Origin of the sequence: Chitinophaga rupis, assembly GCF_900109685.1 — a bacterium.
Classification (GTDB): domain Bacteria; phylum Bacteroidota; class Bacteroidia; order Chitinophagales; family Chitinophagaceae; genus Chitinophaga; species Chitinophaga rupis.
This window is the reverse complement of record NZ_FOBB01000002.1, coordinates 942799-1000469: the sequence shown is the minus strand read 5'-3', so window position 1 is coordinate 1000469 and position 57671 is coordinate 942799. Positions and strand designations below refer to the sequence as shown.

General features: G+C 42.8%; 32 protein-coding genes and 1 pseudogene (1 of these 33 running past the window's edge). 14 read left to right on the top strand and 19 right to left on the bottom strand.

Annotation, left to right across the window (positions count from 1 at the left end):
- On the top strand, positions 1–1383 hold the final stretch of the coding sequence (locus BMZ54_RS11035) for a SusC/RagA family TonB-linked outer membrane protein (protein WP_202909207.1). 1815 nt of this gene lie to the left of the window's left edge; 1383 of the gene's 3198 nt are visible here — the last part of the coding sequence; its start codon lies off the left edge, out of view; the stop codon is at positions 1381–1383.
- A 542-nt stretch (positions 1384–1925) separates the two neighbouring features.
- Here the strand turns inward: BMZ54_RS11035 and BMZ54_RS11030 are convergent.
- The 6 genes from BMZ54_RS11030 to BMZ54_RS11005 form a co-directional block, all read right to left on the bottom strand.
- Positions 1926–2930: a FecR family protein gene (locus BMZ54_RS11030; RefSeq protein ID WP_089910607.1), complete on the bottom strand. Its 1005-nt coding sequence runs from the start codon at positions 2928–2930 to the stop codon at positions 1926–1928.
- A 462-nt stretch (positions 2931–3392) separates the two neighbouring features.
- The gene (locus tag BMZ54_RS11025) at positions 3393–4508 is read right to left on the bottom strand and encodes a trypsin-like peptidase domain-containing protein (RefSeq protein ID WP_089910605.1); all 1116 of its coding nucleotides are present in this window, start codon (positions 4506–4508) and stop codon (positions 3393–3395) included.
- Positions 4508–7186, bottom strand: a complete 2679-nt coding sequence (locus BMZ54_RS11020) for an ATP-binding protein (RefSeq protein WP_089910603.1) — start codon at positions 7184–7186, stop codon at positions 4508–4510. Before BMZ54_RS11020 ends, BMZ54_RS11025 begins: the two co-directional genes overlap by 1 nt.
- 4 nt (positions 7187–7190) lie before the next feature.
- A complete protein-coding gene (locus tag BMZ54_RS11015; protein WP_089910600.1) occupies positions 7191–8384 on the bottom strand; it encodes a hypothetical protein in 1194 nt (397 codons plus the stop codon).
- Between the two features lie 10 nt (positions 8385–8394).
- Positions 8395–9951: a phospholipase D-like domain-containing protein gene (locus BMZ54_RS11010; RefSeq protein ID WP_089910599.1), complete on the bottom strand. Its 1557-nt coding sequence runs from the start codon at positions 9949–9951 to the stop codon at positions 8395–8397.
- 27 nt (positions 9952–9978) lie between these two features.
- Complete coding sequence (locus BMZ54_RS11005) at positions 9979–10920, bottom strand: trypsin-like serine peptidase (protein ID WP_089910596.1); 942 nt, start codon at positions 10918–10920, stop codon at positions 9979–9981.
- A 490-nt stretch (positions 10921–11410) separates the two neighbouring features.
- Here BMZ54_RS11005 and BMZ54_RS11000 point away from each other — a divergent pair, with 490 nt between their 5' ends.
- Both BMZ54_RS11000 and BMZ54_RS10995 read left to right on the top strand, forming a co-directional pair.
- Positions 11411–14194: a hypothetical protein gene (locus BMZ54_RS11000; protein ID WP_143080970.1), complete on the top strand. Its 2784-nt coding sequence runs from the start codon at positions 11411–11413 to the stop codon at positions 14192–14194.
- 248 nt (positions 14195–14442) lie between these two features.
- A complete protein-coding gene (locus BMZ54_RS10995) occupies positions 14443–17700 on the top strand; it encodes a SusC/RagA family TonB-linked outer membrane protein (RefSeq protein WP_089910591.1) in 3258 nt (1085 codons plus the stop codon).
- A 30-nt stretch (positions 17701–17730) separates the two neighbouring features.
- Here the strand turns inward: BMZ54_RS10995 and BMZ54_RS10990 are convergent, their stop codons facing one another.
- From BMZ54_RS10990 to BMZ54_RS10980, 3 genes are all read right to left on the bottom strand, one after another.
- Positions 17731–19023, bottom strand: coding sequence for a FecR family protein (locus tag BMZ54_RS10990; protein WP_089910588.1), 1293 nt, complete (start codon positions 19021–19023; stop codon positions 17731–17733).
- A complete protein-coding gene (locus BMZ54_RS10985; protein WP_089910585.1) occupies positions 19020–19559 on the bottom strand; it encodes a hypothetical protein in 540 nt (179 codons plus the stop codon). Before BMZ54_RS10985 ends, BMZ54_RS10990 begins: the two co-directional genes overlap by 4 nt.
- Before the next feature lie 431 nt (positions 19560–19990).
- Positions 19991–22051, bottom strand: a complete 2061-nt coding sequence (locus BMZ54_RS10980) for a glycoside hydrolase family 172 protein (RefSeq protein ID WP_089910577.1) — start codon at positions 22049–22051, stop codon at positions 19991–19993.
- Positions 22052–23403: 1352 nt separating this feature from the next.
- Between BMZ54_RS10980 and BMZ54_RS10970 the strand changes: the two genes are divergently transcribed.
- The gene (locus BMZ54_RS10970; protein ID WP_143080969.1) at positions 23404–27762 is read left to right on the top strand and encodes a hypothetical protein; all 4359 of its coding nucleotides are present in this window, start codon (positions 23404–23406) and stop codon (positions 27760–27762) included.
- A 295-nt stretch (positions 27763–28057) separates the two neighbouring features.
- On the opposite strand, the gene BMZ54_RS33160 is transcribed toward BMZ54_RS10970, so the two are convergent.
- From BMZ54_RS33160 to BMZ54_RS10955, 3 genes are all read right to left on the bottom strand, one after another.
- Positions 28058–28786 (bottom strand): hypothetical protein, encoded by a 729-nt coding sequence (locus BMZ54_RS33160; protein WP_202909206.1) that lies wholly within the window; start codon positions 28784–28786, stop codon positions 28058–28060.
- Positions 28761–29828, bottom strand: a complete 1068-nt coding sequence (locus tag BMZ54_RS33155; protein ID WP_202909205.1) for an ATP-dependent nuclease — start codon at positions 29826–29828, stop codon at positions 28761–28763. Before BMZ54_RS33155 ends, BMZ54_RS33160 begins: the two co-directional genes overlap by 26 nt.
- 104 nt (positions 29829–29932) lie before the next feature.
- Complete coding sequence (locus BMZ54_RS10955) at positions 29933–30691, bottom strand: hypothetical protein (RefSeq protein WP_089910565.1); 759 nt, start codon at positions 30689–30691, stop codon at positions 29933–29935.
- A 798-nt stretch (positions 30692–31489) separates the two neighbouring features.
- Between BMZ54_RS10955 and BMZ54_RS10945 the strand changes: the two genes are divergently transcribed.
- The 5 genes from BMZ54_RS10945 to BMZ54_RS10925 all read left to right on the top strand — a co-directional run bounded on the left by BMZ54_RS10945 (position 31490) and on the right by BMZ54_RS10925 (position 38544).
- On the top strand, positions 31490–32038 hold the full coding sequence (locus BMZ54_RS10945; RefSeq protein ID WP_089910558.1) for an RNA polymerase sigma factor: 549 nt from the start codon (positions 31490–31492) through the stop codon (positions 32036–32038).
- A gap of 31 nt (positions 32039–32069) precedes the next feature.
- Positions 32070–33461: a DUF4238 domain-containing protein gene (locus BMZ54_RS10940; RefSeq protein WP_089910554.1), complete on the top strand. Its 1392-nt coding sequence runs from the start codon at positions 32070–32072 to the stop codon at positions 33459–33461.
- A gap of 270 nt (positions 33462–33731) precedes the next feature.
- Positions 33732–34256, top strand: coding sequence for an RNA polymerase sigma factor (locus BMZ54_RS10935; protein WP_089910551.1), 525 nt, complete (start codon positions 33732–33734; stop codon positions 34254–34256).
- Positions 34257–34296: 40 nt separating this feature from the next.
- Positions 34297–35682: a hypothetical protein gene (locus BMZ54_RS10930; protein ID WP_089910549.1), complete on the top strand. Its 1386-nt coding sequence runs from the start codon at positions 34297–34299 to the stop codon at positions 35680–35682.
- A 210-nt stretch (positions 35683–35892) separates the two neighbouring features.
- A complete protein-coding gene (locus tag BMZ54_RS10925; protein ID WP_089910546.1) occupies positions 35893–38544 on the top strand; it encodes an outer membrane beta-barrel protein in 2652 nt (883 codons plus the stop codon).
- On the opposite strand, the gene BMZ54_RS10920 is transcribed toward BMZ54_RS10925, so the two are convergent.
- From BMZ54_RS10920 to BMZ54_RS10900, 5 genes are all read right to left on the bottom strand, one after another.
- Positions 38537–41746 carry an HD domain-containing protein gene (locus BMZ54_RS10920; protein WP_089910543.1) on the bottom strand — a complete coding sequence of 1070 codons (3210 nt, stop codon included), beginning with the start codon at positions 41744–41746 and terminating at the stop codon, positions 38537–38539. The genes BMZ54_RS10925 and BMZ54_RS10920 overlap by 8 nt on opposite strands.
- Before the next feature lie 346 nt (positions 41747–42092).
- The gene (locus BMZ54_RS10915; RefSeq protein ID WP_089910540.1) at positions 42093–42371 is read right to left on the bottom strand and encodes a SinR family protein; all 279 of its coding nucleotides are present in this window, start codon (positions 42369–42371) and stop codon (positions 42093–42095) included.
- 413 nt (positions 42372–42784) lie between these two features.
- Positions 42785–43966, bottom strand: coding sequence for a FecR family protein (locus BMZ54_RS10910; RefSeq protein ID WP_089910537.1), 1182 nt, complete (start codon positions 43964–43966; stop codon positions 42785–42787).
- A gap of 269 nt (positions 43967–44235) precedes the next feature.
- Positions 44236–45336 carry a FecR family protein gene (locus BMZ54_RS10905; protein WP_162277513.1) on the bottom strand — a complete coding sequence of 367 codons (1101 nt, stop codon included), beginning with the start codon at positions 45334–45336 and terminating at the stop codon, positions 44236–44238.
- Positions 45337–45413: 77 nt separating this feature from the next.
- A complete protein-coding gene (locus tag BMZ54_RS10900; protein WP_089910532.1) occupies positions 45414–46001 on the bottom strand; it encodes an RNA polymerase sigma factor in 588 nt (195 codons plus the stop codon).
- 294 nt (positions 46002–46295) lie between these two features.
- Here BMZ54_RS10900 and BMZ54_RS10895 point away from each other — a divergent pair, with 294 nt between their 5' ends.
- The 4 genes from BMZ54_RS10895 (at position 46296) to BMZ54_RS10880 (ending at position 55369) form a co-directional block, all read left to right on the top strand.
- Positions 46296–49673 (top strand): SusC/RagA family TonB-linked outer membrane protein, encoded by a 3378-nt coding sequence (locus BMZ54_RS10895; RefSeq protein WP_089910529.1) that lies wholly within the window; start codon positions 46296–46298, stop codon positions 49671–49673.
- 29 nt (positions 49674–49702) lie between these two features.
- Positions 49703–51148 carry a RagB/SusD family nutrient uptake outer membrane protein gene (locus tag BMZ54_RS10890; RefSeq protein WP_089910526.1) on the top strand — a complete coding sequence of 482 codons (1446 nt, stop codon included), beginning with the start codon at positions 49703–49705 and terminating at the stop codon, positions 51146–51148.
- 22 nt (positions 51149–51170) lie between these two features.
- Positions 51171–52478, top strand: coding sequence for a thioredoxin family protein (locus BMZ54_RS10885; protein WP_089910523.1), 1308 nt, complete (start codon positions 51171–51173; stop codon positions 52476–52478).
- A 140-nt stretch (positions 52479–52618) separates the two neighbouring features.
- A complete protein-coding gene (locus BMZ54_RS10880) occupies positions 52619–55369 on the top strand; it encodes an alpha/beta hydrolase family protein (RefSeq protein ID WP_089910520.1) in 2751 nt (916 codons plus the stop codon).
- Positions 55370–55894: 525 nt separating this feature from the next.
- Here BMZ54_RS10880 and BMZ54_RS10875 read toward each other — a convergent pair.
- On the bottom strand, positions 55895–56197 hold the full coding sequence (locus BMZ54_RS10875) for an ATP-binding protein (protein ID WP_089910518.1): 303 nt from the start codon (positions 56195–56197) through the stop codon (positions 55895–55897).
- On the opposite strand from BMZ54_RS10875, the pseudogene BMZ54_RS33360 reads away from it, so the two are divergent.
- Positions 56193–56741, top strand: a pseudogene (locus BMZ54_RS33360) (IS3 family transposase); the annotation flags it as partial. The gene BMZ54_RS10875 and the pseudogene BMZ54_RS33360 overlap by 5 nt on opposite strands.
- Before the next feature lie 338 nt (positions 56742–57079).
- On the opposite strand, the gene BMZ54_RS32740 reads toward BMZ54_RS33360, so the two are convergent.
- Positions 57080–57334, bottom strand: coding sequence for a hypothetical protein (locus BMZ54_RS32740; RefSeq protein WP_143080968.1), 255 nt, complete (start codon positions 57332–57334; stop codon positions 57080–57082).
- Positions 57335–57671 lie beyond the last annotated feature (337 nt).

Here is a 57671-nt window from a genome sequence, read left to right as displayed (position 1 = left end):
CAGAAGGATGGGAAAACTGCCAGTAACTATGCAGCCTATGGCTATACGAACGATACGCAGTTGGAAGATAAAAAAGCGGCATCTTTAGTGGATACCGTTAACCAGCCCCCGCAAAACTATCGTTATACATCCTGGTATGCACAAATTGGCTATAAGCATAACGACAAATATTTACTGAATATAACTATTAACCGGGACGGCTCTACCAGGCTATCCAATATGGGAAGATACGGCAATTTTGGAACCGTTGCGGCCGGATGGATCTTCAGCAGGGAAAACTGGCTGATACAAAACCGGATCCTGAGCTTTGGCAAACTGCGTGGAAGCCTGGGAATAACAGGCAATGACAGATGGATGCCCAATGAAAGTAAAAACGCCTACCTGCCTTTTGCTGCAGCAGAAGAAAATATTTCCGTCGCCATACCGTATAAGAATTATACCTGGGAGAAAGTACGAAAAGCTGAAGTGGGACTGGACCTTGGTTTTCTTAACGATCAGCTGTTAGTGAACTTTAGCCTGTATAATAACCGTAGCACAGACCTGCTTCTCACATCAAAACTTCCTTATAACGGTGGTAAAAAAGATCCGGTGAATTATCAGGCCATAGTAGAAAACAAAGGCATAGAGGTAGAAATTATCTCCAATAATATAAGATCCGATAAGCTTACCTGGACAACAAATTTCAATATCAGTTTTCCCAGAACAGTGCTGAAAGCATTCCCGTTCCTGGAAATGACCACTTACTATAACTTCTACTCCATAGGGCTGCCGCTTGATATGTTTAAGGGGCCGCATGTACTCGGCGTAGACCCGAAAAAAGGTATCTTCCTGTTTGCGGACAAGAAAGAAGACGGAGTTACTCCTGATGACAAGGTGTACGGCAAGGGTATTGGAGCCACTATATATGGAGGGATACAAAATAATATCCGGTGGAAAGGTTGGGAAATTGAATTTCTTCTGCGCTTTGTGCGGCAAAATAACTACGGATTCGAATATGCAGATTCTTACATTCCTGCAGGCGCTATAAGTAATCAGCCCATAACAGTATTGGATCGCTGGCAGCGTCTGGGAGATGTGACCCACATACAGCGATTTACCAGTTCGTCATCTACACCGGAAGGAAGGGCTTTCGCTTATGCTATTGACGGCGATCAGCGGGTAACAGACGCTTCTTATATAAGAATGCAGTCATTATCTGTTGCCTACCATCTTCCCGAAACATGGATGCAAAGGATCAGGATAAAAAGCAGTAAATTATTTGTACAGGGGCAAAATTTATTCACAATCACCCGGTATCCTGGTTTAGATCCTGAAACTGTGGCATCCTCTGAAAGATATCCAACGACCAGAATGGTTACTGCAGGATTACAAATAGCATTCTAACCATAGGGGGCAAAGACACCGACGATAGGTTTATTTATGCTACTTCTTTAAGTCGGGAATTTAATTACTGTTATTACCTTTCTTACAGTGATTCGTATGATTATTAAAATTATTGCGCAATCGATAGCAATAGTGGGAGATGCTGAAAACCCATGTAACAGAGTAAGCATAAAACCAAAATTAATCATTATGAAAAAGTTCCTATGTAAACACCGGCGTCTAGCAATTACAATTGCCGTGTTACTACTTTCCACCTTATTCTCGCAGGGAAGCGCTAAGCGCACAATAGCCAGGTACACTCAGAGCAATCTTCCTGGTTTTTGCCTGCAAGCAACACCTCCATCAGACTGCACGAGCATTGTAACCGGTGTTATTTGCACCAGTACTTCGGCAGGTGTAACAACAACCTGGTACCTGGATGCTTGTGTAACGGTACTCTATCGCCAGCCATAGCCACACCTGAAAAACGGGAACCATAATGCATAATAACATAAAACGGCAGGGTAAAACATACCCTGCCGCTTCATTCATAGCCCTTCCGCTTACTTAGAAGTAATATGCAGGGTATCTCCCGAAAAATGACAATCAAGTTTAGTGATCGCTGGTATATTATTTATGTTAGCCATCAGGCCAGTTGACTTATCGATCAAACCTGTATATCTTTTATCCAACAGCCGCACATCATCCACAACCACACAGGTATCAAACAGCCGTTCCAGCCTGGGAGCTATAGCGTTTAGATCTTCATTGAAGAAATGGCATACTCCATGTTGCCAGGCCAAAGCAACATTACAGGTGCAGGCCCGTAGCTGAAACGTGCTGCCATGCGTATACACCAGCTCCTCGCCTGCACGTACAATAACGTCTTTGCCCATTGCTCTCACGCGGATCTTGCCCTTAACCAGCGAGATCTTTGTTACTCCGGAATCATAGGTATTAACATTGAACTCTGTGCCCAGTACCTCAATGGCGGCATAAGGCGTGTTAATGACAAAAGGCCTGCGGCCGGGCGCTACCCTGAAATACGCCTCCCCTTTAAAGCTCACTTTCCGGTCTGTTTTGGAAAACCGTACCTGCAGGCTTGAAGCTGCATTGATGCGCACCGTAGATCCATCAGGCAGGCTAACGCTATCTTCCTTTCCCCTGAATGTTATCACGGTGTGCACCGCAGTATCCTCCCTGTTCGCAAAAGAAAAAGCCAGTGAGCTATTCTTCCCTCCGAATGTGGGTGGCCCGTAATGGAAATAGCAAATGCTGGAGATGATCATTAACAGTATAGCTGCGGCTATTCTCATGATCCCGATCCTGTGCGCACGCCTTGCCTGTTCAGCAGTAATGACTTCGAGCGCATACTGATACAGCTTCATAGCCGCATTAGATACTTTGTATCCCCTGGAGCGGTGCTGGTCTACTTCTTTGACATACTCCTTTGCAGCCCAGGAATCGTCCGAAATGATTCCGCGCAGCAGTTGCTCATCATCAGGGCTGATCATACGCGCCAGTTGCTCGGCTACGAGATTAAAGAAAGTGTCGGGGTTATATTTCATATTTGTAAGTTCTGTTTTGGTGCATAAGTTTTTTCTACAGTCGCTTTAACGCGATTGAGCAGCTTTGCCAGATGATGCTAATACTAACTCATAGAGGTTTTGGCAAGTGTTGCGCAAACTCATTTGTCAGCGTTTAATAATGTACAGTTGGGGCGCCTAACAGCGCATGATCAATTAATGCAATGTCAGGGCATAAGAGAATCATACATTCTCCTGCTGTATAAGTTTTAGCGGTGTAATTAAATTACATTCACATAATTGATTAATTAATTATTGTCCCTTTGGATCATTGATATATGGGATGAAAAAATCCTGCTCAATTTACAGCAGGATGGGGCATATCTGGTTAATTATATGTTAAAGCATATGTTATTACCGGGATTTTTTTTGCAGGGAAAATCAATAATATACTATCCTTTACAATTTTAATACGGTACTGTCATGCATACACTGTTATTTTTATTAGAGTGTATCTCCTATCCCTATCTCTGCAGCAAGCGCCGGGTATCTTGCTTTCAGATCTTCCAGGATTAATGATAAATGGGTTCCGATATTCACATAGGCAGTGGTCTTCCCCTGGAATTGCACACCGGATACCGACATGGATGCCCGGTGTAAGGCCACTACCTCCCACTGGTCGTTCAATACCGGCGAACCGGAAGTACCGGCTTCCGTATCTGTAAAGTAACGCAGCTCATTAGCAGTAGAGGAGCTTACAAGATTATTTCGGATGGCATAACGCTTACCACGCCCGCCGGGGTGCTGAATAATATTCACGGGAATAGGTTCATTATTATAGGTAAGCTTTTGCGCGGTGTACCGCAGCGGGCTTCTGCCGGTATCCGGCACCCGTATAATGGCATAATCCAGGCCGGGCTCCCAGGCTTCCAGCGCCGTTACCTGGATGGTGCTGCCTGCTTCCATTTCATCTGCATCAAAATCCAGCAATGCCTGCGTGCCTTTTGCCTGCAGCTGCAGGTCAGCTTCCGAAGCATTGCCCTCACTATCTTTCCGCGCATTAATAACGTGATGGTTTGTCATAATAAGCGATGACGTGAGCAGCCAGCCGGTACCTAAGAAATTCACGGGCTGCCCATTCGCCAGCTTGCGGGGCTGACCGTTCTGAAAACCCGGCACCTTTAGCTTTAATACAGCAGGCGCCGCTTTTACACCCGCTTCCATAAAGGCAAAGGTGACCATATCATCTGCATGAATGATTTGTTCCTTTATTTCCTTGATGTTTTCCACATCAGGCCTGGGAGCGCCGGTGGCCCGTTGGGTCACCAGGTCCAGTATAGCCCTTACCGTTACTTCATTTTGTCCGGCCCCGTACAGCAGGAAGGCTGCATTCTGCAGGTATTGCTGCAACGGCACCACGCCGGAGGTAAGCCGTTCCACGTCATTCATGTACCCAATATCCACCATCATTTGGGCAGCCGGTGCACCTGCCTGCGGAAAAACGGCTACAAATCTTCTGTCAATGGATTGCAGCAATGCAATGCGGCTCCCAGCCGGGTCCAGGCTGCCTATAAGCGCATCAGCCAGTTTCAGGATCTCCTGTTGTGTAAGTAATGCCATTAAACTAAGCTTTCGTATAAATAATTATCTTCCTCCTGTTCCCAGCTTTCCCGGTATTCATCCAGGCCACGGAGGTTTTCAGTGGTCAGTATGTCAAGCGTAGGGTTGAAACCGTGTATGTTAAAGCTTTCCAGCTGCCTCCTGGTTTTAGGATATTCATCACCTAAGAGTGGAATAGCCAGCTCAATTACAAAGGGCACCGTATAGGCATTGCTTTCGTTTATGCGTTCACAGGCAGCGTTTAGCCTGAAACGTAAAGCCGGGATAATATTACTGTTACTTAAATGGTAGGCATCCTGGATCATCAGCCGGTGGCAGAGGATCTGGATAAGGGGAATGGGATTGGCTGAACCGGCAACGGATTGCGCAGCCTGTTCCAGCCTTGCATCGGCAGCCTGCGGATCTTTCCGGAGTAATGCCACCTGCGACTGCAGCCAGAACAATTCCGCCAGGCGGCCTCGGTTCGTGGAGCGGGATACCTTCTCTATCCCCTGTTCCAGCACATCCCACGCCCGCTTGTTATTTTCTGTGAGCATGTATACTTTCGCTTCCAGCGCAAAAAGCGGACTTTGTTCCGAGCGGTCTTTCCGTTCGCCTAATAATTCCAGCGCCCATTTAAACTGCAGCTCCTTTAATGCGCGTTTAACCTTACGCGTTATATTTCGTTCCCAATCCATGATATCTGCATTGGCATAAATATCACGGGGCACTTCAAGGGCCATCCTGGAAGCCAGCCAAACTTTAACATGGTCCGGGTATTCTTCCAGGTTAGAGGCTATGGATTGCTCAATACCCTTTGTCCAGCGCTGGTCAAGCTGGTAATAGCTGTCTTCACCCAGGGCCAGGCGGTGATACATTTCTTCCGCGCGCGCCTCAATAGTTTCCTGCCCTGCGTAAAAAGCAATGGCGGCATTATGCAGCGTACGTACTTCAGCGTATTTATCCTGCTTCAGCAGCCGGATCATGGATTGCCGGATCTCCGGGCGGTATACCAGGGTACCGGCGTCGCCCAATGTTACCAGCGCATGCTCCCGTTTTAATGCTTCAAAAAGCGCTTCTGCTTCCGTTATACTTCCAATGGCTATTTTGCAAACAGGAGCCAGCACATATAATATTATTGCAGGACTGGTAATGCGTAGCACCATGCCGGGATGCGCCAGCTTACGCACCTCCTCATTATGGATATGATCCAGGATCCTTTTGTATAGCTGCCCCTGTATGATCTGCTCATCCAGCCGGAAGAACATCCAGTTGGATGTGCTCAGGTTCTTAATGCCTGAAGTGCCTGCAGCGCTGGTGTCGGATGTAATTAAGTTGGCTGCAAGCCGCAGCGATAAAGGATTGCCGCCCACCTGGCCGGCAACGGCTTTTGCAATGGTTCCATCTGTAATGCCAAGGGCCTGCAGCAACGCAATGCTGTCCGCCTGGTCCAGCCGTTCCAGCGCCAGCTCCTGCAAAGCATCTTTATCAACTCCCAGATCTGCAACGGGTGTTCGGCCTGCAATAATTACAGAGAGCAGGGAAAACTCCATTTGAATAATACGAAGCATGTGCCAGAAGGCGCTCAGGCTTTCACGATCGCGGTACTGTACCTCCTCAAAAGTATCCAGTACAATTAATACCGGGAGCGGGCTTTTGGGGTTGTTATGTTTTGAAATAATATCCAGTAGCGATGCAAATTCACCATAGAGCGTTTCATCTGCTGTACGGTATGCGTTCAGGCGAATAGTACGGGTAGCCGATATATCTCCGCGGTTATTTATTGCACCCTGGCCATCCCGGTAGTCGCGCACCACATCATTGAACTGTATGAACGCGGCGGCAAGCTCCGGCAGCTGCAATGCCAGCTGCGCAGCCACTTCCACCAGTATTGTAAAGGGCGTTTCAATGCGCAGGTTAGGCTGGTCAAAGGCCAGGTAAGCAAAGGGGATCTTTTTCTTACTGTCACCCCCCTGGAAATTCTCCCACAGCAAACGGCCTACCAGCGCCGATTTCCCAATACCGCCCGGACCATGTATGGCCAGTATGGGTTTCTTTTTAGAGGTGAACCAGTCCAGTATGGAAGTGGAGGCATTGCCTATATGCTGGTTCAGGGTACGCAGCTCCTTTTTACGCCCGGTAAAGTTGGAAATAACCAGGTGCTCAAAACTTGCCAGCACGCTTTTCCGGTGTAACAACAGCAGTACATCGGCCTGGGAAGGCAGGCTGTCGTCTGTTCCTCCCAGCCAGCTAAGTACCTGGCACAAACAGTTCAGCTGTTTATAGCCCAATTTTTCCGGCGGCGGTATGGTACCGGTGGAGAGGTAGCCTTCCCATAGCTTTTGCACTTCGGTCATCAAACGACCCGGGTTGGCCTGTAAGGCGGCCTGCATGGCTGTTCTGGATGGGAACTTGCGCAATGCCTCCTGCCTTGTAGCAGGCTTTAGGGTAAAAAGGCCTTCTGATAATCCGCCGGCAGCCGGTACAACATAGTCATACAATAATACCCGGGGATGCGGGTGCGTTACGGTACTATCAAGCGGCTGCAGGGAATCACAAACAAAACAATGCAGCACGGCTGCTGCCTGCAGGTAAGCCCATAACAGCTGATCATCACCCGTTGTTCCCTTTTGCTGGCGTTCATCCAGCTTGCTGGTATATTTTGCAATGATCCTGGCAGTAATATCTGATGATGACATAACATTAAATTTCGTTGAGAGAATCTTTCAGAGCGTCCAGTCTTTGCTCCAGCTCATTCATACGTTCCGCGCGGTCTTTTGGCAAACCGGTAAGAACCTGCAGCAGCACGGCCTCGAAATCAATGCCGGGTACGCCTGCAAAGATCACGCTCAGCTCATTTACCGCACGCAAAAGCACTCTTAAGCGCTGGTTCAGCTCATACATTTTCTCCGGTGCTTTAGGAAGATCCGTGCAGACATAGGCGGCCAGGTGCTGTACATTAAAAGTGTAGCCGGATGCTCTTTTCATTATTTCATCTACTGCAAATTCCACATCGTTGGCTGTGCAGGGTTGTATCCGTTCTTCCTCTACCTTGCCGGGATCCACGGTGAGTACCGCCCGGTCAAATCCTATCAGTATCAGCCGGCATTTCTGCGCAAATACGCCTGTAGTGATCCGGTCTGAAAGGGCTACCAGAAAGTTCCGGGTTGCCGGCAGCAGCATATCCCCGCGAAAGTTGTCTAAAACAAACCAGTGCTGTGAAGGGGTTTGCGATGCTTCATTCAGCACCCAGCCTGCCAGCTGCCGGGCATACAGGTTTAAATTGGTTTCAGGTGCGGGCATGCTGGTGAGCGACCGGCCCATCTGGTACACCAGGTCCATAGCCACTTCCCGGGGCCCCATTGACAGGCCCAACTCAGGGTCCAATGAAAGCCGGTAGGTAATGATGGACTTAATGTTTGAAAAGTGCTCTATATAATTTGTGGAGTACGATTTCCCGCATTGGGTGTCCCCGTTCACTACCAGTATGGGCTGCAGGTTAGCACCGGCAGTGGACAGCCGGTGCAGGTGCGAGCGTAGTGTTTTCCGGTTCACAAACGGGGTGCTGTTATTCAGCACGGTCTGGTCAAGCGGGTCTGCAGCCGGGGGCGGCTGGCGCCGTGAGCGTTCCCAGATCTCTGCTATCTTGGCATCTACAATCGTCAGTTGATAGATTTCCAGCAAGCGCTCCATCCAGGTAGGTGTGTGGTCCCAGCCGTCGTTTATGCATAAGCGTACGGCATCCATGGCTATTTCACGGGCTTTCCCCTGTACCAGGTCTTCAGCAAATGTAGTGTTCATAAAAAAGAGTACCAGCGCGGTCCTGGGTCTTTCTTCCAGTATCAGGCGGCTGGTGAGCACTTCTATTACATAGTCTTTATCGTTTTCAGATAACATAAGTATTAATTTATGCGTCATACCATTCCTGCCAGCTTACACGGCGCATGCCCGGGGGTGCAGGCTCATTTTCACCCGCTATCAGCGGGGTAATTTCCGGCGCATGGGCGATGGGCTTTGTTAGATTGTTCCAGTCAAACATAAATACTGCGGTATAGTACGCGGCTATTTCCGGGGAAAAGAATACCAGGCTGGTATCCCGGTTGTATTGCGTACCGTCAGAAGACCAGTTGTTGCTGCCTACCACCGCTATTTTACCATCAATGAGAATACCCTTGTTATGTACTTTGCTGCTTTGCCGGCGGAACATGTTTCTTTTCCATTTACGGGTACCGATCAGCAGATCGGAGTGCTCTGCTTTCTGGCTGGGGCCAGCAATTACTTTTACATCCAGGCCATCTTCCATCTTTTGGGCAATAGCGGCAATGATCCGGTCAAATATTTCTGTTGAAGGCTGGCGTATGTAAGAGAATTGCAGATACAGGGATTCCTCTGCTGCTTCAATCAGCTTCAATACTTCCGCTGCATAATTATCGGGGCTCATTAACGGTTTCACTCTCACAGTCTCACCATTTGTATAAAAGGTTGCTGCTGCAAAGGGCTGTGGCTGTATCACCGCTGCTTCCGCTTCGGCCAGGGCCTCCGGTACAAAAAGATCCGGCGGCTCAAAAAAAGCTTCCTCCGTTACTGCACCTATGGCCTGCCGCATATCATAGCGGATAAATTTTTCGTACATCTTTGCCAAAGACCCGTCTTCAATGATCACATGCCATTCCCGGTTACCTTCCTTATACAGGAACTGCTCATTTCCGGGTGCTATCAGGGGCTGGCTGTGAGGGCTCCAGTTGCCGCTGGAAAGCCAGAAAGCGCTGGAATCACGCACCGCAACCTTGGTATGGTACGAGTTATTAAAAATACGGTTAGCGCCGGATACGGATGCTTTTACAAATTCCAATCTTTCGCCCCAGCTTTGTGAAAGCGTATCTGCTATATCGCGGTCATTCTTATCTACCTGTAAGATCATGCTGAGCGTAGCGCCCCGCTCCTGCCCTAAGGTGGTAATGGTATCAATAATATGCGCTGCATAAAACTCGTACATGGCCACGGTAAGGCTGGTGGTGGTGCCTTCAAGGAAAGGCTGCAGGGTGGTCCAGCCGGAATCCGGCCCCACATGGCAAGTCACATGCTGCACGTCCATTTCCGTTAGCGCTACCTCGTTGGGATCCGGCGGCTGGTAATTAATATGGGGAACTGCTTCCGGGCTATACCCTTCCCATATGGAGAGTGGTATTACGCCGCCTTCTGCCAGGTCCAGCGGGGAGGCTGTTTCAGTTTCAAGAGGTATGCCTTCCAGGCTTTCCGGCAGGGGCACTATACCGGCATCCGGTTTTGTTACCACTACTATTACCGGTACAGGATCTTCTCCACGGTTACTTTTACTGAATCCCGGACGTACACCAAATACACCGGGTATGGTTAACAGTGCTTCCCGGTTGGCTTTAATTACCGCAATCACCGGTGCAAATATGTCGGGGCTTACCGGTAATATTTCTTCCATTGTTTGCATTGCTATTCTTTTGGGATCTGTGATGAATTATGTTCTTTTCCAGCTTTCCAGGTTCGAGAAAACCTGGGACGATATCCTGGTGCCGGAGTTGGCCGTATTGCCGCCGTAGGTATGTATGGCCACTGCTTTCCGCTGTCCGCCCTTAATGATGTACACGCCTGCGCCGCTTTGCCCGCCTGCAGTATCTGCTGCGTAAAAAACCTTGTCGGTGTTCACACTGCCTATCTGCCTGTTATCATACCATAAAGTGCCTGGGGGCTTATCGCCCGGGTAGCCTTCAATGTTGGCGATGGATGCCAGTAACAGGTTATCGTCATACACGCCAAAACCCATATATCCCAGCTCCTCCTCAAAGGGGGCCGGTAAAATAATGGCGCCGTAATCGTAATGCTCCAGTCCTTTTTCACCCCATCCCTGCACGGTCCAGAACTCCGTAGCGGTTTTACCGCCAAAGGGCAGCTCTGTACCATTACGGCCGGGCATTACCTGTATCTTTTTTACCCAGCCGTCGCGGGCAGGCATACCGCTGTTCTTGATATATACACAATGTCCTGCGGTGATCAGTGTGCGCGGGCTTATGAACCAGCCGGTACCTATCCATTGCGTATTATCGGCTGCGGTGATCAGCAGGGAAGCTGTTGCGCGCCAGGGATATTTTCTGGTATCTGTGATCTGTACGCGTTCATCGGCGCCTATCACAACCTCCCTGATGGGACTTTCACCGAAAGAGGCATTGCCAATATCCGCCAGGCCTGACAGGTCCGGAACATTAAATGAGGTATCGTCCTCTGTAGTAAATTCCGGTATAATGCGCGGTATATATTCTATTTCCGCGCCGTCTGTTATAGGCCATATATCGCCATAGCCGGGCGATCCGGGCGATTCCATGGGCACTATTACAGATGATTCAGAGGTAATAATATTTGTTATAGGGGCATGCAATCCTGTCACAGGTACTACATCAGGCATGATAAATAGGTTTGCTGATAAATTTAAATGGGGTGATGTTAAAAATTGATCCGTTCGGGGAAATAGAGCCGGCTGAAATGGGGTATTGATTCCTTATAAAAATAGTTAATAACGATAAGAATGGGAAATTTTTTTTATGATAGAGAAAGGCCCGGAGCGGGCTATAGAAAGGAAGTGGTTAAACATAATGCGCTAAATAATAATTTCTATATAATAGCTATATGAACAATTAACAGATGCCTTTTGTATTCATAACAGGGGACCATAGTAAACAGACCGTTGCAAGAACCAGCATTTAATATAAGTGGAAACCGTTTTGTAACCTCAAGCCGTGCTTATGCCAATTTACCTGTCTTGCCTGCTGGCCTGGCTTTTGTATAGCCTGTTCAATACTTTGTCAAAAAAGTTGAATGCATTAAGTGGCTCTCAAGCTGCAGTTGCCAGGCTTACCTGGTTTGCATTTAGTTCCTATGTCCGCAAGTTTTCTCTTATGGCGGCTATTGTCTATACACTTCTGGCGGTATTGGTTTTTATGCTCAATAATTTAACAGGCATCAGTGAAAACATTGTGCTTGCCCGTATGCTGTTTGCCCCTCTAACCGCATTAAAACACTTTCATGATGCGTTTAATGAAACCTGGAAATGGATAGACCTGGCAGTACTGCCTGTTCTGGCGTTGATAATTATTTACAGCGTTATCAGCAACCATATCAGGGAACATGTCCGGCAGCGTCCCGAAGGCGGAGCGCTCGCTTTCTTTACATCCGCCGGCATGCACAGCCGTGTTAACAAAACACATACTGCGCTCTCTATCATCGCCGGTATAATATTACTGGCTTCGCTTTTTATATTACAGGCCATCCAGCTACCATTTGCCACGGTAAACGCACGTTACAACCTGGAAAATATTATTGTTGCAAACCGCATCCAAACCCTGGATGAAAAGTGGAACCTGCGCTTCCCTCCGGATGCGCAAAAGAAGGCGCCCCTGTCCGCAGATCTGAGTGCTGATATTGCCAGGTTAAGCCGTATCATGGAACGGGAAATCATGCGCTCTTTTTTGCAGGATAGCGTAAGCCTGGATAGCATACAGCAGTTCCGGTTAGCGAGCACCCAGGTAAGGCAAAACTTATTAAGGGCATACGTGGCACAGAAACAGATCGCTGCAGATCCGCATGCTTATGAGCTTAGCAACCCGTTTCAGAACTTTGAGGCTAACAGCCCCTCTCCCGCAGCTACCAGTTTCATTAAAGCCTATGCATTTCACGCAGCGCAGACTGGCCCTGTTACCGGCTTTGGCAAAAAAATAGAGGCCGGCCTTAGCACCGCAGTTAGCCGGCTAAACGCCCGGGAGCAACAATTGTTCCGCACACAGCTCAGGGATTTTTACAGCACGTATAACGATCAGGTAACAATCGATGATGTAATTACCATGAGCTTTGAAAATCTGCACGACAGTCTGGCTGATAACTGGTCAAAAGAAATACTTAAGGATCTGTTAGGAGAACCGGTTTTTCTAAGGTTTTTCACCGGCGCCTTTCCCCGCAGCTTTCAGAAAGCATTTGATAATATCCTGGAAATGAAGGCCATAGAATTTTTAACAGCTCTTTTCATTGATCACAAAATCGTGATGGCATCTATCCATAACATCCGGCATACGCCTGCGGGTACAGTGATTTCGGATCATCTCACAAAAATTAAGGACCATCTGAAAAAGCATTCCCTTCCTTTTGAGAAGATGAACAACGCCATCAGGCAGGCGCCGCCCGCTATGATCTATAGCCGCATGCAGGAGCCGGAATACCAGATGACCGAAAGCCGGCTGGATGCATATGTGGAAAAAGCGGCTAACCCCCAGGTAAGGCCCTATATCAAAGCCGCTTATGCCGGCGGACTAAGCACCTATGAAGATTACTTTCCCAATTCCCTGCAATCTTCAGCTCCTACGCATTATGCTGTGATCATGAAACCCTTGAAGCGGTTCTCGCCCAACAGCATTGTTGCCTTTACCCGTGAGGAAGCTTTTGATAACTCCTTTAGCTTTTCCAATCTTTCCGCTAACCCCTGGATCGGCGGGGTGCTGATAGGGCGTGATCCGGAGAAGGCTCCCATAGCACTAGACATCCGGGACATGCAATGGGAGGATTTCACAGGCTTTGTAAATATTACCCTTATTGATGCAGCGGGTAAAAAGTATAACCTGGGCCGCTTCCCTAAACCTGTTATTGCGCAGGCCATGGCCTATGCTGCTGATGCCAGGCCCGTGGCCGCTACCATGATCAACTGTACAGATGGCGCACTGCCTCTAAGAGTGCTGGTGCATCCGGCGCTGGTAAATACCCCGCTGGGTTGTAACCTCATCAGCATGGACCGTTTTGTAGATACCTATGCATACAATGAACCTTCCGGCCAGGTGCGGTATGCGTTGCTGCAGTTCCGCTATCAGAAGTTCATGTATGATGCATGCGCCTATTACCTCATCTTTAAAAGGCATCTTTATGAGGGTACGGAAAACTACCTGGTGGAAGGTCCTTACAAACAATTCACCGGTTTTGTTATTAGTAATTATGCGTTATTAAAGGAGAAATTATTAAATGGCCGTGTATTTAACGATCCCCTGCTCTCCCCTATGCGGGTTAAAAAAAACTACTACCATCAATACCTGATTGATCTCATAGTAACCCACCTGGCCGGCAGCGCTACAGGGGAAGAATTTTTTAACAAAATAAACGCTGGTTTTCCGGGAAATATGAGCGCTGGAGATATCCTGATCACACAATCGGAGATCCGGTCTGGTGTGCGGGAGAATGCTTATTTATTGGATCCAGACCTTCGCTCCCTAATGTTGCCTGCAGATGATAATCTATTAACTTTTATTGAGCAAGTGGCCTATAATAAAAGCCGGTTCTGTAAAAAGGATCTTCATCCGGAGGCGGATAATAGCCCCTGGGCGTTTCCTTATCTTCAACCGGATAATATGATCCGAAAAACCATTGACCAGCACCTACAGTCAGGCATCAATAAAGAGATCATGGACAACGCGCTGGCGTTCACTATTGCGCAACGCCTGTTCCGGAATGCTTTTTCCGGTGGCTTGGGCTTGGGTTTTCCGCTGTCGCGGATGGAGGGGTTAATGGAGGTGTGCGTTGGCGGTGTGGGATATGTGAAAACGCCGGAGTGGAGTGCCGGATATCAATCGCTGCCGGGGATGGATAAGGAGGTGTTTGATATAATGGGGGTTAGTAGTGAGGAGAATGAGCGGGCGTGCAGGTGAAACTTTAGCTATAGAACCTTGCTTTTCATCAGCAATCTGAATACATACTCCGGAAGATGTAATCAAGCCCGAGGTACAATTTTTAAAAACGCATTAAAGATCAGTGCACACCTCATATTAACACACAATTAACCATATAATAAAACGATTATCATAATTTCCCGGATCAATCCCCTTACGTACAGATAGCCATACACAGAATGAATAAAGCGTTCAATTTTCACATCAGATTCACTTGATCCAAGGATATGTATCCCCGTAAATTTGCTTTCTTTTTTTCCTTTTTCCTTTTTACAACATTAATTACAGAAAGCTTACACGGCTATGCGCAGGGAAAAGATGCCAGGATAACCATAACCTGCGAAAATCTAACCATAGGCGACTTCTTTAATGCAGTATGGGAACAAACCCGTTTGCAAGCCTTCTTTAGGGACCAGCAGCTAAGCAGCGCAGACAGGATTACTGTAACATTTAAAGACGAACCGCTGGATAATGTACTGGCCTATTTACTATGGAAGAAGGATCTGACCTGGTATTACAGGGATAAGATCGTTTATATTCTGCCAAGAAGATCAGGTGATCCTCTGTTAGGCCGGATGCCGAAAAGTATTACGCGACCAGTAACTGGAACCGTACGGGATAATAATGGCGCACCCATTAAAAATATCCTCGTTGCGATTAGATCCTCATTTAAAGGCACCAGGACAGATGAAAATGGCCGGTTCTGGTTAAAAGACATTAAACCGGATACCCGTCTTGAAACACGTTCTTTCCTCTATACTAATAAAGAGGTGGTCGCAAAAGAGGATACCATTAATATACAGTTAGATCCGTACGTTGCAAATCTTGACCCAATAACCGTAGTAGGATATTCAAAACGAACGCTTACCGGGAATATTGGCGGGGTAAAGGAGGAAGATATTACTGCACAACCAATTTCCAACCCACTTTTTGCATTACAGGGCCGCGTACCCGGGTTATATATTACAGCCATCAGCGGGCTGCCGGGCAGCAGTCTTACCATGCGTTTGCGTGGAAGGAACAGCATAGAAAGCAGAACAGATCCGCTGATAATATATGATGGCATGCCTTTCTTCTCCGAACAGTCCAATGTAGATGCGGCTAACATTCTTGCAAGCGGCGCAGGATTAGGCGCCAATGTTGCCGCCAGCCCGTTAAATCTGGTAAATGTGTATGATATTGCCAGTATATCTGTATTGAAAGATGCAGATGCTACCGCCATCTACGGTACCCGTGGGGCTAACGGAGTAATAGTTATTACCGGTAAAACGCCTAAAGAAGATATGAAAGGGATGACGTTAAATGTTTATTCAGGCATTGCAGAAGCGAGCCATTTGGTTAAATACCTGAATACGCAGCAATATTTAACAATGCGGCGGGAAGCATTGCGCAATGAGGGCCGGCCTGCCAATCCTTATGACGATTATGACCTTACCCTGTGGGATACCACACGCTATACCAACTGGCAAAAGACGCTGATAGGCGGAACGGGATATGTTACAAATGCAAACATGGAAATGTCGGCCGCAGGTAAAACCAGCAGTTACCGGCTAAGCGGCCTGTATCGGCGTGAAAGCACTCTTTATCCTTCTAAAGAATTTAACTATACAAAGCGGGCGTTACGGTTTCAATACAACCTCGGCTCCCTCAATAAAAAATTCAATGCAGCTCTTTCCGGAAATTATACAGCTGACCGGAATAAGCTACCCTCTATTGACCTTACCCGGCTTTCCGCTTTACCCCCCAATACGCCGGATATTTATGTTAACGGCGCCCTCAACTTTGCAAGGGGAAATTTTGATAACCCTTACGGTTATGTGCTCCGGACTGACAAAGCCAATTCACATATTACACGTGTTAATGGTACTTTTAGTTATCGGATACTACAAGGTCTCTCGGTTACATCCACGCTGGGTTACGGCTTCTTCAACATTAATGAAACACAGGTCAATCCTTCAAACTCATTCTATCTAAGAAATGGCCAGTTCCGTTATAGCTATTTTGCAGATACCAAATTATCTAACCTGATTGCAGAGCTCCAGGCCTTATGGAAAAAAACGATTGGAAAAGAACAATTTGATATGTTGATCGGGACCACCTTTCAAAAAGACGGGAAAACAGCAAACAATTATTTTGGTATGGGCTATACGGACGACACAAAGCTGGAAGATAAAAACGCCTCAGCAATACTGGATACCTTTAGCCAAACCAGGCATAACTATCGTTACATATCCTGGTACGCGCACATCGGCTATAAGCATAATGACAAATATCTGCTGAATATAACCATTAATAGGGACGGCTCCACCAGGCTATCTTCCATGGGAAGATACGGCAATTTCGGAACCATTGCGGCCGGATGGATCTTCAGCCGTGAAAGCTGGCTGATACCAAACCGTATCCTGAGCTTTGGTAAATTGCGCAGCAGCCTGGGAATAACAGGCAATGACAGATGGACACTCGATGAAAGCAAAACCTCTTTCCTGCCTATTTCACTTGCAGCAGGCAATGTCAGCGCTTTCCCCCCTAAGAATTATATCTGGGAAAAAATACGAAAAGCCGAAGCAGGACTTGATCTTGCTTTTTTCAACGATCAGCTGTCAGTGAACTTTAGTGTATATCATAACCGCAGCACTAATCAGATCCTCACATTAAATTCATATACCTTCAACGGTTATGAAAAAAGCCCGGTGAATTATCCTGCAGTAGTGGAAAATAAAGGCATGGAGGTAGAGATCATCTCCAATAACGTAAGATCTGATAAGCTCACCTGGATTACTAATTTTAATATCAGTTTTCCCAGAACAGTGCTGAAAGCATTCCCATACCTTGAAATGACGTCCTACAACAACTACTACTCAGTAGGGCTGCCGCTTGATATGTTTAAAGGGGCTCATATACTCGGGGTGGATCCTAAGAACGGGATCTACCAGTTTGAAGATAAGAATGGAGATGGAATTACTCCTGATGATCTCATGCATGGCAAGAGCATCGGACCTACCCTGTATGGCGGGATACAAAATAATATCCGGTGGAAAGGTTGGGAAATTGAATTTCTTTTCCGCTTTGTCAGGCAAAACAATTACAACCATGAATATGCCAGCTCCTTTATTCCTCCGGGTGCTATACGCAACCAACCCAGTACCATCTTAGACCGCTGGCAACATCCGGGAGATGCAGCCAATATGCAGCAATTTGCCAGTTCAATATCCACACCTGCAGGAAAGGCTTTCAGCATTGCCACTACAAGTGACCGGCGAATAACTGATGCTTCTTATATAAGGATGCAGTCATTATCCATTGCCTGCCATCTTTCTAAAAAATGGATGCAAAAAATTAAGATAAAAAGCAGCAAATTATTTGTACAGGGGCAAAATCTGTTTACAATTACCAAATATACCGGTCTGGATCCTGAAACTACAGCACCCACAGAAACATATCCTCCACCCAGAGTGGTTACCGCCGGATTACAAATAGCATTTTAAGAACAAGGGGTAAAAAACACAACATAGGAATTACCTGGAAGTAATATGCAAGGTATCACCGGAAAGATAATAGTCAAATTTAATGAGTCCTCTCATGTTATCTATATTGCACTTGAAACCAATTGATCTATCGATCATGCCCGTAAAATTTTTATCCAATAACCGCTCGTCATCAATAACAATGCGGGTATCGAACAGTCTTTCCAGCATAGCGGCTATAGACTTTAAATTCTCATTACGGAAAGGGTATATTCCCTGTTGCCATGCTGCCGCATTCACCGTCCAGCGCCCCAGCTCAAAGGCCCCGCCAGGTCCATAAGCCAGCTCTTCGCCCGCTTTTACTATAACGTCTTTGTTCAATGCCTTAAAGCGGATCTTTCCCTGAACAAGTGAGATCTTTATTACTCCGGAGTCATAGGTATTAACATTGAATGCTGTGCCCAGCACCTCAATAGTGATGTAAGATGTAGTAATGATGAATGGCCTGCGGTCAGGCGACACATTAAAATAGGCCTCACCTTTGAAGTCCACTTTCCGGTTGCTTTTTGTGAACTGTACCTCCATGCGGGAATCCGAATTAATGTGTATTGTAGATCCATCCGGTAGGCTAACGTTATCTTCCTGTCCTCTTGGCACTACCAGGGTGCGAATAGCGCTATCTTTCCGGCTACCACCATAAGAAACCAGCATTGTACTTTCTTTGTCAAGTGTAGGCAAAACGTAATTAATCCCCAAAATACCGGAAATGATCAGCATCAGCACAGCTGCTGCGACCCTCACAATCCCAATACGGCGCGCATACTTTTTTCGTTCAACGACAGCATTATACTCAAATTTAAAATCAAATTGGGAAGCCGCTTCTGGGATTCCATGCTCTGATTTAACTTCTCTTTGCTGCGGTTTCTGTTCATTATCCTTTTTCTGCGTTATTGTTGAGCTATTACTCAGGATAGCCTTTAAATCATTTATCACTTTCTCTGCTGAGTAATTTTCTTTAATTGCTGTTTCCACTTTTGTTTGCAATTCCTCTAACTCCAAACGAATTTCGGGGAACGGCCTACCAGATAACCCTACTTTAATTATTTCTTTTGCTTCCTGGAATAGTCCAATGTTATAAGCAAGTGTTGCTGCGCTTCTGCATAATACACCTCTTGTTGGCTCCTTATCCAGTTCGTCGATCAACGCTTGTGCTGCCTCATTCTCTAACATGAAAGCGTCGGAGGTGAACTTAACGAATAGCGCTTCCTGATGGCTAAGTAAATACTCATCTGCTATTTTAGCCAATTTCATTGCTTCAATATGAAGATCCTTAATGTTTTTCATTTTTTTGAAAAGATTGCTTTAGGAGTTGCAATTTCCACTATTGAAACATAGGCGGGGAGATTCGAGCTATCACTTCGGTTCATCTGCTTTTTCTTGCTGGTTTGTCTCTTCATTGCCTTATTAGATTTCGACTCAGTCTTAATTCCTGAAATCTCAATCCTTGCCTGCAAAAAGTTCAACGGATCATACAGTTCATGCAGCTCATCATAAGAAAGCCAAAAATCAACTCCTGTTCCAATTTTTGATTCCATTACAACAGTATACTCTGTGCATTCCCTTACCAGAAAGAATGAAATTGCCTCTGCTGCCTTTTCTACAATTTTTTTGGGCTCCTGATATCCGCCTTTTTTAACCTCTTTACTCCAAATAAGTTCATATTCATTTTGATGGTCTCCCAAAACTTTGAGTATACATCCTGATTTGTGGGTTTCATTTTCAAGGGCAACTATGCAATATTCAGCCAGCGTATCACATTGAGTAGCACTAATATTAGGATGAACTATTTCCCCTAATTGCTCAATATTGAAAAAAGCCATAATACCATGTTTAAATCGGGGTTTATGAAACTTTGATCCATAAAACGAGTTTTAAAATAGACAGTGTAAGATCAAATTTTTACTAAATTATAACCCTCCAGGACAACTACAACAGCTAAAGGGCGGGTCCGGAAGTTTACCTTTTTGTATGCCGGCCGTTTGAGGCCGTCTACTTTTAGATTAGCTCTTCAACTTTCAGTTCCTGCTCTTTTAGTTTGAGCTGTGTTTCATTGAGGCGGATTGTCCGGGGGGGTATTGGGGAAGTACTCCATTTTGGGGGTTTATTGTTTATTGGTTATAAGTCCATTCTAAGGCACATAATAACCTTTTACATTTATGTTATCTTCAGATATAATCATTAGCTATTAAATCAAGTAACCGGCAAAATAAGGTATGCTATACAGACTTTCGTTAATCTCCAGTTAACATTTCTATTTAACATCCGGTGCACTCTCATACTCCTCTTCTCCTCCATTACCCTGATTTAATTTATCCGGTGCTGAGGAACTATCATCCACTCTTCTCACAAATACAAACCGGTTTAAAAACAACCCATTCTTTCCGGGTAATGTTCTAAACGTAACCGTCATCGAATTAAGCGCTGCAGGCAGGTTCCTGACCTCCAGATCGCAAACAGGCAACAATTTAACACGTGCGGTATCTGTCTGGTTCGTATTAATCCATTGCGATACCTGGGTTTGGCCTTGCCATACGGAAAAACTGCAACCACTAGGGTATTTAACCAAGTCGGCAAACAGCGTGTATTTACCGGGAGAAATTTCATCCAGGAAAACCTTCAGCCGGGATTCATCATTTGCGGAATAAATACAGCTTCGCCCCCCAATAGGAAACATCCCGATAGCATGCAGATCTACGCTCCCCCAAATGGTATATTTCATCATCTGAGGGTAAAGCATCAGGGTATCCGGCCCCACTATCCTGGTCAGCTCATTGGTCGGCTGCTGGCTAGCATTTACCCTATCCCCATAGTAAAAACTCAGCGAGGTATAATCTACCGGGAACCCTTTTGCAGATAACCCATGCTCTATACTTTGAAAAATATTCTTTTCAAATGGGATTTTATCTGATAGGAATAACCGATATCCTCCTGTACGGCAAAGGGGCAGTGAATATTCCAAAGCGCCGTGTAAGGGTAAGCTTTGGCGGCTATCCCAGCGATCCGGGCAGGCATACCAGCCTCCATTGAAATAATCTTCCGAACCCGTTCCATGCATCCGCGCATAACCGTCTGTCGCTGTAGAATCGTCTCCTTCAAAAAAACTGGTCATTCCCGGCCTTAGTCCCTGGGCCTGCAAAATGGTACCTACATAATGCCCCCTTCCTGCTGCCTGTAACAAAACATGAAGAGGGTCTTGCGTTGAAAGTTTGTTCGTTCTCCAAAAGGAATAAAATCTGCCCTCAGCATGCGCATCTCTCTCTTGGGTGGTATAAAATATTCTAATCTTAAACTGCTCAGGCTTATGATTAGATGAGGCTTCCCGGTTTATGATCTCAATCCGGGCCGATTTGTCAAATGGCATAGGAAAATAGCAATAGTTCCGGTTATCCTGGGTACCTATTAACAAGCTATGCATGCCCGGTTCTCCAAACGCATATCCAAAGAAATCCGGGATAGGACAATACACGCCGGGTTTGTCCTCATTATCCCAGGTGATCTTGATATCCATATTCTTACTCATTCCCGCAAAAGCATTCGCGGGGTCCATCTCGATCCCCAATATTCTTCCTCCTTCCCGCATGTTAAATACGGTATCCACGCTCCCGCCAACTGAATTAACCGGAATCTCAACCGTCTGCACATTCCCCCTATAGAAGTCCTTTAGCACTCTCCTGTCCTCTCCCCATAGCGTTGCAATCTGCTTCAGGGCAATAGTATCCTCACCGCTTAATGAGCTGCTGAACTTTTTAACCGTTGTACCTTTGGGGTAAAGCCGGTATTGTATCTGGTGAAATTGCAACTTCTTCCCCCGGCAAACAATCAGGCAACGTTTCTGGAAAGGTATCGGAAAGTAACAAAACCAGCCTCCCAGCCGGCTCCCCACTAATGGTTTTACAAAAGGGAAGATCTTACCGGAAAACAGGTCGCTGTATTTTATGGACAATGCGGCATGCACCGTATCATCAATATAAAAATCTAAAGTATCTTCAGTAGGAGTAGGCGTCCATATGCGGTTAATGACCCCGCAGCCGCTTATATCGGCAATTACTAAGCTGCTGTCTGCCCGCCTGGATATATAGGAATAAGTTCCTCTGAAACCATCATCGTTTCCGCCGGTAAGGTCATAAGTAGATACCTGCTCTTCCACTGTATGCTGCCGGTATGCCGGCAAATCGGCAATATCATACAACGTCTTCAACTCATCTGATAAAGATATGGATGTGAGCTTGTGGGATAAGGATGCATTTCCCTGCGCATCAACCGGGGTCCGGGTCATCAGGATAGTTATTAGCAGCAGGAAACTCCATTTCATTTGGTAAAGTTCAATTTTATGATTAAATTATATACTACAGTCCCTCATTTCCATTAAACACCCCTCCGCATGAAATCCCATACAATCTGTTCCATCTTTATATCAACCCTGTTAGCTATTGTAGCAAGTTACACGGTATACTTTGGCTATACCACCAATTACACCACTCATGCTTTTTCACCCGCCTCATTCAAAAATCAGTATGACCATGGGGTATACAAATACCGCATCTTAAGTAAAAAAATCCTGCTTTTTACGGACAAGGCCCTGGGCGATTCTTACCCGGATGATAAGGCTGAAAGGCGATTGCTTATAATGGATACCATTGCATCGGAAAGGTTTTACTACGCCTATTATTATGTTAATAGTTTCTTTTTAATATTGGTATCCATAGTACTGGTATTGTTGCTGGATCTGGAAGGTAGTCTAAAAATGAATAATGGCGAAAAGCACCTGGTATTATTCCTGGTGCCTCTTCTTATCTGTCTTACACAATATGTAGTGTGCCCTTATGACATTTCCAGCTATTTCTTTCAGTTACTGATTATCTTTATATACTTCAAAATCTCTAATAAGTACTATTGGCTTACACTATTCCTGGTATGTTTTCTTTTGATCCTGGCAACACTTAACAGGGAATCCTCGGCTTTGACTGTATCTTTTTTGGTTGTATTAACCCTATGCAAGTTTGGGTTTACCCAAAAAACAATCATATTCAATATCTTAATAATTATCAGTTTCCTGGCAACCTATGTAGCACTTAGGTATTATATCACAGACATTAACGAGCCGAAAATATACCCTGATTTTTTATTATATAATTTACTCGTCTTTCCCCAGAATTTAGGAATCATATTCTGGGTAGTGTTTTTTTATTTATCGATGGTCATGGCCAATAGTTCTGATAATAAAATGATGATAGTTATTTACCACCTGGTGAGTTTGCCCTACATCTGGACTTGTTTTACGGCAGGTTATTTATGGGAAACACGTTTGTACATGCCGCTGTTTTTAGGTTCGCTTTGCTTTAGTAAGCTGGATCTGTCGGGGTTTAGGTTTCATCCATGGGAGTATTTGCGGGGTACAAAAATATATAAAGAGCTGAATTAAATTACATATATCGATTGTATATTATTCTAATAGTGGGGTACTATAAAAAATTGTAACGACTCCGCCTGTATTGGAAGCTTTTATTGATCCAAGATAAATACGGTTTCAATAATATAAATGTGCTACCCGACATTCAACTCTATCTCCCTGGCATACGCTATCAATCCTACTATTAATACCTGGTTAACAGTTACTCCCCAAATTTTAAATGACCTTAGCCCCCTCTTTTACAATAACAGCATATGGAACTTTCTTTAACTCAACTCAGGAACCTTCTAAAAAGTGAACCAGGCTTTAATCCGTTCTCAAAAGAATTTGCGAAAGACAGGTTGTCCGGCATTACAAATAGTTATCCTGTTATTGAACGGAGAGCTGCCGCGTTACTTTGGTTTGTGTTGACTGCCAACGATGCTTATTTGCAGATTATCGCTATTATAGAAATGTGTTTTGATGAAATCGCACTTCCAAAAGAACAATTACAAACGCTCTTTTTTCTGTTCGCCAATAAAATGTATTTTTTAGAGTTTAAACAAGTACCTGAATCATCGGTCATAGAAGAATACTTCGAAAAATTCTTTCCTGCAAACAACCTGGTTTTATTTGATGCTGAAAATGTTACCGAATTTGGTTTACATGATATTATGCAGGAGCAGGTGGAGCTCCTGGAAATTATAATACCGCTTATTTCCGAATGGGATATCAATGGTTTGCCCGGGATCAACGAAGAGTTTGTAGATGAAATACATATTCCAGATTTAATGCGGACCATTCTGTTAAACGCAGACCTGATTTACAGATTAAAAGATATTATTTATGATAAGCTGGTTTATGGCAATTATTACATAATACAGGAGAATAGCTTCAACATCAAACTGCAGCCGGAATTCCCGTCGCGTGAGATCATAAGATACGCAGCAAATATCACAGGTAGTAACCAACGGTTTGCCTATGGCACATTTCTAATGCAAAATGCAGATGAATCAGCAAACAACTCTAAACGTATCCAGGGCATCTCTGCCCCGGATGGTTTTATAAACCTTCAGGTTGTTTTGTCCGGTAGCCGTCTAATACATTTCGAGGTAGAAGCAACGCAAAAGCTTTATTACGAATACCTGATGCATATCCCGCTGTCCTGCTTTGGTAATTTAAACTTACAGCAGCTGGGAATGCTTTTTAGCCTTACTGCGGAAATATTCAATACGCTCTCTGCAACCGTTGATATTGATACACCACTGGGTGAGACACCACTGTATATCAGCGAAAATGCATTACTACATGCATTACAGGAATGCACGGGTTTTAACCGGAATGGCATAAATGCCTTTATACACTCGCTGATCAGTAATCCGGATAAGCCCTGCTTCTGTAATCAGCCTTTCTTCAAAATAGGAAACAATCTGCTAGTTTCACTATTTGCATTCTACCGCCCCAAAATCCACCTTTATTTCGACCGCTGGATGGCATTGGAAGGCTTAACGGATGTTTCAAAAAATCTGCTTTTCCACGATTATTTTATCCGGCAGCTATCCTCTAAAAAACCGAAATACAATTTCATGTATGTGCCACTTTCAAATGATTCTGGGTTAGATGAGGCGTTTAAATCCAATGCCATTTTCTCATTATCGGCCGGTATCTTATTCGCTCAGATTGTTGTATATGACTATCCGGCAGATGCATTGGCACATGAGGTTGTGTGGAAAAAACTAGAGGAAGCAGGTGCACAGTTGCAGGAAAAACGTGCCCTGCTAAAGCATTACTACGGCAGTTTATGCGAAGGGAAAGAGATAAACCTGGTAATAGTATCGAACCACGACATCTTTGAAGGGCAGAACATCAACGGTATTCCGTTAACAGGTCCCTCTGCAGTGTATAATTATGTGCATGTAGGCAAGTTCAACAATCAGGTGATTTCCGGTAAAAGAGGAAATATAAGTTCAAAAACAATAGCCGACTTCCATTATTACGACACAGATAGCACCTTTAACAAAAACATGTACTTTCATTTTAAAAGCCTCCCATCGTTTTCATTTACATTAACAGTATTGAAACTTACCGAAGCGTCTGTATTGCCGGCTTCAGCACCGCTAAAAATAAGAATGGAAATAGTAGATTTCAAAGAAAAGGAAATACAGGCACAAAGTCAGATAAGCGAGTTAAGAAATCTGTTATATTACAACTACCATCATCCGGATTACTACAGTTCATTGCTGAGCACCAATATCCAGATTAAACTCGCCGACTTTTTTTATAGGATCACACATGCTCCTTACGAAATTGTTAACCAGCGTCACGAGTTGTTAAATGCCATTATTTCATCACGAATAACAGGTATTTACCACCTAAACACGTACTTGTTCAGTTTAATAGATAAAATCCATGTCAGCCGCGAGGTCATATCCGCTAAAGTCAATATTAAACCTTCCACAACAGACGCCGGACCTTTATTAAAAAAGCTGCAAAATTATCTGCTGGGATCTGTTGATCTGCCGGAGATCCGTATCCCCCGCATCTTTACCCTTGAAGAAGAAGAGGAATTGATATCATTTGTGCGTGATATAATGATATTGACCTACCATCGAGAACCTGAGGGCCGGGATTTCCAGACAATACATATGATATTAGTTATCCTTTATGGACTAAGAGACCGCCATGATACAATGGACATATTTTATGATTGTTGTGACAGGCTCCTGTATTTATTAAATAAAACATCACAATACGAAAGGGCACGCAGCTATTGCGACGACATCCTTAAAATAGCCTTGGAAAACACGCAGCACACAAAAGCCTGGATTATTCTTTTTAACTGTTACAATAATCAAATGAATACATATGAAGCTGCCATGTATGGCAGCTTATTCTTCACTTCATTACTGTACTTGGACTCCGTGCCTTATCACTTAGCATTTAGCGGTTTTTACACATTATTAGAATATTCAGTCAATTTCGATCACTATGATATGGCTATTCAGGTATTTGAATTTTTAAACACCATTGCGTTAGATGAATATAACAAAGACCAGGTTTATACTATTTACTTTCGTCTTTTGTTAATGGAAGTTCATAGAAAACCCGAAAAGTTAGATGAAATATTCCAATACCTGGATGAACACATCATACAAATCAGCTCTTTTCACACCAGCCGGCGTTTAAGATGGTTATCTGTTTTATACCAGCTTCAACTCGCAGTTTCACTAAACTTTTACTGCACAGATAAAAATGTGGATGCTTACATTAAACAATTAGAAGAAGATATCGACCCAAATAAACTTGAGGCCTGCAGGCAGGAAATATTGGGATCAAGCGAAAAGTTAAAGCCGCTGTTAATAAAACATCTTTTAAATTCCTTTGAAACCAGAAGTGCAAATGTCCATGTCATTAATGCTAATCAAATGCTGGCACTTGCCTATAGTGTTGTCCGGTATGCCTTGCAGACCATGGATACCGAGGCCCTTTTATTAGCCGGCCTGATATTATGCGACGCAGGTTTTACTTACAGGCCGGCGGCTATGAAAGAATTCTTCAGAGGCGCTGATGCAGTTTTAGCGCACCGGTTAAATAATTACCAGCAATATGTATTATCCAACATTCACCTGGAAAAAGAACAGTTATTGCTTTGGATCTTTAAAACCGACCATAAGGTCACCTGTCTTATAATAGACGCTAACAGGCAGATCATAGTACATCAGCTGCCGGATTGGGATCTGTACAAAATAGATCCCTGGATATCCGATATTAAGAACTTCCACTTTAATGCAAAAAATCAACGGGATTATGATCTGTTTCTGCAGGAAAAGGATTACCGGGAGGTTAAGGATCTTTTTGCTTTCACTGCACTTCGTTTACCTGCGTGTGACGAGATATTTATTTGCTTCAGTACAGAACTATCCTTCACTCCACATAATTTGCTGATGAGTGATGATCTTCTTCTTGCAGAACGCCATGCAGTCTGTAACGTCATCTCCATTGAATACTTCCTGCACCATCATGCTACCGTTTACCTCCCGGTTAATTATAAAATATCCGCCTGGATTCCATCAGATGACATGAATCCAACAATCTCCTGGGGGCATAATCTCCTTGAACCTGTATTAAAAGAGGTGAATGCAGTTATTTATACGGAGCGTTATCCGGCAAGCCCGCTAAGCGGCGATTTAAATGTCTTTCTTGCCCACGGTGTCAGGGATTTAAGCGGATTTAAGGTGGTGCGTACAGCAGATACTGAAAACAGCGGCATAGACAAACCGGGAGAAATCTTTGGCAGCAGCGCAATAGCCATTCTTTTTATATGTAATGCCGGTTCATCTGAGTCCGACTTATATGCCCGTCAGATCACTTCTTTTAGTGGCGATCTGCTGAAGGCTGGATATCAAACCGTTATTGCCCCTTATTGGCCGTATGATGTAACCATGTCGCCCAGATGGCTGACAACCTTCATCAGGCACTTTAATGAAGGTTATACGGCCAGTCAATGTGCCTACTTTGCCAACAGTAGCCTTTCCACATATGATGAAAATACCGCACAGGTGTTCTATGCCCCACAGGGGCGCCTTGCGATGCATGTGTACGGAAATCCAAATCTAAGGCTAAACATTCCATAGGCATTGGAACTTCCCATAATATCAGATAGCGGAAGTTTATAAACTTTATTTACTTCTTGTATTTAATATTATGTTGTGAAATTCCGTCCAGTTTATTTTAATTCTATTCTTCTCCGCCCAGCCACTCGGCCGATACTCAAATGCTCCATGCGATATATGAATTGTTCCCAGTAGTTTCCCGTCTTTCTTAACTTTAAAAACAGTATCAGCCCTGCCTAGTTCAGTTTCGGGCAATTGGATATTCACGCGATGATCAGGCATATTGCTATTTTAAATGATGAACATATTATTAAATTCACGGTACCGACAGCTTCCTAAAATCTTCAATTTTCTCAATTAAAACTTTCAGTTCAACAGGCACCTCATTTTTCTGAAAACTGTTAATTATATTGGTGGCAGTTATTGTCACTTTATAATCCGCTTGTAACTTTGTATTCAAACTTGCCAGAAAATCTTTGCCCGGTACAATCTTCAATCTTTCTTCCAGATTAGCCCATTGAGTTTCAAACTCCCGGAGTATTTTTTCAATGATGGTCGATTCATCATTCCGTGGATTAATACTCTTTTCAAATTTCAGCCTGTGCGACTGAAGCTGAGCCTGAGTTTTATGTTTAAACTCGTCCGCAATACTATCTAAGAATGGAATAATATCAATCTCAAATTGGTTAGATTTTCCAGTTCTGACATTTGTTTCATTTATCCTTTCTTTAATTGCTTTCCTTATTGCAGCGGGTACCAGCAAAAAATTCTCAATCTCTTTACAGGAATGTATATGGGCAAAATAATTCCCAGTCATAAGTTCTTTTTGCTCTGCTTTTACTTCGGTCTCAGACCTGTAATCACGGTCAAAAATTACGGCGGAGAGAATGGTTGCACCAATTGTTTTTTCTATACCGTCTTTGAAAGCTCTTAAACGGGTAGGATTAAATCCTTCAATCGGCACTACCGCAAAATCGCTTCTGTTTGCAACCCGCTCCTTATTTAGAATACGGGCAACTTTAGAAAAAATCCTTTCCCTCAACAAAAAGTACTCTTCTGGATTTGGCTATCTGGGTCAAAACAGGGTTAAGATTAGAGCCAAGCACCTGAAATATATCTCTTAACTGTGCAGGGTCTTTTATTCTCTTAGCAGACTTATTGGCTTTATTAACTAATAGTATATCATTCAGCTCTGCCTCCCCGATCATTTCTGTGGAATGCGTTGCAATTATAATATCAGGGCCTAGCCCTTTTAATATTCCCAGTAATTGCCGTTGCAGGTCCGAATGCAAATAAATATCAGGTTCATCAATGAGAAATATCGAGGCCTTTCTATTTTTAACAATGTAGGTAAGCATTTGGCACCAAACCTGAAAACCAAAGCCGGCCCAGAAAAGCTCTCTTGGTATTCGTTCTTCCGGGCAAAACATATCTAGCGTTACCTCTCTCGACGAACTATTCACCTCAGGAGGGTCAATATCCATACCAGGCCAGGTAGCTTTAATCAACTCTTTAAATTCTTCAAAGTCCTCACCATAGTGATACCATATGTTTCGGAAATTCCTGGAAGCGGTATAGCTGAGTAAGGCTAGCCGTGCCGCTTCCTGCTGATACAGTTTTTCATGATGCTCTACAGGTCCCAGTATAGGAACAAAGCCTATTTCAAGAGTTACCCATTTTTTAAACTCACTGGGCAATCTTATAATTACTTTCTCAGACTCATAATACATAAAACACGCTCCCCTTCCTGGAAAAAAAACAATCAGGTGTGCTCCGTCAGAGAGTTTGAAGTCTATTATTGCAGGTGAATCGTCATCATAATTGTGAAAAACATTTTCTATTGCAATAGGTACCTGATTCAGATCTATCTCGTAACCATATACCTCTATTCCTGAAGGCGAATTTATTAAAACGGGCTTTCTTGACCGGGCCTTTCTGATTCCTTCCGCTAAAATTTTAAGGGATCCGATTATTGTAGACTTTCCGGCATTATTTGGCCCCACTAAAATGTTGAAGCTACTAAGGGAAACGATGAATTGACTGAAACTTTTATAATTCTTGTAATTTATAGAAACTATATGTTGCATATACTATTATAGATCAACAGCAGGCAAAAATTCCGTGAGTTTTTTTTGAACAATACGGGCATTATTAATCGCCGGGTTATTCACTTTTAGGAAATACGAATATCTTATTCATGAATTGGCTTAATAAATTCTGCAGCCTTCTCCCGAATCATTTTTAAAAACCGTTCTTTCTCCTGAGGCTGCATGAACGTTTTGTCTTTTCCAATCGTATAACCTTTCATACCGCTATCTGAAAAAATATAGCAGCCATCATCGTTATGGAAAACCCCATTAACCACAATAGCATTACTATCTTTTAGGAGCTCGATTTGCAGAACAGGAATATAGTAATCATCATATATTTCAAAATACCGGTCCGATGTGTGACGGTGATAGTTCTTTGCAAGAATCAATTTATTATCTCTCACCTTTGCAATATACTTTCCCTCAAAGTCATCTATGTCCGCAGTTAGTTTTAATTTCCCCTTGACCAGCTTTAATGACATTATTGTTTCACCCTCCGGTGATAATTCAATTGGCTTAAAGGGCAATCCGCTTTTCTCTAACTTTTCCGCGCACAAATATGCTTTATTTGAACCTGCAATAACAAGTATCTCTTTATTAAGATTTAGGTACTTGCCTACAGATAGCGCTTCTATACTTTCCCCTTTTGTATTATTATTAATTGTATAAACATTCTTGGTTCCACCACGCGTTACAACATCTCCATTAACAGTAGTTCCTTTACTTTTAATAACATTTCCATTAACAGTTCCTACCGTAGTACTGCTGCCCCTATCCTTTTTCAGCTGTGCCAATAAAGTGGATCCCTGAATAGAAAAAAAGCCTGTAATGAATATAATAATCAGATGTGTGTTTCTCATGGCTGTTTCGGTATAATGGAGTCCTTCCTTGATGAATAAACATTCTTCACCCCGTGATCTTTAATCACGTCGCCATTTACTGTTCCAAACTGATCTCCATTAATTACCTGGTGGGTATCTTTTACGGGCATTGGCGGTTTATTACCAATTCCTACAGGCCCAATGGTCAGTGGCTGGCCATTCTTTAGTGCCCATACTAAGACAGATGCAACTATAATCAATATGACCAGAAGGGTCAACATTCCCCTGTTAGTCCCCAAAAACTTAAAAAGATGTTCCACGATATTTTTTTACTTACATAGATCTAGCTGTCGCCGGCATGCCACCTTCGACGTTAGTACTCTCCTTATTACTACAAACGTTTAAAAACAGAAAAGGTACTATTCCAATGATCATATTATTTCTACACCTTTCATTAACACCTGATTAACGAATAAGACCGCCGCAGCCACCCTCCTCTTCAATCAGCCTAAATTCCATCCAAAAAATCCAACCCGCGAATAGTACGTTTCAATTTTTAAACCGTTCTATATAATATCCTTTTCTGTTTTCTTATTAACCGTACACCTGCCCTATTAAATAATTTTTGACCACGCGTTACCTCCCGTATCCTTTTGAAGTTATAGTATTTAAATGGTTATCAATGAATGCGAAACTCAAAATTCCGTACGGGAAAAACTACATCCGGCTATGCATATATAATATCCCCGCCTGGCTTGTAGTGTGGCTGGTTATTTTCTTCGCAGCACTCTATCTGTTGCTGAAATAGCATTTCTTAATTCAAAACCCATTACAAGCATGATGCACTTCGAAAACAGGGATCGGGAATTTTTAGCAGCTTTTGAGAACCAGAGTGCGAAATTGGACCATTACTTTCACAGAGAGCTGAAGGAAGCGGCCCGACAAGGTATCATCCCCAAACTGGAATTGATAGCACAAAAGCAGGAATTGTTGCGAAAAACCGCCCTGAAGGCCTTTATGAACAGCCGCAGAGAAAGTTGTAGTACTTATACAATAGAACGGCTCATCTGGCTAAAGGCTAAAAACGTACTAATTGATCACCTCAATGCAAATTGGAAGCAGATCGACGAATGCACACCGGACGCTCCTACGGAAGAACGCAGCCAGGACCGGGATCCTTTCCAGTCCCTGGACAACAAGGAAAAACTGATAAATATTTATAAAGAAGCTGATAAATATAGTAACGACATGAGAATAATACTTGAAATGATGTATAACGGACTATTATATAAAGAAATCGCTGCGGCGCTCAATACAAGTGAAGCGGCCATAAAAATGAAAGTATCACGTTTTAAAAGATGGCTCCACAAACAGCCGAAAAAGTGAACATCTATATTTTAACGTAAAAGCAATACTTATGCAACCGCAATGCCCACAAATAGCAATGTTCCGGGAACTGCTTAGCAGATTCCTCGCAGTATCCGCTATAGATGATGCCGGAGTAAACCTGGCATACGCCCATCTTTTCAATGACCCGGAAGGGCTACCTGCTCTCAGGCATCCGCAATTGGCGTCCACCATTCACTACCTGGCAGAAATAATAACAATGCATGAGCTACAAACTTTGGAGGATCTTATAAACCATTATGAGGATCAGAAAAAGAAGATCAGCAGCTTCCTCAAAGTACTTATGACACCTGGTCATGAGAAAAAGCTTGTCATCAATGCTTGCGCCGGTGCAGGTAAAACAGGCCCCTTTACTCAACTGGTCAGGCAATCACAACCGAAAAAAAACCGGGTGATCTGTGACACTAATTCCCTGCAGCAGCTTATCAATAGCCTGTATCAGGATCTGAATACTTTTTGCGTTGATATAGCCGTAGCCCCTGTTGCCGGCAGTGGTTCATTTATGCCATACGATCACCGGGAGGTGACCCTGAAAGATGTTATCAGGGACCGCCGGCAGCACTTTTCAAAGGTGTATCTGGAACAATTCTCCGGGCAAAATAGTAAGCTGTACTATACCGCCACAATCAAACTACCGAACGGAACCGGCAAAAGCCGCTCGTTTGCCAAAAAGCTGTATGCACGTGAGCGAAAAAACAGTTTAAACAGCCATGCATACAACTTCTTTTCCAGGGTTATTGAACAAGGCTACCAACAGCTCCTTAATGTTATGAGAAATGAAGAGCCGATTTCCGACAGGCAAATCAAAGCGAAACTGGCAGAGTGGCTGTATTACTCCAAGTTTAGAAATACAGACCTTGTTAAGATCTTCCTCCATGGCCCTGAATCCCTCCGTGACTGGGGATTTGACCCCGACGACAAGTCTGATAGCGAATGCGATGCATTACAATTAAACCAGCAGCTGATGGCTATTATCAGGAAAGTTTATGAAACCAAGTTATCCCTTAAAAAATGGGTTATCCTCAAAAGCCCGCCCGGCCACTCCTGGTTAACCTCCGATAACCCGGGGTTCAGCATCAACCTCCGGGAGCCTGGCAGCAACCGGCAAAAATCGGTACCGGACCCGGTGCTGGCCACCGGCAATATAAGGCGGGACACGGTGGTATACTATCCGTTATCAAAAGAGTACTGCCTCCGCTTACAGCCTTACGATACGTATGATACCCCCCTGGATGAAGTAAAACATATGCCTATTACTTTTGAACTATCCACTGAAAAGGAGTTAGATGTAGTAAACAGGCTAACCTATAGTACACCTTACCAGCTGGTGATCACCGGCGATAAAAAAGCCATTGATCTTTGCAGAAAGCCGGTTGCGGGCCAGGTACCGGGTGGCATCTAACGTCACCAGGCCCTGAAACCGGGTCATAGCCGGTACACCACTATCATTATTTCAGTAATTATTTATATACGGTGTTACTTTCTAAGAGCCATTCATACTTTCTATTATTAAACACTTTTTATGAATCTCAAAATGAAAATACCGTACAGGAAAAATCACATAATGTTATTAATCTATAACATTCCGCCCTGGCTGGTGATATGGCTTGTAATTTTACTACTGCTCCTTCGTATCACAGAAAGCCTGCTTTAAATTCAAAAACCAACTGTTATGCTTAATTACGAAAGGGATGATGCTTTTGCCGAAGTTTTTGAAAAAATGCATCCCCAATTGGACAGGTTCTTCCATCGCAGGCTCAAAAATGCCCGCACCTCGGGAACCGCAGACTGGGCATTAATGAAAGATGATCTGGTGCAGCAAACGGCATGTAAGGCATTGGAATATAGCCGTACACCAAACGGCGCAAATTATCCTTTAAAAGTACTCATCCGGATCAAGGCCAATAATGTCTGGTCGGAATACATAAGGCAATCAAAGAATAAGCCCTTTAAACAGTCATCAGAAAATACATTGGAAAAAGAAAGTAAAGATCCGGACCCTTATAAAACAATTGTCAAAAAAGACACCCTCAGCCGGCTCCCTGAAAAAGACGGTACAAATGACCTGAAAATAATAATCCGTATGGTCTCTGAAGGGTACCACTATACGGAAATAGCACAGATGCTTAACAAAAGCGAAGGGGCCATAAAAATGAAAGTATTCCGGTTAAAAAGATGGCTGAACCGGAAGGGTTAGCAACTACCTATTATCGATTTTAACCTTAAAACAACAGAATATGCAGCAAATAAATAAAATTACAGCAGAGGCGTTCACCGGCCTGCTAAGGCGGTTTATAAAAATAGACCCGGAGGGGGATGAGAATGATCTGATCCTGGCATACGAAAACCTGTTTAATCACCAACCCATTGGCTCCCTGATAAAAAATAACAAGCTGGCAGAAACCGTAGAATATCTGAAAGAGGTAATGACTATGCATCAGCTAACCAGCCTGGAGGGCCTCACAGACCACTTTAACCGTAAAAGAACGCAAACCAGGGAGTTTCTTACAGCGCTGATTAAACAAACCAAAAACGAAACGCCGCCTGGTACGGAAAAAGATCTACCGGCAATGCCCGCCGTCAACACTTCACTCTATAAAAACATTTTTCTTAAACTGCACCGTAGTGCGCCGCCTAAAACGTTAACAGCAGCTAACAGGCCCTTCCATCATTTTATCAACGCGTTGTACCGGCAGATGTATATTACAGAATCTCATTTTAAACCCAAGGACGAATACACGGGTATTTCCGTATATTTTTTCGTATCGGAGCCCATGCGGCCGGATACGTTCAGCAACCATATCTCATCGCATTATCTTATGTGCTTTTACGCGAATGACGGCAATCGTCCGCTTAACCTCATTAAGTCCAGAAATTTTGCATTAAAGGAAAGGCAGCGCCCATTTGTTATCTCCTTCGGCGGGTCCGGGCAAATCAGCCATTATATCAACGCCATTTTTGTAACCGAAATGGAGGCCGCCTATGAAAATTATATTAAGATTATAAAGGCTGAACGGCCCATGACTGCTACAAAATTAAAAAAAGGGCTCATAGAATGGTTGCTGTATTCAAAACTGAGAAAGCCTGACAACTGCAAAGTGTTCTTCGATCATCTGAGACCATCCTCCATGGCTCCGGCGAACCATGAAAATCACAAACTCTCACTGGTTAAAGTACGGTCGCAGCTTGCAGCTATCGTTTCAGAACTGTATGACAAAAAGCTCTCCCTCAAAAAATGGACTATTTTAAAAAGCCCTCCCGGGCATACCTGGATCACCTCCGACAATGCAGGTTTCAGCATCAATATACAGGAATGGTACCGGCACAGCCGGCACAGGCCTGTAGTGGACACCCTGTTGGTTAATATAAAGCAGGATTCTGCCATCTACTTTCCATTGTCGGCCTCCTATTGCCTCCGTATACACCCTTATGACCTTAATGATGCCTGTTATTCGGATGCGGATCACACAATTATTGCTTTTGAAGAATGTTCAGAGCAGGAACTTACCATTATAAACAGGTTAACCTATTGTACCCAGGAGCAGTTTACGGTAACAGTAGATCTTAAAAGTCTTGAGCAATGCAACAAAACCATCAGGCCGTATGCTAATATAACCTTCTAGCTGCAGGCCACCGGGTTAACCGGTGGCTGCGGTTTTCATGAAACAACAGGGAAGCATACACAATCTCCCCGCAACCACACCGCACTCTCCTCCTTCCGAAAATTCCTGCATTTCTACAAGCCTTTCTTATCATTCCTCCTTAAATTACTCTAACCGGTAACAGTCCCGTACTTACACCGGAACCATTAAAGGACCCTTCATAAAACCCGGATGAGCAAAACCCTCCTCATCGTACTTTTGGCCGCCCTATGCCCGCTCCAAGCATGGGCCCAGACAATTTCATATGTCCGGGTAAATGGGCATGTTACTGACAAAGACACTCACCAGCCCCTGGAAAATGCCACAGTGGCGCTGTTATACGCCAAAGACTCTTCACGCGTAGCCATTGCTTTCACAGATAAAAACGGCGCTTTTATTTTAAATGCACGCCCGGGCATGTATCATTTATACATTACTTACCTCGGGTATCAGCAACAATTAAAACCCATTACTCTTGCAGCAGATACTTTAACAGATGCCGGCGCCATCTTCCTGCAAAAAACCGGAGTAACCCTGGGTATGGTGGAAATAGTTGAGATCCGCGCGCCTATGGTAGTAAAAAAAGATACCCTGGAATTTAATGCAGATTATTATAAAACCAGGGAAAATGCAATGATGGAAGAGCTGCTTAAAAAGCTGCCCGGCCTGGAAATAGATAAAGACGGCGTGCTTAAAATAAACGGTACCCCTGTAAAAAGGATTTTAATAGATGGGCAACCCTTTTTTGGAGACAACCCCAAACTGGCCATCCGGAACCTGCCGGCTGACATGATAGATAAAGTGCAGCTCATAGACCGTAAATCAGACCAGGCACAATTCAGTGGGGCCTTAGACAGTCAGCCCGAGAAAACAATCAACATCACCGTAAAAAAAGCAAAGAAGGAAAAGCTGATAGGTCATTTAACAGCCGGTTATGGCACCCGCAACCGGTTTTCAGCCAGCACAAGTCTGAACCGCTTCGGGCAGCAATCATTGTCATTGCTGGGCAGCGGGCATAATGAGAAGGGGGCACTGGAAAATGGTACACTAATCGGAGATGCAGGGCTTAGCCGGGCCCTGAACGGGGGGGGTAATTTTAGCCAGACTATTAACAAGGCATTAAAAATAAGCGGCAGTTACTTTCTCATTGATTATAGCCAGACTACCGAAAGCACCAGCGCCCGGCAAAACCTGCTGCCGGATACCACGTATTATTATAACCAGCATACAAATGAATCCAGCCACAGCATCAACCATATGTCCGGTATACAAATGCAGTATAATCCGGATAGTATGCACACCCTGGTTTTCAGCATAAATGCCACTTATATGAAAACCAGGAATACACGGGAAAACGGGTATGAATCATTGGGCGATCAGCAGCAGCTGGTAAACAGGGGAACTATCCATAATCTTAACCACACTTCCATACCCGGTATCAATGGTTCCGTATTGTGGGGTAAACGCTTCAAAAAGCCGGGCCGTACCCTCAGCGTTAACATAGCCGCAGGTTATAACACCAACAAACAGCAGCAGTTTAACCGGTCTGATAATCTCTTTATACAACCCAATGGAGAGGAATTACGGGATACCATTAACCAGCGTAACAATCTGCAAACTCCCCACCGGGTATTTTCAATAAACCTCACCTGGACGGAACCATTGTATAAAGATCATTTCCTGGATGTGGTTTATACCTATAACCGCGACCGGTCCTCAGCAGAAAAACTTACCTATGACTATAATGCAGTCAAAGAGGTGTATGATCAGCTGAACGATAGTTTAAGCAACTCTTTCCGGAGCACAGCACAGTTACAGCTTGCCCGCCTGGCCTTCCGGGCACAAAAGGCTAACTATGAATATAGCATTGGCGTACAAATGCAGGCAAGCAGCTTAAGCAACAACAATATCAGTGAGCACAGCCGCCTGCAAAAAAGTATCACCGGTTTTTTCCCCATTGCAGTGTTTAGTTATGCCTTTAACAGCAACCGCCGCCTGCGCTTTCAGTATACGGGCAATATGCAGCAGCCGGATCTTACTTTATTGCAACCGGTGCCCAATAATAATAATCCACTGTATATACAGCTGGGTAACCCGGATCTGAAACCAACCGTCACGCACAACGCCGGTATAGTTTATAACGCCGTTAACCCGGCAGCGCTGCACAGCACTATGCTTACAGTTAATGCCTCCCTTACCCGCAATAAGGTAATAATTGCCAGCCGGCTCGATTCACTGGGCAGGCAGGTAAGCCGGCCTCTGAATGCAAATGGCGCCTATGCTTTAAACATGAGTATGGCAAATGGATTTCCGCTCAAGAAAATGCAGGCCAATATAAACATGAATACCTCCCTGGCATTGAATCATGACATTAACTCTATCAACGGGCAAATGGGCAATGTAAATAACATCACTGCCAACCAGGATCTCAGCTGTAACTATACCTATAAGCAGTTACTGGATTGTACGCTGGGCGCAGGTGTTAATTATAATGGGGCCAGGTATACCCACCAGGAGCAAAATAATATCCATGTCTTTAACTACACCCTCTTTTTTAACTACAACCTGGTGCTGCCCCTGGGGTTTAACATAGGCGGCAACATAAACTATCTGCACAATACCGGTATTGCTGCCGGCCAGGGGGTGGATGTAACAATGGTAAATGCCTTTATTGCCAAAAACATCCTGCAGCATAACCGGGGGCAGTTTAAGCTGCAGGGCTGCGACCTGTTAAACAGGAACCAGGGTTATGCCCGTGTGTTTGAACCTAATTATGTGGAAGATGTACGTACAAATATCCTGGAGCGATTTTTCATATTGAGTTTTACGTGGTTTTTCAAGTGAGTCCTTTATTCGCTTCACGGATTTGACTATGCGGTGCAAAGGTTACATAATCCACAATAAACTGTGCATACATCTCTTTAATTTTTTGTTCGGTTTGATTTTTTTCGAAGGGATTATGGTTCTGTATATATGCAATTAACGCAGGAGTTATTATTTCATTAAAAAGTGGCTCATTAATAATTAGCCTGATAAGCAATAAAAGATCCGTAGTTTCCTTTTCCTTAATTAAAGTCGCCATTCTTATAAAATCATCATAATTCCGAAAAGGAGAAACAATAAAATATCTCGTAAAATTAGGGATACTCTCAAATGTTTCCAGCTTTTCCGGTTCAACCGCAAGAACAGCAGCATAGGGGTCGTAAGGTCTGAAGTAGTCCCTTTTTGTTCCCCTGTAACTATTAGGCAATACGCTGAATATCACTTTTTTCTCTTTCTCCGATATTTTTAAACTGGCATTCCTGGGCGTTTTTCTATAGGTAGTTAATGCAATCCTGTACCCATCAATTTCTAAAACTTTAAAGGCATCAACAACAAATCCTTTCACCCGCAGGTAAGGGGAAAAATATTTAAAAACTATCAACAGGATGCCTGAATGATAATCTGCATCAGTATCTCTTACACTTTCCCATAACCTCTCAATTGAAGCCCTGGAAATAGGATTGATACTTTTGACAACATGAAGCTTAAAAAAAGTCTCTTCATCAAAAAATCTCTTAAAAGGTAGTGGGGACCCGTCGGTATATATAGCTGTTTTAACCGGAATCTCTTTTCCCTTCAAAAAACCCGGAAAGTCGCTCTTTTGAACCCCACCACACATATCGCATGTCAGCAAAATATTAAAATATTCATTCGTAGTATGCTCATCCACTGTTTCGCCGGCATAATTAATAAAACACTGAATGATGACAGAGATTGCACGCGGAAGAATGTTATTTAAAAATTCCCTATCAATTTTTTCCCTTTTAACTTTTATAAACTTATCGCGTGAAATATTCAGGATCTTGTCAGAAGAAGAGCTATGAAGGTTCCATAAAATTTGACAATATTTTATTTTACTATGGGAGAGAAATGTCTCATCAACAGGTATATCTCTTACTAAATAGCCTGATGGTGCATATTCATATGCTTCACTTCTACGGTTCCGTGTAATTAATTCAGGCAAAAAGCTAAGTTTAATGTCTGATCCTAAAATATCTTCGAAAACCGTTAATTCATGATAATTGTATTTCTTATTTATAAAGCAGCTGATATCCTTTTCGTGAACAGCGGTCTTGGGGTCTAAATAAAATGTTCCGTTTTGTGTATTCGAAAAAGCAGCGGGCTTAATAATATTTCCAAAATAGTTAATCTTTAAAAGGTGTGTATTGGAGAACTCCTCCAATAAATAATGCCTTAAATAAGGAAGAAAGAAAACACTATAGTCTTTATCAAAAACATCCTCACTTTCTATTACGCTTGCCGGTAGTCTGGATGGCAGCAAGGTACTTAGCAATGTTTTATTGATATTCACTGTAATGGTGGTGCCTCTCTTCCTGGTACCATTATACTCCGACATCCGGCAATATTCCCCCCGCCTGGCTGATCTGAATACTATTTCCTTTTCCATTTCTCCTTCACTTTTGGTTTTAGCCGTAAAAGAAGCTGCAACATGAAATATGGACTGCAGGCCAATACCAAATGCCCCTGTCGGCTGAAGGAACTTTGGCATCGCTTTTATTAACGTTCTTTCAGCCAAACCGGCATTTTTGTTCTCCCCTACCTCGCTGGTCATTCTCAGTAAATCAGCTTTGGAAATACCGGTACCCCGGTCCGTTACCTCCACCAGTAACTCATCTTTTGCCGGCGAACTCCAGGAAATATTAAGCTCAATTTCAAATGCCGAGTATACCTGCGGTGGAATATGAAAAGGAAACTTTATCTGGTCTGATATTGTCTTCGTTGGATCAGGTATAAAAAGCGGGTTAATCTTTATCAGCTCATCGTAAATACCTTCCTGTATCATTTTCCATAATTGCGCCTTTGAGGCATCTAGCGCATTCTGTACTAACTCCCGTATAAATACAAGCCCGGCTTCTTCATATAGGGCCTGCCCTTCTATAATTTCAAAGATCCTTTTATTCGAAATCTGAAACCGTAGGTTCATAAGCTCGTCAGGAACTATAACACTATTATGGAGCACCTTAATTTTCCCTTTTGAGATCATAGGAGGTAAGCCGGGAAAATCGCCCGGGGCAATTTGCGACCATTCCTTTGTCTGGTATTCCACTTCCTCTTCCAGCCAGTCAAACCACTCCCTGGCAATCCTGTACACCTCATCACTTTTACAATCCGCAGTAATTTCTATTCCCCTGGGGCTGATTAAAAGATGCTGTATGGAAGCATGTTTTTCTTTATGCTGTTGTGATATAGCCGGTATTGGCTCTATCATTTTTTCATTAAAGCTGCTGAAACGCTTATCATCAACATCCAGCAAGTCACCCAGCCGTAACAGGCAGGCTATAAAGCGAGGGTGCATTTTATCGCTGCCGATGCCATCCGCTTCATTTTCCAGTATATCCAGCACCTGGTAAAACTCCACTCCATGGCTGTAAGCTATGTTCGCTAAAGTATTGGTAAACCGGTTAGGAAGTTTCTCCATAATTAGTCCGCTAACCATATTTGCAAATTCAGGATCTTCCCGCATAATCATCTGCCGGCTGGATGCATGATGTGTACTTCTGAAATGATTGGATATTATTAAGATGAGTGCTCTCCTTATACCCAGCACAACGTTAACCAGGTCTTTTACATCACTTTTCTCAGCAGTTAACTGGATAATAAAATTAGCCGCTACTACCAAATCATTATCTAATGAAGAAGAAGTGGCAATGTCCTTTAAATATTCCAGGAAGGTTTCTCCGGGCCATAAACGCTCAATTGTTTTTGAAAATACAATCATGCCCAGGTCATGGGTATGTGCCGACATTAATATAAGCCAGGTATCCGTAGGACTTAAATTTTTAATCCTTTGTCCCAGGTACGATTCAATATTACGTACAATGGTATCGCTATGTGTTTTCTCATGCAGGCTATAATGCGGAAAGTTAAAACTGATGGCGCTTTGTGCCTGCGGCAGGTTCTTTTTATTTAGCTTCCATATAGCATTAAGGATCTTAAATTCTTCTTCCTGGAAACTTTCCAGGTGAGCTTCTAAGGTGTACATATTATTTTTTTGTAGTAGCTATACAATTCATAGTCGGCGATGATAACATTAAATGTTGACTATTTAAATTGCAGATTTATTAACATTTTGAAACACGCACATTGGGGGCTTTACAAAAAACAATGCTATAAAGAAGATGCTGCCCCCAAAAGTGAACAGGACCGCCACTCCTCTATCTCTTATCCTATGTATTAAATTATTAATGGCGCTGGCTAAATTGTCAAAGAAGATACTGGATACCTGTTAACAATTTTGAATGAGGTTTATGGATCGAAACCTCACTTTTTTTTAGAATCTTAATAGTTCTTTACAACCTATCACAGAATTTCAACAGGTGCAGTATATGTCAACTAGGGGTTAAGTTATTCTTTAACCATTTTGATCCTTTGTCGTTAAATCCATACCAGGCCCCCTCCCCGGTTAAGCTAACAACAAGCAATTCATCATTAGAGTCAATGTGAGGTTTTAAGTACTCCCGGATTTGAGCAGCAGTAAGATCAGATTTAACTATCCAGGTGGAATCAAGATAATGCCACCAGGTTTTAAACTGTTTAATCTTATTGATTAACTCAGGATAATCTTGATGTGGTTTATTGAGGTCGTAGCCAATGAGATAAGTTTTCATATGTGAGTTTAAATAATTTCCAGCGATATCAAACAGTAAACAGCTGACTGATCATTGTCCCGGTTCCCATAGACGATCGACAAGAAATGAACTGACTTATCCTTATAATACGTCCATATACACAAATAGTACCATGCCATTGTCCACTTTATTTTTCGTTCCAGCCATTTATATAGATTTACATGTGATCTCTATAGTAAAACTCAAATGGGTTGGGCGCTAGTAACCAATCATAGCAGAGATTTAGATTCCTGAATAGGTCAAATTGCGCGGAAGTAAGCGGCAGCTGAAACTTGAATGCTAAATTAAACAGCTCATCCAAATGATTAAAATATCGGTATTTGTGCGTACTATAAAATAAAAAAAAACCTGACAGTCATCGGCCTGTCAGGTTCTATTTTCAAACATTATTTTTATCGCTTCATCCCCTTCAACAACACTGTTCCATCCCAATCTTGCTCATACCCTGCCACTTTTCCGTTAATCTTCAAATTCTTCAGGAACCCATCCAGATCGCTCTTACGCAAGATCCCCGTGTACGTAGTTTTTCCCAGCTCCTCACTCTCCAATTTAAACGTTACTCCATACAACCTTTCCGCCACCTTACATACTTCAGAAAGCGGCTCCTGCTGGAAGCGGTATATGCCCTGCAGCCAGCTTAGCTCACTGCTGCCATTCACTGCTTCAATCTCTATATGATTGGTGCGCGGGTCCAGTACGGCCTTCTGGCAGGGCGCCAGCTGCACGCTTCCTTTGGCTGTTACCGGCTGTGTTATCACATCTGTCACTGCTACCTTGCCGGAAATCAGTGACAGCATAAACTGATCATTATAGGTATTAATGTTAAAGGAAGTTCCCAGTACCTGTACATCCTTCTTTTTAGAATGTACTACAAATGGCTGGTTGGCATTAGGCGCTACGTTAAAGAAGGCCTCCCCGTCTACAAACACTTCCCTTTTAGTGCCGGTAAAGGCAAAGGGAAAGCGCAGGATGGTAGCGGAGTTCAGGTGCACTACAGAACCATCGGCCAGGGTAAGGCTGTACATGTTGCCCGCAGGCACGGTCAGGGTGTTATCCCTGCCGGCATTGAGGGCGCCTGCTTTAGCGGTAAAGTATAACATAGAGGCATTGGTATGCAGCGTGGCTGCATTGGCTACAATAGTATCTTCATTGGCGCCCAGCAGTACGGCATCACCACCGGCCATGGCCAGGGTTACACCTTTCAGGTGGGTAACGGTAGGCGTATGTTTCTCGTAAAAGGGAAAGTACAGGGCTATAGCGCTGGTAGCCACGGCCACAAGGGCGGCAGCGGCGTAGTTTAGGTACCGCCTGCGTTTGGGCAGTCTGGCTACCCTTTCTTCCACCCTGCGGGGTATTTCCATATTAATAAAGCTCTGTACGCGGGCTTGTGTACTGGCTTGGGGTGTTTTGGCGAGATTTTCATAGGTGACACGCACGTCTTCTGCCATTTCCCTGGCATCTTCATCCTCACGCAGAATCTTATCAATCAGGCGTTCTTCCTCCCAACTGGTACAATTCTCCTGCCGGCGTATCAGCAGTAACAGTAAATCATCGCGATCAATGTTGTTGATCATAGTGGTTGTTTTTTTGTTTGGTTGGGGCCCTCAATTAAGATAGTGGATAGTAAAGAAAGGAATAGGCTATAGGCTTTCATTGTCTCCCGTTCACACGTGTTCCTTTATCTTACCATACTAAACATCCAGAGTGATCATTTAGTTGCAAATTTTCGAAAAAATTATTGAAATGACATCATACTTATTATCCACCTGTTATCCCCCTAAAAAAGACCGTGAGAGAACGGCCTTGTGTTGTGCTTTGGTGCAAAAATGAAACTATTCAGTACTTATTTTAAATGCAAAACTCCTTCATTATCAAAGTGATACTTGATCTTACGGGCGCTCTCCAGGTTGTCAAGGAAGGTGGTGATAGGCTTGTTACGGTCCATCATTCCCGCAAAGTGTTCACCCGCTAATTTGGGGTTATCTATTAACACGTTTGTGCCATACCATCGGGGCAGTACATTTACAATTTCCTGCAGGGTGACATCTGAAAAGTAGTATTTCCCTTCCTGCCAGCCCAGCGTCTCGTCCTCATCAAATGCCTGTACCTGTACTCCTTTTTCCACGGTATATACCGCTTCCTTTCCCGGCTGAATGGTTACGCCTGCAAATTGTACCTTCCCTTCTACTAAAGCTACTTTTACTATCCCGGAATCGTATGTGTTTACGTTAAAGCTGGTTCCCAGTACCTGTACCGTACCATGTGGGGTGTGTACCAGGAAAGGCCTGCCGGCCTGGGGAGCAACCCTGAGAAAGGCCTCCCCGGAGACCGTAATCTCACGGGAAGAACCCTTAAGGGCGAGAGAGAGGGTGACCTCTGTGCCTGAATTCAAATGGATTTCAGACCCGTCAGCCAGAAACATCTTATAGTCCTTTCCTATTGGAACTGTTAGCTTGCTGATGGCGCCGGCATCATTGCTGCCGGTATTGTTGCCGTCCAGGGTGTATGATAAGGCTTTCCCGTTATTGGTCAGCTTTGCCCCGGCCAGCTGTATCTTATCCTGCGCCTGTGAAAGGTTAATGGTTTTACCATTCGCCAGCTGCAGGGTAATATTTTTGTTATCTGCGGCAGCAACCACGGCTTTCGTTGGCGCCTGCCTGTTATAAAATAATATGCCTGCTACCACTCCTGTAAGCATTGCTGCTGCTACACTTACGTACAATAAAATATTCCGGATTTGTTTACGCGGAGTTTTTTTTGTGATGGTTTCTGCCGGCAGCCAAGGTATATCTTCATACCGTAAAAATCCATTGTGCACATCTTCCGGTAAAAATTTATGCTTAAACTCCTCCCAGGCTTCCAGCACCTCAGGGTCGGTAGCTATCAGCTGCTTCAGGTACAATGCATCAACCTCACTGATCTCACCAGCTATCCAGGAGCTCATAAGTGCATGTATATGGCGGGGGTCACGCTTCATTATCACTATTACAGGGTTTCCAGTGCATATGTACTATTGTCATTTTATCCTTTCTTTAAATGATGCCGCAGTATTTTCATAGCACGCAGCAGCTGGTTTTTTACCGTATTAGGGCTTACCCCCATTTCCATTGCCACTTCTATCCTGCTCTTGCGTTGTATGTAAGAAAGCTCAAACACCCGGGCAGAGAGCGGCGGTATTTGCGCAATGGCTGTTTTTAAAGACCAGCTCAGTTGCTGCTGCCACTCGGCTATCTCCATCCTTATCTCTGGAGCGCAGGCTTCATCCTGTACAGGCATATGTGCTATTCGTTTTTGTTTAGCTTTTCTTGCCGTTAACCTGTCCATGCACCGGTTATATACCACCTTATGCACATATCCCTTTATTACTACGTCTTCACTTTTGCTTTGCCCCGGGTCTATTCGCATATACAACTGCCGCTCCCAGAAGTCAACAAAAAAATCCTGCACCAGGTCCTGCGCTTCCATCTCATCTTCCAGTATAGAGGCAGCTACTATCATCAGGTAGCGGCGGTACTTTTCATAAAAGGCAGTAAAGGCCTCCGGCGTTCCGGCTTTCAGTTGCTGCAGTAATATAAGATCTTCTTCGTACACTGACATAGTTGTGGTCATATTTAATACGTATAAAGAACCTGCCGGGCACTTAACCTGTTGGCATGCTTAAAGTTAGCAGTATAAAAGACCAATAACGTGAATAAGATGTTAACGCATCCCTTAATAACATGTTAATGCATTCATTAATGTATTGTTAACAAAAACAATCGAATGGTACACTGCAAAAATGCCACAGTAATAGTAGCAAAAGCAGGAATATTAATTATTTATTCTTAATTATAATTCCTCTCCCTCACCTATGGCCAACATACCGGGGTTTAAACAATTTCCGATCAACGCAAACTAACCGCTATGCAACCAATGCTATTGCTTTTACGCAGCTATTTAAACCCATGGCTGTTACTTGTTTTTATTCTATCCCTAACCTATGGGTATGCCCAGGCATACACCGGCTCGCAGAATGATCATCCGGTTACCCTGAATGGTAACACCACCCTGCGGGCTGTATTTAAAGCTATTAAACAGCAAACCGGCTTTGCTGTCATGTACAGTACCGCTGCCACGGCGCTGAACCAGGATGAGAAAGTAAATGTGAATTTTAAAGAAACGCCGCTGGATGATGTGCTGGCGTATGTACTGAGGGGTAAAGAACTGGAATGGAAGTACAGTGATGATGTGCTGGTAATTCATAAAAAAGAGCCTGCGCCTGAAAAAAAAATTGATGGAGACAGCACCGTAATACCGGCTATGCTTACCGGTAAAATAACAGACGCAGATGGCGTACCACTGCCCGGTGCAACGGTACAGGTAAAAGGTACTACGCAAGGGGCTGTTACAGATGCTAACGGCAATTTTGCGCTGGCCAGGATTCCTGTTGGATCTACATTGATCGTAAGCAGCCTGGGATATGGCAGAAGAGAGGTACCAGTAAAAGGGCAAAAGATCTTAATGCAGCTGAATGTGGATGTGAATAAGCTGGATGAAACGGAGATAAAAGGCTACTATACTACCACCCAGCGTTTAACACCTGGTAACGTAGGGGTGGTTAAAGGGAAGGATATAGAAAAACAGCCGGTAAGCAATCCATTATTGGCACTGCAGGGGCGCGTACCGGGTTTGTTCATCACACAGAATACAGGTATTGCGGGTGGCGGAGTTAAAGTACGTATCCAGGGTCAGAATAGTATTAATAGTGGAAACGATCCGCTCTATATAATTGATGGCGTTCCAATTAATTCCCAACTGCCTGGCACTGGTTTAGATGGGATATTAGGCAACTCAGGTGAAACCCCATTAGGTGCAGTTCCAGGGACCGGCAACCCTTTAAGCTATCTTAACCCAGCTGACATTGAAAGCATCACAGTGCTAAAAGATGCCGATGCGACCGCCATTTACGGCTCCCGGGCAGCCAATGGGGCTATCCTAATCACAACTAAAAGGGGGAAAGCAGGGCCGGTAAGATTTGATCTGAACCTTCAAAAAGGCTGGGGCCATGTAACCCGCAAACTAAAAATGCTCAATACACAGCAGTATTTGGCAATGCGTCATGAAGCAATTAGAAATGACAATGTACCTATTCTTCCAACTGATTATGACATAAATGGGACCTGGGACTCTACTCGCTATACGGATTGGCAAAAAGAATTAATCGGAGGTACTGCTCAATACACCAATATTAATGCCTCTGTATCCGGAGGTACCTCAGTAGCACAATATCTGGTGGGAGGAACTTTTCATCGGGAAACAACCGTATTTCCTTTTCCTAAGGATTTTGCAGATCAAAAAGGCTCATTGCATTTTAACATCAGTAGCTTGAGTCTCAATCAAAAATTTCGTCTACAATTAACTGGCAATTACATGGTAGATAACAACCAACTACCAAGTATAGACCTTACGCAAAGCGCCATACAAACAGAACCGAATGCTCCTGCTTTATATAATAAGGAAGGCGACTTGAATTGGGCACCCAATAGTACAGGCTCTTCTACCCGAGACAATCCGCTTACTGGTCTTTATATAAAATATCAAAACAAAACAAATAATTTAATAAGTAATCTAACATTGAGCTATGATATTCTACCTGGATTAGAGATTGGAACTAGTTTAGGATATACAAATATGCAAACAAAAGATTATAGCCCAACGCCACTAGTATCTCAAAGGCCGGAAGATAGGCCTTATATAGAAAGATCTGCAATTTATGGCAGTAGAAGCCTAAACTCCTGGATAATAGAGCCTTTATTGACATATAAAAAACAAATTGGAAAAGGGATGCTTGAAAGCTTATTGGGCAGTACTCTGCTTCAAAATACTGGAAGTGGGGAATCCTTTATAGGCTATGGATACAATTCAGATCAGGCATTGCCAAATATTCTATCTGCGGCAACTATCTTTCCTGGCAGTTCGTTTTATACACAATATAAATATAATGCACTATTTGGCCGCATCAATTACAATTTGCAAGATAGATATGTAATTAACGTAACTGCGCGCCGTGACGGAAGCTCCCGGTTTGGTACGGCAAACCGCTTCCATACCTTTGGTGCAGTAGGTGCAGCATGGATATTTTCAGGTACTAACTTTATACTAAACAACCTCCCTTTTCTTAGTTTTGGTAAACTACGAAGCAGTTATGGCAATACCGGCAATGATCAATTAACGGATTATAGTTTTATGAGCCTATATAATGTCTATTTTGCAAGTAATCCATATCAGGGAATAACCAGCTTAAGACCGGCAGGTTTATCAAACCCTTACTTAAAGTGGGAAGAAACAAAGAAATTGCAGATGGGCATCGAATTAGGGTTTATAAAAGATAAATTATTATTCAATGCAACTTATAGCCGTAACCGCTCGTCCAATCAGTTAATTCCTTATACACTGCCCGACATTACAGGATTTGGTAATATCATACGCAATTTTCCTGCAACTGTACAAAATATTAACTGGGAATTTTCCGTCAATACAACAGACCTAAAAATAGGCAATATCTTCTGGACTAGTAACGTTAACCTCACATTACCCCAAAATAAATTAATCGCTTTCCCAGATTTAGCCACTTCGCCATACACCAATAGCTTAATTATCGGTAAGCCACTCAATCTGACAAAAGCCTATCATTTCCTAGGAGTTGATCCTAATACGGGCTTATACCGGGTTGCAGACAAAGATGGTAAACCCACTTCTACACCTGATTATCTAACAGCAGCAAATGTACTTATTAACGCTTTTCCTAAATTTTATGGAGGCTGGCAAAATACATTCATCTTTAAAGGAATTGAAATTGATTTTCTGCTGCAGTTTGCCAAACAAATAGGCGCGAATGTTCTCTTTAATGGCAACAGCGCCTTAGGTCCTGGTGTCTTTATCAGTGGAGCAAGCAACCAGCCAATCTATGTATTGGACCGCTGGCAAAAACCGGGAGACGTTGTTCAGATACAAAAATATTCAACTGATTTTCTCGGATCATTAACCCAATTAAGCATTGCCAGAGGAAGCGATGCGGCTTACACCGATGCCTCTTACATTCGTTTGAAAAATCTATCGATATCGTGGCAACTGCCAATTCAATGGAAACGGGTTATACACCTACAAAGTTGCAAAGTTTATGTGCAAGGTCAAAATTTATTAACCTTTACAAAGTACAAAGGAATAGATCCAGAGAATCAAAGTACTATTTCATTGCCTCCACTACGGATGCTTACAGCGGGAATACAAGTAGGATTATAAGAAACAAATAACCCTTAAAATATTGAAAAATGAACCTTAAGCCTAAAATACTGATAACAAAAAACAGCATATTTATTATACTTATACTTTCACTTATACAGTACTCTGGTTGCACCAAATTTGTTGAGATAGATGCTCCCTATACAAAAATAACTGATGCAAATGTATATGCAACAGACGCTACATCAATAGCCGTGCTTACCGGTATCTATGTTTCGATTAATAAACCGGGAACTTTTACAGGCCCTCAAGGACTGTCTTTATTTACGGGACTTAGTGCGGATGAATTAACATTATATTCGGGAGTAACAGATACCAGGCTTCTCGCCTATTATACGAATGCATTGACATCCAATTCCCTCCAAACTTCTGACAAGGGTACATGGGCTACATTCTACAATAATATTTTTACCTGTAATGCTGCAATTGAGGGGTTAACTAAATCTAATTCATTAACGGCCGCTGTTAAACAACAGCTATTAGGTGAAGCGAAATTCATGCGCGCATTCTTCTATTTTTATCTTACAAACCTATATGGAGATGTTCCTTTGGCCGTTAGCACAGACTATACAATTAACAAAAATTTGTACCGCATAGAAAAAGACCAGGTATATCAACAAATAATTGCCGACTTGACAGAAGCTAAATCCCTATTAGCCCCAGCATACCTAGGACCGAATCTCTTAGACAATTCAGAAGAACGAATACGTCCGAACAACGCAACGGCGAGCGCACTGTTAGCTCGAGTCTATCTATACCATGGAAATTGGAGCCTTGCAATAAAGGAATCTAGCGAAGTAATCAATAACACTATCCTTTATGGTTTGGAGAGTTTAAATAATGTTTTCCTCAAAAACAGCCGGGAGGCCATTTGGCAATTGCAGCCCATTAGAACAGGCTATAATACAGAGGATGGTTTAGCATTTTTAATCCCGGCAACCGGCCCAGGTTATACACACCCAGCCTATTTAAGGCCTGAATTATTGAATAACTTTGAGCCAGAAGATCAGCGCAAACTAGATTGGGTAGATAGTACTATTGTTACGGGCATTGCCTATTACTATCCTTACAAATACAAAATCTCAACATTAAATGCTCCTGTAAGTGAATACCTTATGGTATTGCGCCTAGGAGAGCAATATCTAATCAGAGCCGAGGCAAAGTTGAAAACTGGAGATATTGAAGGTGCCAAAGCAGATCTTAATGTAATTCGGCACCGAGCCGGCCTCGTGGACACAGAGGCAACCACCATCTCTGCTTTGGAAACCGCAATTTTACATGAACGACAAGTCGAGTTATTTACTGAATGGGGCCATCGTTGGCTTGATTTGAAACGCACCAATATAGTCAACACACTAATGCCACTAGTTACTCCTCAAAAGGGAGGTATTTGGCAAAGTACTGACCAGCTGTATCCAATTCCGTTTGACGAAATAAAATATAACTCAAACCTCACACAAAATCCAGGTTACTAGAAAATAAACGAATAATGATAATATGAAATTACTACTTATTTCAATGATCTGTACTTCGCTTACCCTACACGCGCAGAATAAGGGAATTAAATTTGAAGAAGAGTTGAGTTGGCAGCAATTATTGTCCAAAGCAAAAAAAGAAAACAAATATATTTTTGTTGATTGTTATACTACCTGGTGCGGTCCCTGTAGGACAATGGAGAAAGAAGTATATCCCCAAGAAAGTGTTGGAGATTTCATGAATGCTACATTTATTTCAGTAAAAGTACAAATTGACAAAACACCTAAAGATGACAAAAGAATTAAAGACTGGTATTCGGATGCTGAAGCTATCAGCAGAAAATATAAAATACAGGCATTCCCAACTTACTTATTCATCTCTCCAAATGGAACACTTACGAGTAAAGAAATTGGTCAGAGGTCAACTGCAGATTTTATTTCGATTGCTAAAACGTCACTACTCCCTAGTAAAAAGTATATTGATCCATTCAATGAATATGACAAACTGATAGTAGCATATAGGAGAGGTAAAAAAAATTACCAAAAGATTCCCTACATGTTCAAAACATCTACGGATCTTCAGGAGACAAAATTGGCTGACAGCCTTCGTAGAGATTATTACAAACACTTGCAGCATTTGAAGCTAAGTGAGCTATACAATAAACCTACAATTGAGTTTCTTTCTATTAACATACAAAGTTCGAAAGATCCGTTCTTCAAATTGTTTTATCCAAATGGTCAAAAAGTAGATAGTGTAATGCAACGAGGAGGTGTTGCTCAGGAAACGATAGATCGTATTTTGGCAAAGGAGGAAACTAGAATATTATTTAATAATACAAAATTTGGTAGTGAGCCTGAATGGGATACTTTATACGATATAATTAGAGCTAAATATGATTCTTATAACGCCGAAAGAGCCGTTTTATTGGCAAAGGTTGACTGGTACCTGGAGAATGGAAACTCACCTGCTTATATAAAATATTTTATCGAACAAGTAGAAAAATACGGTACTGACACCACTGATAAAATGATGGATGCAGCTCTTAATAATTTCTCATGTAAAGTTTTGGCAGAAAGTAATGATATTTACCAAATAAATACGGTAATTAAATGGATGGAAGGTGTAATAAAGCGGAAATGTTGTGAGCCGATGGCAATGATTTGGGACACCTATGCTACGTTACTTTACAAAGCAGGACGTACTAAAGAGGCAATACAGTGGGAAGAAAAAGCAATTGCTAGCATTTCTGGAGTTGAGGTGTATACTCGTATAGCAGACTTTTATAGAGCCACTTTGGATAAGATGAATAATGGTGAACCTCTTCGGTAACCAATCTCTTTAAAATAAGTGCTACTTGTTTCGTAAATTATAGAAGATTGATCGCTCTGTTTATAGTAGTCGAATAGCCATTATAGTATTTAAATCCTGTTGCCATTCAATGGCAATAGATTCTAAAATCTCAACTCATCATGAAACGCAATTGTATTTTCTTTTTTCTAATATTCTTAAGTACGAACCTATTAGCCCAAGCCACCGACACCGAAAAAATAAAAAAAACTATAATTGATACTGCGGCCATTAGTACGTGGACTTGTTTAGGAGATAATCTTACTATAAGCAACAATGGCAAATACTTTGACTATGATATAAAAAATCAACCATTTAGCAACAATACGCTGGTTATTCAAGCTACTGGCTCGTCCTGGAAAAAGGAGTGTATCGGAGCTGTCAATGTATCATTTTCAAAAGACAGTAAAACATTCGTATTTATGACGAGTGATACACTTTCCTTCTTAAAGCTAGGCACTAGCAACCTTTGGCGTATACCAAAGGTTATCTCTCAGAAGCAACCGCAGGCAGATAAAGGAAAATGGCTAGCCTACCAATTAAAAGGTGACAGTATGGTGTTAGTACTACGAAATCTTTTAACCGGTGCTGAAAGGCGATACATTCATGTAAAAGATTACGAATTTGACAATAATGCAAATGTGTTGCTATTAACAATATTTTCTTGCCAAGATAAGACCACCAGTCTACAATGGGTGAACTTGGCGGATCTAAATACTAAAAATATTTGGACTAGTTTTGATAGTTCTCATCAAGATACGAAGGTAGTAAATTATAAACTCGATTACACAGGTACTCAAGCGGCATTTATAGTACAAGAAAATAGAGATGAGATAAAAGTTAACACCATTTGGTATTATAAAAACGGGCAACCAAAAGCTGTTATCAAGGCAACTAACTTCTCTCCTGGCATAAGCGCCGGTCTCTCAATTAGTAATACTTTATTAAACTTTAGTAAAGATAGCCGTTATATTTACTTCCGGCTCCAATCTCCTTGGACTTCCATAACAGAACCGGGTGGTACAAATGTTGATATTTGGAGCTATAAAGATACCATATTACAGTCTACACAACTTCTAACACTAAAACCAATTACATATACGGCAGTAATTAATACAAATTCAGATTACGTAGTGCGCCTTGAAAGGGAACATGAAAAGATTATAGCAACCCCTATAACGGGTGATTTTGTTGTAACGAAAATAGACACTGCAGGAGACCGCTTTTGGATGGGCGAGTTTTATGGCAACTCTATTTCGCCCAAGTGGCTAGTATCACTGAAAGACGGTTCTAGTAAATCAATACCAACAAAGGGCTATTCCTTATTTTATTTTTCCCCCGCTGGCAAATATCTGATTTATTATGATCTTAAAGCAGGTAGCTTTTATAGTTGCGACTTGAATACCGGAAAAACAGTTAATATCTCCAGAGAAATTCCAGCTGATTTATTGGCTGAGGACAACATGTTTATGCATAGGGAACCAGCTAGTATCCCTAAATTCCCTGTTGGCATAGCCGGCTGGCAAGAGAATGATGAAGCACTATTTATATATGACAACTATGACATTTGGAAATTGGATCCTTCAGGGAATGGCTTCCCTATAAATATCACAAATGGATATGGTAAGTTAAAAAACATGAAATTCAGAATAGTAAATGAAACAGACATTTTCTACGACGCTGTCGTTTATAAGAAAAATTCCATTTTGTTATTAACCGCTTTTAATGTCAACAATAAATATAATGGATTTTATTACAAACAGTCTAATAAGTCCGGCAATCCACAGTTATTATCTATGGGACCTTATACCTTATTTTATTATCCAGGTCAGGTCCCCGGTTTGGATCACTCATTTGATAACGGAATGGCTCCCTTAAAGGCTCAAGATGTTAATATTTGGATCGTAAAACGTCAAACGGCTGCCGATGCACCTAATTATTTTTTAACCAAGGATTTTGTGAATTATAAACCGTTAACTACTCTGCAGCCCCAAAAAGCATACAACTGGCTAAGCGCCGAACTTGTTTCATGGAAACAGCTGGATAGTATCCCCACAGAGGGAATCTTATATAAACCAGAAAATTTTGATCCAAACAAACGTTATCCGGTAATATTTAACTATTATCAACAGATGTCTGGCCGTTTATACCAATTTCCTGCCCCGGAATTAATGAGTGCCAATATTGATATAGCATGGTTTGTTAGCCGAGGATATCTTGTCTTTACTCCAGACATTCATTATACATTCGGCAGAATGGGGCAAAGTGCATATAACTCCATTGTAGCCGCTGCCCAGTGGCTTAGCAGATTATCCTATGTAGATTCCAAACATATAGGCATCAATGGCCATAGCTTTGCTGGTTTTGAAACAAACTACATTGTTACACATACCGATTTATTCGCTGCTGCACTGGAAGGTGCCGGCACTAGTAACTGGATTAGCTCTTCACTTCAGTTAGCAGGTAAAGCATATAGCGAATCAAGCCGCCTACCCTCTTTGGAAAACCAAATAGGCAAAACATTATGGGATGATCCAAATCTATATATTGAAAATTCCCCAGTTTTGAAAGCGGACAAAGTAACTACGCCACTTATCATTTTTCACAGTAAAAGTGATGATGCAGTTCCGTGGCAGCAGGCTGTAGAAATGTTTATAGCACTGCGACGATTAGAAAAGCCTGCTTGGATGCTGCAGTATGATGATGGTAATCACGGTGTTTGGGGTAATGACAGAATTGATTTTTCCATAAGAGTAACGCAATTTTTTGACCATTATTTAAAAAACACACCTGCTCCCCGATGGATGACACAGGGAATTCCAGCAAGACTAAAAGGAATAGACAACGGTTATGAATTAGAGTACAAAAACTAGCTAGATAAGAGCGACGGGTATAGATCCAACAAAGCCTCCTCGTCGGCTTTCATCCCAAAATTCAGGTACAGCAAATTATAAAATTCGGGCAATATTTGGCAGCCTTAAATTGCTAGTTCATTGACGAAATCTAAACTTAGTAAGCACAAATAGCGTTACGATTAAGCAAGCCCAGACAGAGATTTCCACCCAAGATATCTGACAAAAAACGTCAGTAAGTGAAGCGTTAAAAACAGATAAATTAAATAAGGTTATCGACACAGCAGCTACAAAACGTATAAGACGTAGTGCTAATCATGAAGGTTATGAAACGGCCGCTATTATCGCTGATAGTATTTTTGGTACCCAAGAAACCAATGAATTCCTGGACAGCAAGAAAATTGCCAGTTATATGAAGTCCCTATAAATTCCGGTGATCTTGACCCCTATGTTCCGGGTGATGTTGACCCAACTCGCAATGGTTGATGAAGCAGTATTATAAAGAGCGTTTATAAGCATTTTAAAGATAGCGAGGTAATTTTTATTTTACCTTATTTTTCTTCTCATAGATTCTCCGGTAAGTTCTACGCGATGGGCGGTGGCTGTCAATCTGTCCTTAATTGCATCCGCTATGGTAGGCTCATTGATGTATTCGTGCCAGGTGCCTGTCGGCATCTGGGAGGTGATGATTGTGCTTCTTTTTCCATGCCTTTCCTCCAGTATTTGCAGTAAGGCGAGCTTTACTTCCTGTTGCATAGGCTGCAGTCCAAAATCATCCAGAATAACCAGCGATTGGTGTTCGAAGTGATTGAGCAGTTTCAGGTAAGAGCCATCCAGTTTGAGTGTCAATCACAAGACCGTGTGGAAAATAATGCATGAGTGTGGTCTCAAAAGTGTAGTTAGGATAAAAAAAATAAATCCTATAAAGGCCAACAGGGCAAAATAGCTCGGAACCTGCTACACCGCAATTTTAAGACGCGCAAGCCTTACCAGAAATGGGTCACAGATGTAACTGAGTTCTCAGTGGGAGGTAAAAAGCTTTAATCAAACGATGGATATGCTGCAAAAAGCGCTTATAAAACTGCCATCTGGAGCTAAGCCCATCTTACATTCAGATCAGGGTTGGCAATACCAGATGAAACAATATCAAACGGCCCTACGTGATAGCAGAATCAGACAAAGCATGTCTCGGAAAGGTAACTGTCAGGAGAATGCTGTCATGGAGAATTTTTTCAGCGTTATAAAGTCGGAGCTATTTTATCTTAATAAATTTGATTCAATCGCATCCTTGAAACGACAAATCGTTCATTACATTGACTATTACAATAATGACAGAATAAAATTAAAATTAAAAGGCCTGAGCCCGGTAAAATATCGAACTCAAGCCGCTTAACTATCTTAAACCTTGTCTAAGTTCTGGAGGGCAGTACACAGCGAGACTGGCCCATTATGCTCTTACCGTTTATCAATTTTTTGGGCAAACAGCGTTGTAATCTTAACCTTTTACCTTTGGGCAGTTATCTAAACACGGAACCTTACACAGTTAAATTAACAGCCTCCTAAAAGTCAAAACTGAGTTTGGCCTGTTATAGCTTCAAAACCCCCATTTAAACAAAAAACAATCTCTCGAAATTGCGATATTCATCTGTTATCCCTTAAAAATCTCTTAAAAAAATGGGGCCGACCTAAAAGCCTTTTTTTATTCTCGGGTCAGCCCCAGTAAACTGTTATTTATTCATGAACTAGACGTATTGATCTAGTACAACGAGTGTTTTGATTACAAAGAGTAGGAGTAATAGTAAGAGTATAATAATAAAACGTATCACCACCTGGTTTTCCTTGTAAAGATGTTGTACAAACACCGCCACCATTGTCAGTTGTCTTTATACAATAGAATTGGCTAAATGTTTTCGCCTTAAAAGCTAGTGCACCACCAACAGATGCTAATACTGTAATAGCTGCTAACATAATTTTTACTCTTTTCATAATAATTGTGCTTTTAAAATCAAAAGCTAACTTTAATTTTAAATATGCCTACTCATTTATAAAGGTTTTCGGCTTCCCCTTTTTTAAACCTCCTGATCAGTGTGGTTATTACAAATAAAGACTCTTAGTAGTGGGCCGCAACTAATATCTATTCCCAAAATCCGGTCCTATCTTCTTTTCCTTGCTATACATCGTCATATATTGACCCCAGTGCAAAATAGCGGTACTACAGTAATAGCTGTCAACATAATTTTCACTTTCTTCATAATAATATTTTCTTAAATCATTAAAAGAACTTTAACTTTAATTTATCGACGAATTCACTGAAACTACCAGC

What these genes read in the sequence shown, in the direction of transcription:
- BMZ54_RS11030 (WP_089910607.1), bottom strand. Translation starts at nt 2,930, where the DNA reads ATGAAATATAACCCCGACACTTTCTTTAATCTCGTAGCCGAGCAACTG.
- BMZ54_RS11025 (WP_089910605.1), bottom strand. Translation starts at nt 4,508, where the DNA reads ATGGCATTACTTACACAACAGGAGATCCTGAAACTGGCTGATGCGCTT.
- BMZ54_RS11020 (WP_089910603.1), bottom strand. Translation starts at nt 7,186, where the DNA reads ATGTCATCATCAGATATTACTGCCAGGATCATTGCAAAATATACCAGC.
- BMZ54_RS11015 (WP_089910600.1), bottom strand. Translation starts at nt 8,384, where the DNA reads ATGTTATCTGAAAACGATAAAGACTATGTAATAGAAGTGCTCACCAGC.
- BMZ54_RS11010 (WP_089910599.1), bottom strand. Translation starts at nt 9,951, where the DNA reads ATGCAAACAATGGAAGAAATATTACCGGTAAGCCCCGACATATTTGCA.
- BMZ54_RS11005 (WP_089910596.1), bottom strand. Translation starts at nt 10,920, where the DNA reads ATGCCTGATGTAGTACCTGTGACAGGATTGCATGCCCCTATAACAAAT.
- BMZ54_RS11000 (WP_143080970.1), top strand. Translation starts at nt 11,411, where the DNA reads ATGGCGGCTATTGTCTATACACTTCTGGCGGTATTGGTTTTTATGCTC.
- BMZ54_RS10995 (WP_089910591.1), top strand. Translation starts at nt 14,443, where the DNA reads ATGTATCCCCGTAAATTTGCTTTCTTTTTTTCCTTTTTCCTTTTTACA.
- BMZ54_RS10990 (WP_089910588.1), bottom strand. Translation starts at nt 19,023, where the DNA reads ATGAAAAACATTAAGGATCTTCATATTGAAGCAATGAAATTGGCTAAA.
- BMZ54_RS10985 (WP_089910585.1), bottom strand. Translation starts at nt 19,559, where the DNA reads ATGGCTTTTTTCAATATTGAGCAATTAGGGGAAATAGTTCATCCTAAT.
- BMZ54_RS10980 (WP_089910577.1), bottom strand. Translation starts at nt 22,051, where the DNA reads ATGAAATGGAGTTTCCTGCTGCTAATAACTATCCTGATGACCCGGACC.
- BMZ54_RS10970 (WP_143080969.1), top strand. Translation starts at nt 23,404, where the DNA reads ATGGAACTTTCTTTAACTCAACTCAGGAACCTTCTAAAAAGTGAACCA.
- BMZ54_RS33155 (WP_202909205.1), bottom strand. Translation starts at nt 29,828, where the DNA reads ATGCAACATATAGTTTCTATAAATTACAAGAATTATAAAAGTTTCAGT.
- BMZ54_RS10955 (WP_089910565.1), bottom strand. Translation starts at nt 30,691, where the DNA reads ATGAGAAACACACATCTGATTATTATATTCATTACAGGCTTTTTTTCT.
- BMZ54_RS10945 (WP_089910558.1), top strand. Translation starts at nt 31,490, where the DNA reads ATGATGCACTTCGAAAACAGGGATCGGGAATTTTTAGCAGCTTTTGAG.
- BMZ54_RS10940 (WP_089910554.1), top strand. Translation starts at nt 32,070, where the DNA reads ATGCAACCGCAATGCCCACAAATAGCAATGTTCCGGGAACTGCTTAGC.
- BMZ54_RS10935 (WP_089910551.1), top strand. Translation starts at nt 33,732, where the DNA reads ATGCTTAATTACGAAAGGGATGATGCTTTTGCCGAAGTTTTTGAAAAA.
- BMZ54_RS10930 (WP_089910549.1), top strand. Translation starts at nt 34,297, where the DNA reads ATGCAGCAAATAAATAAAATTACAGCAGAGGCGTTCACCGGCCTGCTA.
- BMZ54_RS10925 (WP_089910546.1), top strand. Translation starts at nt 35,893, where the DNA reads ATGAGCAAAACCCTCCTCATCGTACTTTTGGCCGCCCTATGCCCGCTC.
- BMZ54_RS10920 (WP_089910543.1), bottom strand. Translation starts at nt 41,746, where the DNA reads ATGTACACCTTAGAAGCTCACCTGGAAAGTTTCCAGGAAGAAGAATTT.
- BMZ54_RS10915 (WP_089910540.1), bottom strand. Translation starts at nt 42,371, where the DNA reads ATGAAAACTTATCTCATTGGCTACGACCTCAATAAACCACATCAAGAT.
- BMZ54_RS10910 (WP_089910537.1), bottom strand. Translation starts at nt 43,966, where the DNA reads ATGATCAACAACATTGATCGCGATGATTTACTGTTACTGCTGATACGC.
- BMZ54_RS10905 (WP_162277513.1), bottom strand. Translation starts at nt 45,336, where the DNA reads ATGAGCTCCTGGATAGCTGGTGAGATCAGTGAGGTTGATGCATTGTAC.
- BMZ54_RS10900 (WP_089910532.1), bottom strand. Translation starts at nt 46,001, where the DNA reads ATGACCACAACTATGTCAGTGTACGAAGAAGATCTTATATTACTGCAG.
- BMZ54_RS10895 (WP_089910529.1), top strand. Translation starts at nt 46,296, where the DNA reads ATGCAACCAATGCTATTGCTTTTACGCAGCTATTTAAACCCATGGCTG.
- BMZ54_RS10890 (WP_089910526.1), top strand. Translation starts at nt 49,703, where the DNA reads ATGAACCTTAAGCCTAAAATACTGATAACAAAAAACAGCATATTTATT.
- BMZ54_RS10885 (WP_089910523.1), top strand. Translation starts at nt 51,171, where the DNA reads ATGAAATTACTACTTATTTCAATGATCTGTACTTCGCTTACCCTACAC.
- BMZ54_RS10880 (WP_089910520.1), top strand. Translation starts at nt 52,619, where the DNA reads ATGAAACGCAATTGTATTTTCTTTTTTCTAATATTCTTAAGTACGAAC.
- BMZ54_RS32740 (WP_143080968.1), bottom strand. Translation starts at nt 57,334, where the DNA reads ATGAAAAGAGTAAAAATTATGTTAGCAGCTATTACAGTATTAGCATCT.